This is a genomic window from Rhizobium sp. RU20A (assembly GCF_900155885.1).
Lineage (GTDB): Bacteria > Pseudomonadota > Alphaproteobacteria > Rhizobiales > Rhizobiaceae > RU20A.
Window position 1 is genome coordinate 226,600 of the sequence record NZ_FTMB01000001.1, and the last position, 55,335, is coordinate 281,934.

A 55,335-nucleotide genomic window follows, 5' to 3' on the forward strand; every position below is an offset into this window, starting at 1 on the left:
ACGGGCGCGGCGCCGACATCAAGCCCGGCCCGCAGATCGACCGCATCTTTTCGGCCCCGGTTGGCGGTCTGACGTCGCTGACGGAGCCCGATGCGCCGGCAAAGACCGACACGAATGCCGGCGGCGACGTTTCCGAAGGCGGTCCCTCTGCAGAAAATGCTGCCAAGCCGAAGACGGATGCCGACGAGGCCGATCCGACGGTCAAGACGCCCCTGACGGCAAAGGCCGAAAGTGCTGATAATGCCAAGACGCCGGTCGAACCCGCCGAGGTCAACCATGCAACGGTCAAGCCGTCGCTGGATGACGAAAGCCGTCCGGCCGGGATCGAGCGGCCCGCAACCATCGACGATCTGCAACTGATCTCCGGCGTCGGCCCGAAGATCGAAGAGACCCTGCATGGCCTCGGCATTTTTACTTACGCCCAGATCTCAAAGTGGACGAAGGCCGAAAGTGACTGGGTCGACGGCTATCTGAATTTCAAGGGACGAATCGAGCGCGACGACTGGATTCGCCAGGCGGACGCGCTGGCCACCGGCGGCGAAGCCGAGTACATCAGGGTCTTCGGAAAGAAGCCGCGGTAAAGAGGTGAATCATGCTTAAGGATCAGGATCGCGTCTTCACCAATATTTACGGCCTGAAGGACAAGTCGCTGAAGGGCGCCATGTCGCGGGGCCATTGGGACGGCACCAAGGAAATCCTCGAAAAGGGTCGCGACTGGATCGTCAACGAGATGAAGGCTTCCGGCCTTCGTGGTCGCGGTGGCGCCGGCTTCCCGACGGGCTTGAAGTGGTCCTTCATGCCGAAGGAGTCCGACGGTCGCCCGCACTATCTCGTCGTCAACGCCGACGAATCGGAGCCCGGCACCTGCAAGGACCGCGAAATCATGCGCCACGATCCGCATACGCTGATCGAGGGCTGCGTGATCGCCAGCTTTGCCATGGGTGCCCACACCGCCTACATCTATGTGCGCGGCGAGTTCATGCGCGAGCGTGAGGCCCTGCAGGCCGCCATCGACGAGTGCTACGACTACGGCCTGCTCGGCAAGAACAACAAGCTCGGCTACGACATCGACATCTTCGTGCATCACGGCGCCGGCGCCTATATCTGCGGCGAAGAAACAGCGCTGCTCGAAAGCCTCGAGGGCAAGAAGGGCCAGCCACGCCTGAAGCCGCCATTCCCGGCCAATATGGGTCTCTACGGCTGCCCGACGACGGTCAACAACGTCGAGTCGATCGCGGTCGCGCCGACCATCCTGCGCCGCGGCGCGGCCTGGTACACATCTTTCGGTCGCCAGAACAACCATGGCACCAAGCTCTTCTCGGTCTCCGGCCACGTCAACCGTCCCTGCACGGTGGAAGACGCCATGTCGATCACCTTCGAGGAACTGATCGAGCGCCATTGCGGTGGCATTCGCGGCGGCTGGGACAATCTGCTGGCCGTCATTCCCGGCGGCTCCTCCGTCCCCTGCGTGCCCGGCGCGCAGATGAAGGACGCCATTATGGACTATGACGGGCTGCGTGCGCTCGGCTCCGGTCTTGGCACCGCCGCTGTCATCGTGATGGACAAGTCGACCGATATCATCAAGGCGATTTGGCGTCTCTCGGCCTTTTACAAGCATGAGAGCTGCGGCCAGTGCACACCGTGCCGCGAAGGCACGGGCTGGATGATGCGCGTCATGGAACGCATGGTTCAGGGGCGCGCCCAGAAGCGCGAAATCGACATGCTCTTCGACGTGACGAAGCAGATCGAAGGACACACGATCTGTGCGCTTGGTGATGCGGCCGCCTGGCCTATCCAGGGCCTGATCAAGCATTTCCGCCCGGAAATGGAAAAGCGGATCGACGAATACACCCGCAACGCCACGCCGCATGGCGCGGTGCTGGAGGCAGCGGAGTAAGCCGATGACAAAAGCCGGTGCACGAGGCGTAACGGAAATGGACGCTGAAACGGGCGCCGGTTCCGCCGCCCGTCCGGCTTTCGGGACGGGCGAGGGGATGATGGACGTGGCGGGCGTGAAAATCCCGCCGCTGATGACGCATCCGACGGCTGCCATGGCCGCCGCGACGGCCATCGGATTCGGCATCGCCAGCCAGTGGGCCGGCGTTGTCGCTGGCATGATGCAGGGCGTCGCCGCCTCGATGGAGAAAGCCGCCGTCGACACAGTTGAGGCGCCGGACGAGGTCGAGGCTGAAGCGCCGGCCGCTGCGGGCGAAGCAAGCGCCGCGGTCGATGAGGCCGGCGGAGCGGACACCAGGACGGCGGTACCGCCGACTGTCGTGGCACCGAAGCCGGAAGCCGATGTGGCTACGGCTGCGATGGCGGAGACAGAGACGGCCGAGCCGGTTGCCGCTGTGAAACCGGCGACGGAGAAGAAGACAAAGGCGGTGTCGGGCGCGACCGCTGCCAAGACGAAGGTGAAGCCGGCTGCGAGCGCCCTGAAGGCGACGCCGGAGAAGACGGACAAGGCGACGGAGATCGATCCGAAGCCCTTGGCCGGTGAGGGCATGGGGGGCAAGGCCGCTTTGACGGCGCCGGCTCGCGGCAAGGCGAAAGCCGCTCCCGCGCTCACGGCGGCGCCTGTGGATGGGTCCGCAGTCGCGGTGACGGGCAAAGGGGAGGCCGGCGCGGCAAAGGCGGCTGCGGTCGCTTCCGGACCCGTCGCTGCAAAGGTGGCGGACAAGACGGCGGACAAGGCGCCCGCCAAGCCGGTGCGCAAGGCGGCCGGGTCGAAGACGGTCGGCACCGACGATCTCAAGCAGATCGCCGGTATCGGACCAAGGGTCGAGCAGGAACTGCGCGCCCGGGGAATTACGAGCGTTGCCACCATCGCCGGCTGGTCGGTGGACGAAGCGACGCGGATCGACGCGCAATTGGGGCTCTCGGGCCGCGTCGTGCGCGATGACTGGATTGGCAAGGCCAAGGCGATCGTCGCCAAGGCCTGATCGGGCCGCATCCTTTCAAGGGGGTGCGGACGGACGGGGTCGCAAGGCCCCAGGGAATGACTGCCGGAGGGCTCTCCGGTTCGAAACACAGGATTGAGTGCGAAGATGGCAAAGCTCAAAGTCGACGGTAAAGAGATCGAGGTTCCGGATCACTTCACGCTGCTGCAGGCATGCGAGGAAGCCGGCGCCGAGGTGCCGCGCTTCTGCTTCCATGAGCGGCTGTCGGTCGCCGGCAACTGCCGCATGTGTCTGATCGAGGTGAAGGGTGGCCCGCCGAAGCCGGCAGCCTCCTGCGCCATGGGCGTGCGCGACCTGCGCCCCGGCCCGAACGGCGAGGCGCCGGAAGTCTTCACGACCACGCCAATGGTGAAGAAGGCGCGCGAAGGCGTGATGGAGTTCCTGCTGATCAACCACCCGCTTGATTGCCCGATCTGCGACCAGGGTGGCGAATGCGACCTGCAGGACCAGGCCATGGCGTTCGGTATCGATTCGACGCGCTACAATGAGAACAAGCGCGCCGTCGAGGACAAGTATATCGGCCCGCTCGTCAAGACCGTGATGAACCGCTGCATCCACTGCACGCGCTGCGTCCGCTTCACGACGGAAGTCGCCGGCATTGCCGAACTCGGCCTCATCGGCCGCGGCGAAGATGCGGAAATCACCACCTATCTCGAGCAGGCCATGACGTCGGAGCTGCAGGGCAACGTCGTTGACCTCTGCCCCGTTGGCGCGTTGACGTCCAAGCCCTACGCCTTCCATGCCCGTCCGTGGGAACTCGGCAAGACCGAATCGATCGACGTCATGGACGCGCTGGGTTCGGCGATCCGCGTCGATACCCGCGGCCGCGAGGTGATGCGCATCATGCCGCGCGTCAATGAAGAGATCAACGAAGAGTGGATCTCCGACAAGACCCGCTTCATCTGGGATGGTCTGAAGACCCAGCGTCTCGATCGTCCGTATGTGAAGAAGGATGGCCGCCTGCAACCCGCCACCTGGGGTGAAGCCTTCGCCGCCGTCAAGGGCGCCGTTGCCGCCGCCGGTTCGTCGATCGGCGCCATCTCCGGCGATCTGGCTTCTGTCGAAGAGCAGTATGCGCTGAAGGCGCTGATCGCCTCGCTCGGCTCAACCGACATCGATTGCCGCCAGGATGGTGCCGCGCTCGATCCGTCGCTCGGCCGTGCCTCCTACCTCTTCAATCCGACCATCGCCGGCATCGAAAGCGCCGATGCGCTGCTGATCATCGGCGCCAATCCGCGCTATGAGGCAGCCGTTCTCAATGCCCGTATCCGCAAGCGCTACCGGCTCGGCAACTTCCCGATCGGCGTGATCGGCGAAGGCGGCGAGCTGCGCTACCCCTACGACTATCTCGGCGCCGGCACCGATACGCTGGCCGACCTTGCCGCCGGCAACCTCGGCTTCCATGGCGTGCTGACGAATGCCAAGCGCCCGATGATCATCGTGGGGCAGGGGGCTCTGATGGGTGCGGGCGGCGCGGCCGTGCTCGCCGCAGTTGCAAAGCTCGCCGGCGCCGTCGGCGCCGTCACGGACGAGTGGAATGGCTTTGCCGTCCTCCACACGGCCGCCTCCCGCGTCGGCGGTCTCGACATCGGCTTCGTCCCCGGCACGGCCGGCAAGACGGCGGCTGACATCGTTGCGGGCTCTCAGCTTCTCTTCCTGCTCGGCGCTGACGAAATCGACCTGTCCGCACGCAAGGGCTTCACGGTCTACATCGGCTCCCACGGCGATGCCGGTGCCCATGGCGCCGACGTCATTCTGCCGGGTGCGGCCTATACGGAAAAATCCGGCACCTGGGTCAACACCGAAGGCCGTGTCCAGCAGGGCAACCGCGCGGGCTTCGCGCCGGGCGAGGCCCGCGAGGACTGGGCGATCCTGCGCGCGCTCTCCGACGTGCTCGGCAAGCGCCTGCCGTTTGATTCGCTGGCGCAACTGCGGGCGAAGATGGTTGCGGAGTTCCCGCATCTCGGTGAAATCGATGAGATCGCGCCCGTGGAAGCTGGCCAGATTGCTGCACTTGCACAAAAAGCCGGTGACATGGGCAAATCCCTGTTTGCGTCTCCGGTCAAAGACTTCTATTTGACGAACCCGATAGCCCGTGCCTCTGCCGTGATGGCGGAGTGCTCGGCTCTGGCGCGCAACAACTTCAAGGCTGCGGCCGAATAGGCTCGGGGGATCTGGTAAAGATGGACTCTTTCGTATCGACCTATGTCTGGCCTGCGGCCATCATGATCGGGCAGTCGTTGCTGCTGCTCGTCGCGCTGCTCGTCTTCATCGCGTATATTCTTCTGGCCGACCGCAAGATCTGGGCCGCAGTGCAACTGCGCCGCGGACCGAATGTGGTGGGCCCCTGGGGGCTTTTCCAGTCCTTCGCCGACCTTTTGAAATTCGTTTTCAAGGAGCCGATCATCCCGGCCGGCTCCAACAAGGTGATCTTCCTTCTGGCGCCGCTTGTCTCCGTGACGCTGGCGCTCGCCACCTGGGCCGTTGTGCCGCTCAACAATGGCTGGGTGATCGCCAACATCAATGTCGGCATCCTCTACATTTTCGCGATCTCGTCGCTTGAAGTCTATGGCATTATCATGGGCGGCTGGGCTTCGAACTCGAAGTACCCGTTCCTCGGTGCCCTGCGCTCGGCGGCGCAGATGGTCTCCTACGAAGTCTCGATCGGCTTCGTCATCGTGACCGTGCTGCTTTGCGTGGGCTCGCTGAACCTCACTGACATCGTCATGGCGCAGCATGACGGCATCGGCACGCGCCTTGGCCTGCCGCCATCCTTCCTCGACTGGCACTGGCTGGCGCTGTTCCCGATGTTCGTGATCTTCTTCATCTCGGCCCTTGCCGAAACCAACCGCCCGCCCTTCGACCTTCCGGAAGCTGAATCCGAACTCGTCGCCGGCTTCATGGTGGAATATGGCTCGACGCCGTACATGATGTTCATGCTTGGCGAATATGCCGCGATCTGCCTGATGTGCGCGCTGACGACGATCCTCTTCCTCGGGGGCTGGCTGCCGCCGGTCGACGTCTGGTTCCTCAACTGGATCCCGGGCATCATCTGGTTCGTGCTCAAGGCCTCGATGGTGTTCTTCATGTTCGCGATGGTGAAGGCCTTCGTGCCGCGCTACCGCTACGACCAGCTGATGCGTCTGGGCTGGAAGGTCTTCCTGCCGATTTCGCTGGCGATGGTCGTCATCACCGCCTTCGTTCTGAAATTAACGGGCATGGCGTAAGGCGCGGATCTTCCGCGCTTCACCACCCGGCCGGCCTTGCCGGCAAAACTGGAGAATGCAGATGGCAAGTCTTTCCCAGGCCGTCGGATCGCTGTTCCTCAAGGAATTCGTCGGGGCCTTCTTCCTGTCGATGCGCTATTTCTTTAAGCCGAAGGCGACGGTGAACTATCCCTTCGAAAAGGGCCCGGTCTCCCCGCGCTTCCGCGGCGAACATGCCCTGCGCCGCTATCCGAACGGCGAAGAGCGCTGCATCGCCTGCAAGCTGTGCGAAGCGATCTGTCCCGCCCAGGCCATCACCATCGAAGCCGGTCCGCGCCGCAACGACGGCACGCGCCGTACCGTGCGTTACGATATCGACATGGTGAAGTGCATCTATTGCGGCTTCTGCCAGGAGGCCTGCCCGGTCGATGCGATCGTCGAGGGCCCGAACTTCGAATTCGCCACCGAGACCCGCGAAGAGCTGTACTACGACAAGGACAAGCTGCTTTCGAACGGCGATCGCTGGGAGCGGGAAATCGCCCGCAACATCGCAATCGACTCGCCCTACCGCTGAGCGGAAGGGCGCTTCAGGAATTGTCGTTCCGCCGGTCCGAAGGGCTCGGCGGACGTTCGTGACGAGAGGGGCATGCCGGCCGGAGCGCAGGCAGGTCCCGCAAAGGGGTGGATCCGCTCGGGATCTGCGCCGGGGAAGACGAAAAGGCACCGACCATGGGTCTGCAGACTCTATTCTTCTATCTCTTCGCCTTCGTCGCTGTGGCGTCGGCCTTCATGGTGATCTCGGCCAGGAACCCGGTCTATTCGGTTCTGTTCCTGATCCTCACCTTCTTCAATGCGGCCGGTCTCTTCCTGCTGACCGGCGCCGAATTCCTCGCGCTCATCCTGCTCGTGGTCTATGTCGGCGCCGTCGCGGTTCTCTTCCTCTTCGTGGTCATGATGCTTGACGTCGATTTCGCCGAATTGAGGGCAGGGGTGATGGAATATGCGCCCGTCGGCTTCTTCGTCGGCATCGTCCTGGCGGCGGAACTGATCATCGTTGTGGCCGGCTCCGTCTTCTCGCCGGAGATCGCCAAGACGGTGTCCATGCCGATGCGGTCGCTTTCCGAGCGCCAGAATACGCAGCAGCTCGGCGACGTGCTCTACACCCACTACGTCTTCTTCTTCCAGATCGCCGGCCTGGTGCTGCTGGTGGCCATGATCGGCGCCATCGTGCTGACCCTGCGTCACCGTACCAACATCAAGCGGCAGAATATTTCCGAGCAGGTCGCGCGCACGCCCGCCACCGCCGTCGAGGTGGTGAAGGTAAAGCCGGGGCAGGGCGTCTGAGGCGCGGGACATAAGGAAACAGGCACATGGAAATCGGTATCGGCCATTATCTCACCGTCAGCGCCATCCTCTTCGTCTTCGGCGTGTTCGGCATCTTCATCAACCGCAAGAACGTCATCGTCATCCTGATGTCGGTGGAACTGATCCTGCTGGCGGTCAACATCAACATGGTGGCCTTCTCGGCCTTCCTCAACGACATCACCGGCCAGGTTTTCGCGCTGTTCATCCTGACCGTCGCGGCCGCCGAAGCGGCCATCGGACTTGCAATTCTCGTCGTCTTCTATCGTAACCGCGGCTCCATCGCGGTCGAAGACGTCAACATGATGAAGGGCTGACGGCTCATGGATACCATTATCAAGGCAATCGTCTTCCTGCCTTTGATCGGCTTTCTGGTGGCCGGCCTCGGCGGCCGCGCCATCGGCGCCAAGGCGTCCGAGTTCGTCACCACCGGCCTGATGATGATCGTGGCGGTGCTGTCCTGGATCACTTTCTTCCACGTCGCGCTCGGCGAAGAGGAGATGATCAAGGTCGCCGTGCTGCGCTGGATCCAGTCCGGCACCTTTGATGTCGAATGGGCCTTCCGCGTCGACACGCTGACGGCAGTGATGTTCGTCGTGGTCAACACGGTCTCGACGCTCGTGCATCTCTATTCGATCGGCTACATGCACCACGACCCGCATCGGCCGCGCTTCTTCGCCTATCTCTCGCTCTTCACTTTCGCCATGCTCATGCTGGTGACGTCGGACAATCTGCTGCAGATGTTCTTCGGCTGGGAAGGCGTGGGCCTGGCGTCCTATCTCCTGATCGGCTTCTGGTTCAAGAAGCCCTCGGCGAGTGCCGCCGCCATGAAGGCATTCATCGTCAACCGCGTCGGCGACTTCGGTTTCATCCTTGGCATCTTCTCGGTCTTCGTGCTCTTCGGTTCGGTCAACTTCGAAGTCATCTTCGCCGCGACCAAGACCTACCTGCCGGCCGAAGGCGCTGCGCAAAGCGCCGATGCCGTCATCACGCTCTTTGGCATGCACCTCGACAAGGGCCACGCGATCACTGCGACCTGCCTGCTTCTCTTCCTCGGCGCGATGGGCAAGTCGGCGCAGTTCCTGCTGCACACCTGGCTGCCGGACGCCATGGAAGGCCCGACTCCGGTTTCGGCCCTCATCCATGCCGCGACCATGGTCACCGCCGGCGTCTTCCTCGTCGCCCGCATGTCGCCGCTCTTCGAACTGTCGCATGATGCGCTGATGGTCGTCACCGTCGTCGGTGCCATCACCGCCTTCTTCGCGGCCACCGTCGGCCTCGTGCAGAACGACATCAAGCGCGTCATTGCCTATTCGACCTGCTCGCAGCTCGGCTACATGTTCGTGGCGCTCGGCGTCGGCGCCTATGGCGCGGCCGTCTTCCACCTCTTCACCCACGCCTTCTTCAAGGCGCTCCTGTTCCTTGGTGCCGGCTCGGTGATCCATGCCGTCGATGGCGAGCAGGACATGCGCTACATGGGCGGCCTGAGGAAGCACATTCCCGTCACCTTCTGGATGATGACGATCGGAACGCTGGCGCTGACCGGCGTCGGCATCCCCGGCACGATGATCGGCTTTGCCGGCTTCTTCTCGAAGGACGTGATCATCGAATCGGCCTATGCATCCCATTCGGCCGTCGCCGGCTTCGCCTTCTGGATGCTGGTGATTGCGGCACTTTTCACAAGCTTCTACTCCTGGCGTCTTGCCTTTCTCACCTTCTTCGGCAAGCCGCGCGCTTCGGACCATGTCATGCACCACGTGCATGAATCGCCCGCTGTCATGCTGATCCCGCTCTACATTCTGGGTGCAGGTGCCGTGCTCGCCGGCGTGCTCTTCGAAGGCTACTTCTTCGGCCACCACTATGCCGAGTTCTGGCAGGGCGCTCTCTTCACCGGTCCGGAAAACGAGATCCTCGAAGAGTTCCACCATGTCCCGCTCTGGGTGAAGTGGAGCCCCTTCGTTGCCATGGCCCTCGGTTTCGTCACCGCCTGGTACATGTACATCAAGTCGCCGCAGACGCCGAAGGTGCTCGCCAAGCAGCACCATGGCCTCTACAATTTCCTGCTCAACAAGTGGTACTTCGACGAGCTCTACGATTTCATCTTCGTTCGCCCGGCCAAGTGGCTCGGCACCTTCCTCTGGAAGGAAGGTGACGGCCGCGTCATCGACGGCTTTGGCCCGAACGGCATTGCCGCCCGCGTCATGGACGTCACCGATCGTGTCGTTCGCCTGCAGACCGGCTACCTCTACCACTACGCATTCGTCATGCTCATCGGTATCGCTGCGCTCGTTACCTGGATGATGCTCGGGAGTTCCATGTGATGATCGACTGGCCCGTCCTCTCCGCGGTCACCTTCATACCGCTCGTCGGCGTTCTCCTCCTGCTCTTCACGCGGGAGGACAGCCCCTACGGACGCCGCAATATCCTGAACGTCTCGTTGCTGACGACGCTCGTCACATTCGTGGTGTCGCTTTACATCTGGTACAACTTCGACAGCGCCAATCCGGGCTTCCAGATGGTGGAGAAGCATGCCTGGCTCGGCACCGGCATTTCCTATCACCTCGGCGTCGACGGTATCTCCGTGCTGTTCGTGGTGCTCTCCGCCTTCCTCATGCCCTTCTGCGTGCTTGCGAGCTGGGTCTCGGTCGAAAAGCGCCTGAAGAGCTACATGATCGCCTTCCTGCTGCTCGAAACGCTGATGATCGGCGTCTTCGTGTCGCTCGACATCGTGCTCTTCTACGTCTTCTTCGAAGCCGGCCTCATCCCGATGTTCATCATCATCGGTGTCTGGGGCGGCAAGGATCGCGTCTACGCCTCCTACAAATTCTTCCTCTACACGCTGCTCGGCTCCGTGCTGATGCTGCTCGCCATCATGGCCATGTACTGGCAGGCTGGCACGACGAGCATTCCGGAACTTCTTGCCTACAGCTTCCCGCGTGAGATGCAGACTTGGCTGTGGCTCGCCTTCTTCGCCTCTTTCGCGGTGAAGATGCCGATGTGGCCGGTTCACACCTGGCTGCCGGACGCCCACGTGCAGGCGCCGACGGCCGGTTCCGTCATCCTTGCCGGCATCCTGCTGAAGCTCGGCGGCTACGGCTTCCTGCGCTTCTCGCTGCCGATGTTCCCGCTGGCGTCCGACTATTTCGCGCCCTTCGTCTTCACGCTGTCGGTCGTCGCCATCATCTACACCTCGCTGGTCGCGATGATGCAGCAGGACATCAAGAAGCTGATCGCCTATTCGTCCGTCGCCCACATGGGGTACGTGACGATGGGCATCTTCGCCGCCAACGTTCAGGGCGTTCAGGGTGCGCTGTTCCAGATGCTCTCGCACGGCATCGTCTCGGGCGCGCTCTTCCTCTGCGTCGGTGTCGTCTACGACCGTCTGCATACCCGCGAGATTTCGGCCTATGGCGGTCTCGTCAACAACATGCCGAAATACGCGGTTGCCTTCATGGTGTTCACCATGGCCAATGTCGGTCTTCCCGGCACCTCCGGCTTCGTCGGCGAAGCGCTGACGCTGCTTGGCGCCTTCCGCGCCAACACCTGGGTCGCGCTCTTTGCCGCCACCGGTGTCATCCTCTCGGCTGCCTATGCGCTGTGGCTCTATCGCCGCGTCGTCTTCGGTGCGCTCGAAAAGGAAAGCCTGAAGAAGCTGCTCGATCTTTCGGCACGCGAAAAGCTGATCCTTTATCCGATGGTCATCCTGACGATCTTCTTCGGTGTCTATCCGGCACCGGTGTTCGACGCCACGGCCGCCTCGGTGGACCAGCTCATCAATAACTATACCGCCGCATTGCAGGCCGCGCAGAGCGTGGCTCTGGCCGTGAACTGACGACAGGATCCGTGGGACAATGGTTGAAAACCTCATCATAAGCCTGCAGCTTTCGGCGCCGGAGCTGATCCTCGCCGTTGGCGCGCTGATCCTTCTCATGATCGGCGTCTTCTCCGGCGAGAAGTCGACCTCGACCGTCACGGGTCTGGCGGTCGCGGTGCTGATCATCGCCGGCCTCTGGCTCGTGCTGCGCACCGGGGAGGGTCTTGCCTATAACGGCGCCTTCGTTTCGGACGCCTTTGCCAAGTTCATGAAGGTGCTGGCGCTGATCGGCTCGATCACCGCGCTCGTCATGACCGTCGGCCATGCCCGTTCGGAACAGATTGATCGCTTCGAGTTTCCGGTTCTGGTGGTGCTGGCAACGCTCGGCATGCTCCTGATGATCTCGGCCAACGACCTGATCTCGGTCTATCTGGCGCTTGAACTCCAGTCGCTGGCCCTCTACGTTGTCGCCGCCATCAACCGCGACAGCCTGCGGTCCACCGAAGCCGGCCTCAAATACTTCGTGCTGGGCGCGCTGTCTTCGGGTCTCTTGCTCTACGGCATGTCGCTGGTCTACGGTTTCACCGGCCATACCGGTTTTGCGGAGATCGCAACGGCGCTGACGTCTGAAACCCGCTCGCTCGGTTTCGTCTTCGGCCTCGTCTTCGTGCTGGCCGGCATCGCCTTTAAGATCTCGGCCGTGCCGTTCCACATGTGGACGCCGGACGTTTATGAAGGTGCTCCGACGCCGGTTACCGCCTTCTTCGCGGCCGCACCGAAGGTTGCCGCCATGGCGATGCTGGTGCGCATCGTCATCGAAGCCTTCCAGCCGGTCGGCCATGACTGGCAGCAGATCATCGTCTTCATCTCGATCGCCTCCATGGTGCTCGGCTCCTTCGCGGCCATCGGCCAGAAGAACATCAAGCGACTGATGGCCTATTCGTCGATCGGTCACATGGGCTACGCGCTTGTTGGTCTCGCCTCCGGCTCCGTGGCCGGCGTGCGCGGCGTGCTGATCTACATGCTGATCTACATGGTCATGACGCTTGGTACCTTCGCCTGCATCCTCGCCATGCGCCGCAAGGATGGCGAAGCGGTCGAGAACACCGATGATCTGGCCGGTCTCTCGCAGACCAAGCCCTTCATGGCGGTCGTGCTGACGATCCTGATGTTCTCGCTGGCCGGCATTCCGCCGCTCGCTGGTTTCTTTGCCAAGTACTTCGTGTTCATGGCGGCCATCGAAGCCAAGCTCTATGCGCTGGCCATCATCGGGGTTCTCGCGTCGGTCGTGGGCGCCTACTACTACCTGCGTGTCATCAAGCTGATGTGGTTCGATGATCCCAAGGGCGAGTTCGGCCGCACCGCCGGCGAACTGCGGCTCGTCTTCGGCCTCTCGGCGCTCTTCGTCGTCGGCTATATCCTGATCGGCGGCCCGCTGGGCAGCGCGGCCGATGTTGCGGCGCGGACGTTCTTTTGATCACCGCGTCATCTGCCGGGCGGCATCGGCTCGATGCCTTCCGCCACGAGCATCTGTCGGAGACCGTCTCCACCAACACGACCGCGCTCGAACGGGCGCGGTCTGGTGATTCCGGGCGGCTCTGGATTACCGCGGATCGCCAGACCGGCGGGCGCGGGCGCCGCGGCCGGGCCTGGTCCTCGGAGCCGGGCAATCTCTATGCGTCGCTGCTCCTCATCGATGCGGCGCCGGTGGAGGCGCTGGTCAGCCTGCCGCTTGCCGTCGCGATCGCCGTGCAGCGGGCCGTGCAGGCGGTGCTGCCCCCGGATGGGGCCAAGGCTGCCGTGAAGTGGCCGAACGATATCCTGATCGATGGTGCCAAGATGTGCGGCATCCTCATCGAGGGCGAGCGTCTCCTGGATGGACGGCATGCGGTCGTCATCGGCATCGGCGTCAATGTGGCGATGGCCCCCGAAAGCGGGCTTTATCCTGTGACGACCATTCGCGCATCCGGTGGCACGGTTCTCCCCGACGAACTCTTCACCCATCTCTTCATGGAGATGGCGGCGGCGCTGGATCTGTGGGATGCTGGTCGTGGATTGCCGGATATCGTCGCGGCCTGGCGTCGTGCTGCCCACGGCATCGGGCAGCCGATTACGGTGAATTTGACCGAACGGTCGATCCCCGGCCGCTTCGTCGATATCGATGAGACTGGCCACCTGATTCTCGAGACAGATGATGGCCCACGCCTGCGCATCGCGGCGGGCGACGTGTTCTTCGATCGAAGGTGAGCGCCAGCGCGGCAGGTTCGCAAGGAAGCAGGCAGTCAGGTATCGAAGGTTCGCCCGAAGGGCGGCGCGATATCGCAGCCGGTGGGCCGACAAAGGAATGTGAGGGCGTGACCGGTACCCCCCGCCGGAGACGCCGAAACGGGACGACCGACGTCGTCCCGAGCGGGGACCGCACGCGCGTCCGGCCATTCGGCTGGCTGCGCCTATTCTGTTGGATAAGGGACCGTAGTCTGTGAGGCGCGGCCCAAGCGAAAGTGACTGAAGATATGGCTGATCAGGACGAACTCGTCTTCCTGCCGCTCGGCGGCGTCGGCGAAATCGGCATGAATCTCGCGCTCTACGGCTTCGGCCGGCCCAAGCAGCGCAAGTGGATCATGGTCGATTGCGGCGTGACCTTCCCGGGCCCCGACCTGCCGGGCGTCGATCTCGTGCTACCCGATGTGAGTTTCCTTGCCCATGAGCGCAAGAACCTGCTGGGCATCATCATTACCCACGCCCACGAGGACCACTATGGTGCGCTGAACGATCTGTGGCCGGGCCTTGCCGTGCCGATCTATGCTTCGCCCTTCACGGCCGGCATGCTGGAAGCCAAGCGCAATTACGAAGGCACCCGCGGCGAACTGCCGATCACGATCTTCAAGCAGGGCGACCGGATCAATGTCGGTCCCTTCGAGGTGGAGGCGATCGGCGTCAACCATTCGATCCCCGAGCCCATGGCGCTGAAGATCAGCACGCCGCTCGGGACCGTGCTGCACACAGGCGACTGGAAGATCGATCTCGAACCCTCCCTCGGTCCGCTGACGGACGAAGACCGGCTGCGCGGCATCGGCGAAGAGGGTGTCCTGGCGCTCGTCTGCGACAGCACCAATGCCATGCGGGATGGCGTTTCGCCCTCGGAGCGCGAGGTCTCCGACAGCTTGACGGAAATCATCCGCAATGCCGAAGGCCGCGTCGGCATCACCACCTTCTCCTCGAATGTCGGCCGCATCCGCTCCATCGCCCGCGCCGCCGAGGCGGCTGACCGCGAGGTGCTGCTGCTCGGCAGTTCCATGAAGCGTGTCGTGGCCGTCGCCCGCGACATCGGCCTCATGGAGGGCATCAAGCCCTTCATCGACGAGGATGAATTCGGCTACATCCCGCGCGACAAGGTCGTCGTCATCCTGACCGGGTCGCAGGGCGAGCCGCGGGCTGCGCTTGCAAAGATCTCGCGTGACGAAATGCGCAACGTCGCCTTCTCGGCCGGCGACACGATCGTCTTTTCCTCCCGCGCCATTCCCGGCAATGAGAAGGCCATCAACGACATCAAGAACGGTCTCATTGAACAGGGCATCCTGATCGTCACCGACAGCGAGGCCCTGGTGCATGTCTCCGGTCACCCGCGCCGGCACGAGTTGCAGCAGATGTATGGCTGGCTGAAGCCTCAGATCGTCGTGCCTGTGCATGGCGAGGCGGCACACCTGACCGCCCATGGCGAACTCGCCCGCCAGTCCGGCATTGCCAAGGTGCCGCGCGTGCGCAATGGTGACATGCTGAAGCTGGCACCCGGTGAGCCTGAGGTCGTGGATGAGGCGCCGCACGGTCGCATCTTCAAGGATGGCAACCTCATCGGTGATTTCGACGAGATGGGCATCGGCGAGCGCCGCAAGCTCTCCTTTGCCGGACATGTTTCCGTCAGCGTCGTGCTCAACGAGCGCTACGATTTCGTCGCTGACCCGGATCTCGTCGCCATTGGCCTGCCCGAGTTCGACGATGAGGGCGAGGATATGGAAGATGCGCTCTATGACGCCGTCCTTGGTGCCGTCGAAAGCATCCCGCGCGGCAAGCGCAAGGATCTCGCCATGCTGCAGGAAGCCGTTCGCCGCGCCGTTCGCTCCACCGCCAACCAGATCTGGGGCAAGAAGCCGCTGGTCACCGTCTTCGTGATCAAGGTCTGATTGAAATGTGCCGGGTGGGGCGGTTAGAACGGTCCGCCCGCCCGTCAGTCCTGCGGGTGCGAACACCGGATGGGAGGAGAAGCCGATGCTGGGCCGCGTCAATCACATTGCGCTCGCCGTCACCGATCTGACGGCCGCCGCCGCACGGTACCGCGATACACTCGGTGCAACCGTATCGAGCCCGCAGGCCCTGCCGGAACATGGCGTGACCGTGTGCTTCGTCGAGCTCGAAAACACCAAGGTGGAACTCCTGGAGCCGCTCGGCGAGGGTTCGCCCATCAAGGCCTTCCTCGACAAGAACCCCTCCGGCGGCATGCACCATATCTGCTACGAGGTCTCGGACATCCGCGCCGCTCGCGATCGGTTGAAAGGCGAGGGTGCCCGGGTACTCGGCGATGGCGAGCCGAAGATCGGCGCCCATGGCCGTCCGGTGCTGTTTCTGCATCCCAAGGATTTCATGGGTTGCCTGATAGAACTCGAAGAGGTGTGACAGAAGGGCGCGTGCGATTTTCCTTCTTCTGCGCGCGCCTGCAGTTTATAGGTTTCCGGCCGTTTGCCTGGAGGCCCGCATGACCTGGTTCTCGATCTTTGCCGTCTATTTCGTCATCTGGTGGATCACGCTTTTCGCGGTCCTGCCGCTCGGCATGCGCACCCAGGCGGAAGACAACCATGTCGTTCCGGGCACGGTGGAAAGTGCCCCGACGCGCTTTCGCGGCTGGCGTGTCGTCATCATCACCTCGGTTCTGGCCGCCGTCATCCATATCGGCTGGTATGTGCTCGCAGATCGCTTCGGTCTCGATTTCGACGCCATTCCGCGTTTCGCGCCCAAATTTTACTGACGCGTCGATCGACGGCGCTGCCGGCCGGCACGGCACAGCTGTCGCAAAACCTTTAATGTAAGTCGGCTATGATATGGCATTCATCAAAAACAGGTGGCGCCGGCAGCGACGATGTGCAGAGCCCGGCGATGAAAAGCAAAAAAAAACAAGGCTTAAAGCCTTGTTTTTTAAGTTTCGCGTGATCCTTCTCCGTTTCCGGCGGCAGCGATTAAACGCGCCTTAGATCTGATCCTCCCAAGACTTGACCGCGAATTTCGACAAGAATTTAATCTCCCTGCCTCTTTTGTGAGCCGAAACTAGCCCAACCTCTAATCTATGTCATCTTCTTTTTTTGCATTTTTGACACAGTTTGGCATTTTTTTCCGGTTGACAAGATTGTGTCAGGAAAGCAGGCGACGCTTTCGGCTTACGTTTGCGTAAACGGCAGTCGGAAAGCTGTGTGCCGCGTCTTTCGCGCGGGTGATCGCGTCGCACGGGCGGGTTTTCTTCGCAGGTCGAAGCGTCTATGAACGCTTCACGATACGAGAAAGGGAGACTCGGCGGGTGACCGGCGTTCAGGGAGGCAGGCTGCAAAGCGCGCAGCCAGTGCTTCCGGCGGAACGGCGCTTCCGACATCCTGAATTTGCCCGAATCTGCTTCCAAGCGGATGTAACCCTGTCTGGACACCACCATGCGTCTTTCCCGCTACTTCCTGCCGATCCTGAAGGAAAATCCCAAGGAGGCGGAAATCGTCTCCCACCGCCTGATGCTGCGCGCCGGCATGATCCGCCAGCAGTCCGCCGGTATCTATTCCTGGCTGCCGCTCGGCAAGCGCGTGCTGGACAAGGTCAACCGCATCATCCGCGAAGAGCAGGACCGCTCCGGTGCCGTCGAACTTCTGATGCCGACGCTCCAGTCCGCCGAGCTCTGGCAGGAAAGCGGCCGCTATGAGGATTACGGCAAGGAAATGCTGCGCATCAAGGACCGCCAGGAGCGTCCCATGCTCTACGGCCCGACCAACGAGGAGATGATCACCGACATCTTCCGTTCCTCGGTGAAGTCCTACAAGGACCTGCCGCTGAACCTCTACCACATTCAGCTGAAGTTCCGCGACGAGATGCGCCCGCGTTTCGGCACGATGCGCTCGCGCGAATTCCTGATGAAGGATGCCTATTCTTTCGACCTGACGAAAGAGGGCGCGCTGCACGCCTATAACCGCATGTTCGCGGCGTATCTGCGCACCTTCGACCGGCTCGGCCTGCGCGCCATTCCCATGCGCGCCGACACCGGCCCGATCGGCGGCAATCACAGCCACGAATTCATCATCCTCGCCGATACCGGCGAATCGGAGGTTTTCTGCCACAAGGACTTCGTGACCTTCGATATCCCGCCGGTCGATACGGATTTCGAAGACGTCGGCGGCCTGCAGGCGATCTTCGACAAGTGGACCTCGGTCTACGCGGCGACTTCCGAAATGCACGATGAAGCGGCCTTCGACGCGATTCCGGAGGGCGAGCGTCTCTCGGCCCGCGGTATCGAGGTCGGCCACATCTTCTATTTCGGCACCAAATATTCCGAACCGATGGGCGCCAAGGTTCTCGGCCCCGATGGCAAGGAACACCCGGTGCACATGGGCTCCTATGGAATCGGCCCGACCCGCCTCGTGCCGGCCATCATCGAAGCTTCGCACGACGAGAACGGCATCATCTGGCCGGCCTCCGTCGCGCCCTTCGATGCCGTCGTCATCAACATGAAGGCCGGCGATAACGCGTGCGACGAAGCCTCGCTCAAGCTTTATCAGGCATTGTCGAATGCGGGACTCGACATGCTCTATGACGACACCGACGATCGCGCCGGCGCGAAGTTCGCCACTGCCGATCTCATCGGTGTTCCCCAGCAGATCATTGTCGGCCCGCGCGGCATCGCCAATGGCGAAGTCGAGATCAAGGACCGCAAGACCGGTGAGCGCGTGACCCTGTCGCTTGAGGCAGCTGTCAACCGCCTGACCGCCGGTCGCTGACGGTCCCAACGGATGGATGCCGGAACGGGGATGGCCGCCGGCCAATGAAGGGAATGCGATGAGCGCCGCGACCGACAGCACGAACGGCACCGCACCTGACGCCGCAGGGCAGGGCACAGACCTTCCCCGCGGCAGCCGTCCCTTTTCGGCCTTCGAGCGCATGGTGGCCTGGCGCTACCTGCGCTCGCGCCGCAAAGAGGCCTTCATCTCGGTCATTGCCGGCTTTTCCTTCATCGGCATCATGCTGGGCGTCGCGACGCTCATCATTGTCATGGCCGTGATGAACGGGTTCCGCACGGAGCTGATCTCCCGCATTCTCGGTATCAACGGCCACATGATCGTCCAGCCGATCGACAGCCCGCTGAACGACTATGCCGATCTTGCCAAGCGGCTCGAAACCGTGCCGGGCGTCACCATGGCGATTCCCATGATCGAGGGCCAGACACTGGCCTCCGGCGCCGGTGGCGCGGGCACCGGGGCACTGGTGCGCGGCGTGCGCGCCGACGATCTGGGCAAGATGAAGTCGATCTCCGACCACATCACCTCCGGTGACATGGTGGGCTTTGCCTCCGGCTCTGGCCTTCTGATCGGCTCGCGCATGGCTGACCAGCTTGGCCTGAAAGCCGGCGATACGATCACGCTGGTGGCGCCGGAGGGCGATGTGACGCCGCTAGGCGTCAATCCGCGGGTCAAATCCTATGCCGTCTCCGGCATCTTCGAGATCGGCATGTCGGAATATGACGCCTCGATCATATTCATGCCGCTGGAGGAAGCGCAGCTCTACTTCAATGTAGAGGGCATCGTTCAGTCGATCGAGATTTTCGTCAGCAATCCCGATCAGGTCGATCAGTTGAGAAAGCCGATCGAGGACGCCGCCGGCCGGCAGATCTTCCTCACCGACTGGCGCGACCGCAACAAGACCTTCTTCTCCGCCCTGCAGGTGGAGCGCAACGTCATGTTCATGATCCTGACGCTGATCGTGCTGGTGGCGGCGCTCAACATCGTCTCGGGCCTCATCATGCTGGTCAAGGACAAGGGCAGCGACATCGCGATCCTGCGCACCATGGGCGCCACATCCGGCGCCGTCATGCGCATCTTCTTCATGACCGGGGCGGCGATCGGCATCGTCGGCACCTTTGCAGGGGTCGCGCTTGGCGTCGTCGTCTGCCTCAACATCGAATCGATAAGGCAGTTCTTCTCCTGGATTTCGGGGACGACGATCTTCAATCCGGAGCTCTACTTCCTCAGCCAACTGCCGGCCGACATGAACCCCGGCGAGACGATCTCCGTCATTCTCATGGCGCTGGCCCTGTCGTTCCTCGCCACCATCTTCCCGGCCTGGCGTGCCTCGCGCCTCGATCCGGTACAGGCGCTGCGCTACGAATGATGCCGCGATCCGCACTGCTCGCCAAAAGACCAAGCCCCGTAGGCACAAGGACCCGCCGATGACCAAGCGCGTGGCACTGCAACTGACCGGCGTCGAGCGCCACTATCCCCAGGGCGAGACCTTCCTGTCGATCCTGAAGGGAGCCGATTTCGCCCTCCACAGCGGCGAGACCGTCGCGCTCGTCGCGCCTTCCGGCACGGGCAAATCGACGCTTCTGCAGATCGCCGGCCTGCTGGAAAAGCCCGATGGCGGCGAGGTGAAGATCAACGGCCTGTCCTGCGGCGATCTGCCGGATGACAAGCGCACGGCGATCCGCCGCAACGACATCGGCTTCGTCTACCAGTTCCACCATCTGCTGCCGGAATTCACCGCGCTCGAAAACATCATGATGCCGCAACTGATCGCCGGCCTTGCCAAGGCCGAGGCGCGCGAGCGGGCCGCAGCGCTGCTCGACTACATGCGCATCGGCCACCGCGCCGATCACCGCCCCTCCGAACTCTCCGGCGGCGAGCAGCAGCGCGTCGCAATTGCCCGTGCGGTGGCGAACGCGCCGCTGGTGCTGCTGGCCGACGAGCCGACCGGCAATCTCGACCCGGAAACGGCGGGCTACGTTTTCGAAGCGCTCGAGGCGCTGGTGCGCCAGTCGGGTCTTGCCGCCATGATCGCCACCCACAACCACGAACTCGCCGGCCTCATGGATCGCCGCGTGACGATCGAGGATGGCAAAGTCGTGGAATTCTGATCGGGCGCCGGCCGTGCCCCGGCGGCCGATGCGCCCGCGCCTGACGCCTCACTCAAGTCCGCAGGGCTTGCGGCCCATCTCGTCCTTCCAGTCGCGCAGATAGATCAGCTTGCCGGTTATGGCGACGGGCTTGTCGTTCGCCTTGCCCTTTCCGGTCAGCATATTGATGTCGCAGGACTGTGCCGCATCCGGGTTCAGCGTGTCGTAGCCCGTATAGGTATAGCCCGCGACCGCGAACTCATTGTTGCGATAGGCGATCGTCAGCCGCTGTTCCCACCGGTCCCGCCCGATGGCGTCATTGTGGGAAACGATGACGAAGGAGCCGTTCGCCATGGCCTCCAGCGAAGCATTCTGGCCGAAAAGGTCATAGGCTCCCCAGACCAGATTGGGCACGATCTCCTTCAGCGTCAGCTTGCCCGTCTCTCCGGTCAGGAAGAGATAGACGCCGTGGTCCTCATCCGCCTTGTCCTGCGCAGGCGCCACCAGCAGCACGAGGTCGTTCGTGCCATCCTTGTCGAAATCGCCGGTCGCCGCGGCGACGATTCGGTCCGGATCGAGCAATTGTGCTGCGGCTGGAAGGGCTGGGAGGAGGATGGGGATGGCCAGAGCCACCGCTGCAAGAATTCCTGACCGCATCCGAATGCCTCCCGCTTGTCTCGTTCCTTGCGTCATTATCCCCGGCATCTCTCGTGCCGCAAGCCGTGAAAAATCTCAAATGGATGGCGGGTGCGAATGTGTGTAAACTGGCCCCATGAACCGGGACGACGCAATCAGGCTTCTGGAAGCGCATGCCGATGCCGTGAAGGGCATGGGCGCGACGGCACTTTATCTCTTCGGTTCCACGGCGCGCAACGAAGCCGCGACCGGCAGCGATCTCGATGTCTTCATCGACTACGAACCGGGCCGCAGTTTCTCCCTCCTTGATCTCGTCGGCATTCAGCAGTTTCTCGAAGAACAGGCATCCTTGCCGGTGGACGTGACCACGCGCAGCAGCCTCAATCCGGGACTGCGCGCCGAGATCGAGCGTTCCGCGATCCGGATTTTCTGATGGCTGCCCGCCGGCTTGCGCCCGTCCTTGCCGAGATGCTGGCGGCGATCGAGGGCATCGAGACACACACGGCCGGAAAGAGCCTTTCTGATTTTCAGGCCGATTGGTTGCTGCGACACGCGGTTCAGCGCGCCCTCGAAATCATCTCGGAGGCGGCACGGCATATTCCGGACGACCGTTTGTCGGAGGCACCGACCATTCCCTGGAAGCAGATCCGGGGTGTCCGCAATATCCTTCGCCACGAATATCACCGCGTCGCCGATGACGTGGTCTGGGCCGTCGTGACGGACCATATCCCGGCCCTTAGACGTGCAATCGAGGCGCTTGCCGCTGCAAGTCATGATTGACGCCCCCGATTGGTAGCCGGATGAGCCGTGCCAAACCCGCTGACTCTTAATCAGCGGTATCCCGCCGATTAACCATCACGCGCCGCAATCGTGAAAATACCCATCAAATGCCTTGACGAACGGAACAAAAAAAGAACAATATAAAAACAGAACGGAACAGGAGACAGCCATGACCGACTTCCTTCGTGACATCGCCGCATTCGCTTCCATCACGCTTTTCATCGCAAGCCTCTCCGTCATCGTGATGGGCATGTGACACCAAAGGTTTCGTTCGCGCCGAACCCTGCCTCGGCGCGGGCGGGAGCGTGGAAGGGCCGGCGCCGCCGCCGGTCTTTCGCGCAGTCAAAGCATCCGGATGCCGTCCGCTGCGGCCTTCGGACGGAGGATGATCCTCCGCATCGCGTCCGCCTTCCTCGCCCCGTGGAAGCGGACATGTGGGAAGGCCCGGCGTCTTTTCCCTCTCCGGTCAAGGTCCGCCGCACTGCCTTGCGACCGTGGAAAGGAGGGAGGAGGGCCGGGCGCCCCTTTGACTTCACGGCCGGCATTGTCGATACCCTCTCAGCTTGATCGGAATCAGGAGGTCGGCCAATGGCGGATGCAGCAGGCGCAGCAGGTGCGGGCGAAAGCCCGATCGCAGCAAGCCCCGGTTTCGTGCATCTGAGGGTCCATTCGGCCTATTCGCTGCTCGAAGGTGCGCTGCCGCTGAAGAAGATCCTCGGCAAGGCAACGGCCGACAACCAGCCGGCCATTGCCATTACCGATACCAACAACCTTTTCGTCGCGCTCGAATTTGCCCAGAAGGCCAGCGGCGACGGCATACAGCCGATCATCGGTTGCCAGCTCTCCATCGACATGGAGGATGGCGACAGCCTGCCGGAGCGACGCGGCCACCAGCACCAGCTGGAAAAGCTGCCCTCCATCATTCTGCTGGCCGCCACCGAGGCCGGCTATACGAGGCTCGTCGACCTCGTCAGCCGCGCCTATCTGGAAGGCGAGGGCAATCAGGCCGCCCGCATCCTGCTCTCCTGGCTGACCGAAGGCACAGATGGTTTGATTGCCCTGACGGGCGCCAGAACCGGCCCCGTCGACATGGCGTTGATGCAGGACCACGCGGAAGCCGCGACGCGCCGGCTCCTCGCACTGAAGGCTGCCTTCGGCGATCGTCTCTATGTCGAATTGCAGCGCCAGCGCGGCTATGACAAGGCGCATGAGCGCCGCATGGTGGAGCTTGCCTATCGGCACGGTCTGCCGCTCGTCGCCACCAACGAGGCCTTCTTTCCGACCCCCGGCGATTACGAGGCCCATGATGCGCTGATGGCGGTCGCGCACAATGCCATGGTCTCCGACGACGAGCGCTTCCGGCTGACGCAGGATCATTACCTGAAGAGCCGCGCTGACATGATGAAGCTCTTCGCTGACCTCCCGGAGGCGCTGGAGAATTCCGTAGAGATCGCGCAGCGCTGCTCCTACGTCCTCAAGGGCCGCAAGCCCATCCTGCCGCGCTTTACCGGCGCGACCGACGATGCGGAGGAGGCCGAACGCGCCGAATCGGCCGAACTTCGCCGCCAGTCGGTCGAGGGGCTTGAGGCCCGTCTTGAGCTGCTCGGCACCGCGCCCGGCTTCACGGTCGAGGAGTATCGCGAGCGCCTCGATTTCGAGCTCGGCGTCATCGAGCGCATGAAATTCCCGGGCTACTTCCTGATCGTTGCCGACTTCATCAAATGGGCCAAGCAGCATGATATTCCGGTCGGCCCCGGCCGCGGTTCGGGCGCGGGCTCGCTCGTCGCCTATGCGCTGACCATCACAGACGTCGATCCGATGCGCTTCTCGCTGCTCTTCGAACGCTTCCTCAATCCCGAGCGCGTCTCGATGCCCGACTTCGACATCGACTTCTGCCAGGAGCGGCGCGAAGAGGTGATCCGCTACGTGCAGCGCAAATATGGGCGCGAGCAGGTGGCGCAGATCATCACCTTCGGGTCGCTGCAGGCGCGCGCCGCGCTGCGCGATGTCGGCCGCGTGCTCGAAATGCCCTACGGGCAGGTCGACAAGATCTGCAAGCTCGTGCCGAACAACCCGGCCAACCCGACGCCGCTCTCGCAGGCCATCAAGGAAGAGCCGCGCCTGCAGGAGGAGGCCGACAAGGAGCCGGTCGTCGCGCGCCTGCTCGACATCGCCCAGAAGATCGAGGGTCTCTACCGCCACGCGTCCACCCATGCCGCCGGCATCGTGATCGGCGACAGGCCGCTCTCGCAGCTCGTTCCCATGTACCGCGATCCGCGCTCGGACATGCCGGTCACCCAGTTCAACATGAAGTGGGTCGAGCAGGCCGGGCTCGTGAAGTTCGACTTCCTGGGTCTGAAGACGCTGACGGTGCTGAAGACCGCGGTCGATTTCATCGCCAAGCGCGGCATCCATGTCGACCTGGCCACGATTCCACTGGACGACGCCAAGACCTACGAGATGCTCTCCAAAGGCGATACGGTTGGCGTCTTCCAGGTGGAAAGCGCAGGGATGCGCAAGGCGCTGATCGGCATGCGCCCCGACTGCATCGAGGATATCATCGCGCTCGTGGCGCTTTACCGCCCGGGTCCGATGGAAAACATTCCGGTCTACAATGCCCGCAAGCATGGCGAGGAAGAGATCGAATCGATCCATCCGAAGATCGATTACCTCCTGAAGGAAACGCAAGGGGTTATCGTCTACCAGGAACAGGTGATGCAGATTGCGCAGGTCCTGTCGGGCTATTCGCTCGGCGAAGCCGATCTCCTGCGCCGCGCCATGGGCAAGAAGATCAAGGCCGAGATGGACCAGCAGCGCGAGCGCTTCGTGGACGGCGCCATGAAGAACGGCGTCTCCAAGGCGCAGTCCGATATCATCTTCGATCTCCTCGCCAAATTCGCGAACTACGGCTTCAACAAGTCGCACGCCGCCGCCTATGCCATCGTCTCCTACCAGACCGCCTATCTGAAGGCGCATTTCCCGGTTGAGTTCCTGGCAGCCTCCATGACGCTCGATATGGCCAATACCGAAAAGGTCAACGACTTCAGGCAGGATGCAGGCCGCCTCGGCATTACCGTCATTCCGCCCTCGGTGCAGACCTCGTTCCGGCATTTCGAGACGGGCGAAAACCGCATCTACTACTCCATCGCGGCCCTCAAGGGCGTCGGCGAGGCGGCCGTCGAACACATCGTCGCGGTGCGCGGCGACAAGCCCTTCGACAGCATCGAGGATTTCTGCTTGAGGATTGATCCGAAGCTCCTCAATCGCCGCGTCTTCGAAAGCCTGATCTGCGCCGGCGCCTTCGACTGCTTCGGCCGTGACCGAGCCGAACTCGTCAGCGGTCTCGATCGCATCCTCGGTTACGCGCAGCGCCTGCAGGGCAACAAGGTCAGCGGCCAGAGCGACATGTTCGGCGCCGGTTCAGCCACCGGGCCGGAGCGGATCGCCTTCGGCACCTATACGGCCTGGCTGGCTTCGGAAAAGCTGCACCGCGAATTCCAGGTGCTCGGCTTTTACCTCTCCGCCCATCCGCTCGACAGCTACAATGATCTTCTCGGCAAGATGCGCGTGCAGACCTTCCAGGACTTTGCCGTCGCCGTAAAGAAGGGGGCGACGGCAGGTCGCCTCGCAGGCACGGTGACCGCCAAGCAGGAGCGCAAGACGCGCACCGGCAACAAGATGGGGATTGTCACCTTCTCCGATTCCTCGGGCCAGTTCGAAGCTGTGCTGTTCTCCGAAATGCTGAACCAGTATCGCGACCTCTTGGAAGCCGGCAAATCCATGGTGATGACGGTGCAGGCCGAGGAGCGCCCGGAAGGCATCGGCCTTCGCATCCAGACGCTGCAGTCGCTGGAAGAAAAGTCGCTGCAGATGCAGAAGGCGCTGCGGGTCTATGTGCGCGACTCAGGTCCCTTGCGCTCCGTGGCGGCCCACCTGAACGCGAAAGGCGAAGGCCTCGTCTCCTTCATTGTCATCAAGGAGAACGGCCAGCGGGAAATCGAGGTGGAACTCGCCGAACGTTACCGCATCTCGCCAGAGATTGCCGCCGCGCTCAGGGCCTCGCCCGGCATCGTGGATGTCGAGCTCGTCTGATCCTGGGGGGCGGGGCCCGCTCAGCCCTTCGTGGCGGAGCGCGTCAGGGTGACGAAGTCGGTGCCCTTGCCGGTCTCCGGGCCAAGGCCGGTGTCGGAGATCGTCAGCGACGAGCCTTCGGCCAGCAGCGCGTCAATGCGGGCGCGGATATCGGCGGGAATGTCGATGCGCGCAAGCGTCTGCGTGAGGGTGGTGTTCGGCTCTGCGTCAGCCGTGATGCCGAGGCGGGCCTTGGTGGCCGTCGAGAGCGCATCGTCCATGGTCACGCCAAACCAGCGGCCCTTGCCGCTCTTCCCGTCGATATCCTGAAACTGCAGGAAGTGCGTGCCGAGCGCGACCTCCGGGTTGCGGATGGTGACGGGAACGTCGAAGAGCGGGGCGAATTTCTGCCGCACCATCAGATGCGCATTGCCCGGTTCCGGCCGGCCGGCGGCGACATAGACCGCATGCACCAGCTGATCGGAGATTTTGCCCGTCACCACCATGCCCTGTCGGCCCTGGAAGAGCCGGATCGCCGCGCGCGTCTTCGGTCCCACCACGCCGTCGGCCGCGCCGGCATCGTAGCCAAGGCCATGCAGGGCGGCCTGTAGCGCCGCCGTCGTTTCGCGCTCGCCGCGCCGGGTGATCAGCATGCGGATCGGCGGTTCGTCCGTCTCGGCCGCAACCTTGGCCGCCTCGGCGCCGGCGGACGGCGCGATCATCGCGACTTCGACGCTGCCGGTGTGTTCCATTCCAAGGCGCAGCGTCGCATCGCTGAGGAGTTGTGGGGCCGGCTTCTCCGGCTGGAAAAGCCAGGGGTCGGAAATTTCACTTGGCACCACCTGCCGGTCCGAGATGATCACATGCACGCCGCGCGTCGTCATCTTGTAGAGTTCCGGGGCAAAGGCGTTCGGCAGGCGCACGCAGCCATGCGAGGCGGGGTAGCTCGGCACGCTGTTGGAGGCATGCAGGGCAATGCCGGACCAGGTGAGCCGCTGCATGAAGGGCATGGGCGCATTGCTGTAGATGTTGGAATGATGCATGCGGCGCTTCTCGAGCACGGAGAAGATGCCGGTCGGCGTCGCGTGGCCCGCCTTGCCGGTCGACACCCGCGAGGTCGCGACGATCGTGTCGCCGTCATAGACCACCAGAGACTGGGTGTCCTTGGTCACGACGATCTGCAGGGGTGCGCTGCCGCCCGCCGCAAGCGCGGGGACCGGAGACAGGGCGGTTCCGGAGGCAAGACACAGGGCGACAAGGCCCGCACGCAAGGCAGTACCGAACGACATGATGATGATCCGACGCAAAACAAACAGACAGGCAGGCAGCGTACCGCTAGAGGTTTAATGAAGTTTGAGCGATGTGCAGGCGCGGCCCATCACGTTTGCATGAGGAACGGCCGGGACCACAGATTTATTCGCAAGCTTTTATTCGGAGCCCGGCGGGTCGGGCTTCCGCTGCCGGCCGAACGTATAGCCCGTCTCCACGCTGTCGCGGCCGAACTTGTCGCGCAGCGCATTCATCGCCGCTTCCGCCTTGGCCCGCTGGGCGGCCTGCCGGTCGACGAGGTCGGGCGGATCGGCCCGCGCGGGATCGGAAAGGTCGTTGACGCCGATGCCGATGAGGCGAAAGCGCGTGCCATCGGCCTCGCGCTCCAGCAGGGAAAGGCCGGTGCGGAAGATACGGTCGGCAAGCTGCGTCGGGCTGTCGAGCCGCCGGTTGCGGGTGCGCAGCTTGAAATCGCTGGACTTCAGTTTCAGCACCACCGTGTGACCAGCCGTTTCGGAGCGTCGCAGCCGGAGTGCCACCTTTTCGCTCAACCGGCGCAGATGCACGGTCAGTTCGGCCAGCTTGTGGATATCCTCGTTGAAGGTGGTTTCCGCCGACACGCTCTTGGCCTCGCCGTCGATCTCGACGCGCCGGTCGTCCTCGCCGCGTGACAGGTGGAAGAGACGTTGTCCCATGGTGCCGTAGCGGCGCATCAGGTCGCCTTCCTCCATGGTCTGCAACTGGCCAATGGTGCGGATGCCATCGCGCCCCAGCGTTTCGGCGAAGGCCTTGCCGACGCCCCAGATGGTGGTGACGGGCCGATCGCGCAGGAAGTCGATCGCCTCCGCCTGGCCGATGACGGAAAAGCCGCGCGGCTTGTTGAGGTCGGAGGCGACCTTGGCGAGGAACTTGCAGTAGGAGAGGCCGACGGAAACGGTGATGCCGATCTCGGCTTCGATGCGCCGGGCAAGCCGGGCCAGCGTGCGCGCCGGTGGATCATGATGCAGCCGCTCGGTGCCGGTAAGGTCGAGAAAGGCCTCGTCGATGGAGAGCGGCTGCACGAGCGGGGTCAGCGCCTGCATGAGGGCCCGCACCTCGCGGCCGACGCGGCTGTATTTCTCCATGTCCGGCTTGATGACGACGGCATCGGGACACGCCTCCAGCGCCTTGAACATCGGCATGGCCGAGCGCACGCCGCGGATGCGGGCAATGTAGCAGGCCGTCGAGACAACGCCACGCTTGCCTCCGCCGATGATCACGGGCTTGTCGGCCAGCTCCGGATTGTCGCGCTTTTCGACCGAGGCATAGAAAGCGTCGCAGTCGATATGGGCGATGGGAAGATCGTAAAGTTCGGCATGGAAGACGAGGCGCGGGCTGCCGCAGGCGCGGCAGCGTCGCTCGCTCTCGCGCTGCGGCGCAAGGCAGTCACGGCAGAAACCGGGGCGGGGCGGGGCGTCGCTGGTCATCACGGGAACAAAGATTGAACATCGCGACCTTACGCGCCTCAGTCCCGCGCTTCAAGGCCGCAGCGCTCACGCATCCACATCCGAAAGACAATCAAGCGGGTTCACCTGCCCAGAAATGCTTGCTGACCAACCGGTGCGCCCCGGCCCAGTCGTCGGCGCAAATCACGGGCGCATCCGGCACTGGCATCAGCGCGCGAAATTCCCGGTCCGCCATCAGATGCACGAGAAGGCACTGAGGCACGCTCTCGCCCACGGAGGCGAGGTTTCGGGCGATATCGTCGATGAAGGCGAGGGGCAGGTCGCGGCCGCGGTGCAGGTCTGCAACCACGGGGCCCTTCGGTTCCTCGGTGGCAATCATCGGGAAAGTGAGATCAAGTCCGTTCAGCAGCGTGCGGCGAAGATCGTGGTGGCGGGGCGGCATCGCCGTGAGGAAGACCACATCCGCCTTCTCGCTGAGCATCGCCAGTGTCGTCGCCACGTCGCAGGCCGGGGTCTGCCAGTCGCACTGTTCGGCAAAGAACATTTCGATCAATGGATGCACGGCTTCGTCCGCAATCGGCGTACCCGTGTCGATAGCGACAATATTGCCATGCAGGCGAAACGAGCGCGGCAGCAGTTTCAGGCCGTTCGCCGCCAGAAAGCGGCGGAAGGGACCGAGAAACTCCAGCACGACCTCATCGACGTCGCACACCAGCAGTGGCCGGTCGGTCAATTGCTCCCGCACCATTCCGATTGCCGTCACCATCGATCAATATCCCCCGTCCTGCGGCGGACCGCAGAGCATATGGGCGGCGTGCACGACCCGGTTGGGATCGAGATCGCTGGCACTGCAAAAGGCGAGCAGCGTCGGTTCATGTCCCATGAGAAAATCGAGGACGCCCGCCAGAAAGCCGGGCGAGGCGGCATTGCGGCGCAGATCGCTGACATCGCTGCCCGTCAGCGCCAGGAAACGCGAGAGTTGCTCGGGTTCGCCTGCCAGCCAGCCGAGCGCAGTAATGGCAATCTGATCAGCATCGGTCACCTTGGCACTTTACCCCTGAACAGTTTTCCGATCGCGCACGGAGTTTCCAATTTCTCAACCAAATCCATCTAGCGTCAGTTGAAAGAGGTCGCTTGTCTCTCGCCGGTCTGAACTTATCTTCAGCAGAGCGGGTTTCAAGTGCATCATCGTATCATCAGGACACACAGATGCCCAAACAGGTCATGATTGTCGAGGACAACGAGCTGAACATGAAGCTCTTTCGCGACCTGATCGAGGCGTCCGGCTATCGGACCATCCAGACGCGCAATGGGATGGAGGCGCTTGAACTCGCCCGCCGCCATCGTCCGGATCTTATCCTCATGGACATTCAGCTTCCGGAGGTCTCCGGCCTTGAAGTGACCAAGTGGCTGAAGGAAGATGACGAATTGCACGTCATTCCCGTGATCGCCGTCACCGCCTTCGCCATGAAGGGCGATGAGGAGCGGATAAGGCAGGGCGGTTGCGAAGCCTATGTCTCAAAGCCGATTTCGGTACCGAAATTCATCGAGACCATAAAGACTTACCTCGGCGATGCGTGAGAGCGGACAAGAGCAATGACAGCGCGTATCCTCGTCGTTGACGACATCCCGGCCAACGTCAAGCTGCTCGAAGCGCGGCTGATTGCCGACTATTACGAAGTGCTGACCGCCCGTGACGGTTATGAGGCCCTCGCCATCTGCGAAAGCGCGCCGGTCGATCTGGTGCTGCTCGACATCATGATGCCCGGCATAGACGGGTTCGATGTCTGCGAGCGGCTGAAGGCCAATAGCCGAACGGCCCATATTCCCGTCGTCATGGTGACGGCCCTCGACCAACCTTCCGATCGCGTTCGCGGCCTGAAGGCCGGTGCCGACGACTTCCTGACGAAGCCCGTCAACGACCTGCAACTCATGTCCCGCGTCAAGAGCCTCGTTAGGCTGAAGAACGTCAGCGATGAACTGCGCCACCGCGCCGAAACCGCCCATGCCCTTGCGCTGCAGGACATGGCGGCCCGCGACCGGCAGGAAGGGCCGGGCAGCGTGCTGCTCGTTGATGGCCGCGCCAGCTCGCAGGAGCGTATCGTCAAGGCGCTGAGCCCGGTAGCCGAAGTAACGGCGCTCTCCGATCCGCAGGCGGCGCTGTTCGAGGCGGCCGAAAACAGCTTCGACCTCGTCATCGTCAACTCGAATTTCGAGGACTACGACCCGCTGCGCCTCTGCTCGCAACTGCGCTCGCTGGAACGCACCCGTTACATCCCCGTGCTTCTCGTGGTGGAACAGGGCGCTGACGAGACCGTCGTGCGCGCCTTCGAACTCGGCGTCACCGACTACATCATGCGCCCCCTCGATCCCAACGAGCTTGTCGCGCGCTCCATGACGCAGGTTCGCCGCAAGCGTTACAATGATCGCCTGCGCACCAGCGTGCAGGAAACCATCGAGCTGGCGGTGACGGATGCGCTGACCGGTCTGCACAACCGACGCTATCTCGACAGCCATCTGAAGCTCCTGCTCGACCGGGCCACTGCGCGTGGACGCCAGCTCTCGCTGTGCATCACCGATATCGATCGCTTCAAGGCGGTGAACGACACCTACGGCCATGACGTCGGCGACGCCGTACTGCGCGAATTTGCGCGCCGTATTCGCTCGACTGTGCGCGGCGCCGATCTCGCCTGCCGCTATGGCGGCGAGGAGTTCGTGGTGGTGATGCCGGATACGCTGCATGAGACGGCCGAATCGGTGGCCGAGCGTCTGCGCATTCTCGTCGAATCGATTCCCTTCCCGATTCCCGGAGGGGATGGCCCGATATCGATCACCGCCTCGCTGGGAATCGCCACGCTGATTCCCGGGCAGGATACGGCCGAGACGCTGATCCGCCGCGCTGACCGCGCCCTCTACCAGGCCAAGAACAGCGGCCGTAACCGCGTGGTCGCAGCGGCGGCCTGATGTCGGTCCGGCGGCACAGGCGGCCGACCCGTAGAGGTCAGACATCTATCGATCTGCAAGACCTGCAATCGCGTCCGACGTATATCTGGCAGGTGGTCCGGAGTGAACTTGCCGCATTTAAGCATCAGAAATATTTAGGATTTTCGATTTCGTGGCGTGTGGCGTGGCGCCTTGTGTGCGCAGTTCGCAAGACTCCGGCGGCACTGTGTCTGTAGAGTCGACTCTTTGCACACTATAGGCCGACGCGTTGCTGCCGGGGTGTTCGACACGTCACCGCCCGCTGGGCCGCATTAAACGGAACACGAATTTCTTAACCATAAATCTGTGTGGACTTCGAGTTGGTTAAGAAATCGTTGCTTTTCTGCAAAAAACGCGTAATCCTTTAAGCACAAGAGAGACAGGTTCTCTCCAGCAAACAACCGGTTACCCCATGATGCTCAGGTCCGCCGCATCTCCTGGGTCGTGGGGTCGGTCGGTTGGTTCTCCGCAAGATCGGTTCCTCGTGCCGTAGCTGCGAACCAGCCGACCCCCATTCGCAACGCCACCCCTTGCAAAAAGGGGTGGCGTTTTTGATTCCAGCAATGTGCTCCGCGCCCCGATCGGAACAAACTGCCGGGACAGGCAGTCCATGGGACGAGGTCCAAGGATACGAGGAGGGACGAGGGAGCGGGACGCCGAAAGCATGCCGACTGGACAACAAAAAAGCGCCGGTCGGGTGACGCGGCGCTTCCTGCAATCCCGAAGGATGAAACGAAGATTACTTGATCTTCGTTTCCTTGAACTCGACGTGCTTCTTTGCGATCGGGTCGTACTTGGTCTTCGTCATCTTGTCCGTCATCGTACGGCTGTTCTTCGTGGTGACGTAGAAGAAACCCGTGTCGGCCGTCGACAGAAGCTTGATCTTGATGGTGGTTGCCTTTGCCATGGTCGTCCTGCCTTTAAATGGATGTCGCCGTGGACGGCCTGGGCAGCCACGGTCTGAGGTGGCGCGAAACTACAAATCGCGCCCGAAAAGTCAACCCTGTTTGGGCCGCAAAACCATGCGACCGATGGTCAAAACGATGTAAATCGCGAAGAAACCGGCAATCGCCCAGGCAAAACCGGAATTGCCGGTGATGTCCATGGCCGCGCCGATGACCTGCGGACCGGCGACCGTGCCCACCGCATAGGAGAAGATAAAGGCTGCATTGGCGGCGGCAAGGTCCGCCCCCGTCAGCCGCGAGCCGAGGTGGCTGAGACCGACCGTGTAGAGGCCAGAGACGCATCCGCCCCAGAACAGGAGCACGATCGCCGTCAGCAGCCAGCTGTGAACGAGAAGCGGGAGGCTGAGGGCGCCGATGAGCCCGACGACGGTCATCAGCGACAGAAGCGTCCTGCGGTCCTTGATGCGGTCCGACAGCATGCCGAGCGGGATCTGGAAGACGACATTGCCGATCCCCATCACCGTGAGCAGCAGGGCAGCCTGGGCCTCGCTAAAGCCGGCGCGGGTGCCGAAGATCGGAAACAGCGATAGACCGCCCGATTCGACCGCTCCGAAGATGAACACGGCCGCCGTCGCCGTCGGAACGAGGAAGACGTAGCGCAGAAAATGCCGCTCCGGCTTTTCGTCGATGACAGGACATTCCTTGCGGGCGATGAAGATTGGAATGGCGGCGAGCAGGATGACGCCCGCGCCGACGGCAAAGGGGAGGATGCCATCGCTGCCGAGGATGGAGAACAGCAGCGGTCCGGTCGCAAAGCCGAGTGACAGAACGGTGCCGTAGATGCCGAGCACGAGACCACGTTTGCGCGGCGGGGCCGTGGCATTGATCCAGAATTCCGAGAGGATGAACATCACCGTGATCGCGCCGTGGAAGGCGACACGCAGCGGGAACCAGAGCCAGAAGTTCTCGATGGCGTAAAAGCCGAGGGCCGAGATGGATGCGATGAGGATCGCCAGCAGCATGGCCGGCACGACGCCGATCCTGTGGGCAAGCTTGGTCGTCAGCGGCGCGGCGGCCATGGAGGCCAGGCCGGCCATGGCGGAGTTCAGCCCGATCATGGTCGAGGAAATGCCGCGCTTTTCCATGATGATGCTGAGCAGCGGCAGGCCGAGGCCGATGGCAATGCCGACGGCCGAGATGGCCGCGACGGCTGCAAACAGCGACGGCCAGTGGATCTGTTCCTCGGCCGGCTTCGAAAGGCCGGGTGACGGCTGGTGCATGCGCGGTCAGTCCTCAGAGCATGGTTCGGACAAAACGTCCGCGCACTGTGTAGTAGAAGGGCACGCCGCGCTCAAACGATAAATGCGGATCGACTGAGAGGCGCGCGGCGAGATCGTCGAGAATGGTCGCTGTGATGTCAGGCAGCGGTACGGACTGGCGGTCATCGATGCCGATCCAGCGCAGATCCTCAAGCTCCCGGCTGTCGCGCGCCGCTGTCGGATCGATCGCCACCTCGTCGGTAAAGAGCGTGAAAAAACGGGTGTCGAAGCGCATCGGAAAGGTGGGCGGCGTGATGGCGCGGGCCGTGTATCGCAATTTGCCGAGCGCCGGTGCAAAGATGGACGCTGCGGCGGCGCCGGGAACCGGGGGATCGAAACGGCCGATCACCAGCCCCGTTTCTTCGTGGAGTTCCCTGAGCGCCGTGACCCCCAGCCCGTGCAGCGAAGTCGCCCGTCGCTTTGGAACGCGCCGCGCCAGAAGCGTGACGACGTCGTCGGCAAGAGGCTCCAGTGTGGCCAGTCGATGGTCCAGCGGATCACGTCGCCCGCCGGGGAAGACGTAGAGATTGGGCATGAAGCGATGTGCGGCCGCGCGCCGGCCGACAAGAACTCTTGGGACCGGCCCGCTGCGGTCGATGAGGATAAGGCTGGCGGCATCACGCGGCACGACACGCCGTTTCGCAGCCTGTGCCAAGCGCGCGTTCTCCTCCTCCATGTGTCACCCGCTCAGCGCGGCGGGGCCTGGTCCGGCAGCCGGTCTTCCGGCGCATCGGGCTTATCGCCGAAGCCATGCATGCGCAGCGCCCATTGCAGGCCGATGACGGCGCCCTTGACGGGCTGCATCAGGGCAACGGAAGCAAGGATCGTCAGGGGCGCCCATATGGCCAGATGCTGCCAGCTGTTCAGGGACCAGACGAGGTCCGTCGCCATGTAGCCGCCGACCATGACATGGCCGACGATGGTGATGACGATATAGGGCGGCAGGTCGTCGGCGCGGTGATCGTCGAGGCGCTGGTCGCAGCAGGCGCAGTGATCGACGGTGCGCAGGAACTTTGCAAAAAGCTTGCCCTGTCCGCAGGCCGGGCAGGTGTTGAGAAAGCCGCGGCGCATGCTGCGCCCCACCGGCCGCTCTTCCCGAATCTCGGATGTACCGCCGAGGCTGATCTTCTGTGTCTGTACCACAGTCATGGCATTGCCTTTCGTCCCGCGTTCGAGCGGGCGTTAGCGTTTGCCGCGCGGCGGGCGTGTTCCGGGCTGCTTGCGCCCGAAGGCCCTGTCCCGTCGTCCGGACTTGTGGAACGAACGGATTGCCGTCGGCATCTTGCGACCTTCGCTGACCATCTCGAAGCGAAGCGCGCCGGCCAGTGGCACGGCTTCTGCCAGCGAGACCCGGACGGGATCGCCGAGTCTGTAGCCAAGCCCGGTCTTCTCGCCCGTCAGCGCCTGATGCGCCTCGTCGTAGATGAAGTAGTCGCGTCCGAGCGTTGATATAGGGACGAAACCATCCGCACCATAGGCCGGCAGGGTGACAAAAAGTCCCGATTTCGTCACGCCCGAAATGCGCCCGTCAAATTCCTGGCCGACGCGATCGGCCAGATGATGGGCAATCAGCCGGTCCACCGTCTCGCGCTCGGCCGCCATGGCGCGCCGTTCGAAGGTGGAGATTTCCGCCGCGATATCGTCCAGCGCCGCCTCTTCCTTCGGCGTGATGCCGCCTTCGCCGAGGCCGAGCGAGCCCACCAGCGCGCGATGCACGATGAGGTCTGCGTAGCGGCGGATGGGCGAGGTGAAGTGGGCGTAGCGCAGGAGGTTGAGGCCGAAATGGCCGATATTCTCCGGGCTGTAGATCGCCTGGCTCTGGGAGCGCAGCACCATCTCGTTGACCATGGTCTCGAAGGGCTTTCCCTCGGCCTTGGAGAGAATGCCGTTGAAATGGTTGGAGCGCATGTTGCCGCCCTTGGCGAGCGCAATGTCGAGGGTCGCCAGGAACTCGCGCAGCGTCTCCTGCTTGGCAAGCGAAGGCTGGTCGTGGACGCGATAGATCAGCGCCTGCTTCTTGGCTTCCAGTGTCTCGGCGGCGGCGACGTTCGCCTGGATCATCATCTCTTCGATGAGTTTGTGGGCGTCCAGTCGCTCCGGCACGATGACGGTGTCCACGGTGCCGTCGGGTTTCAGGAGGATCTTGCGCTCGGGCATGTTGAGCTCGAGCGGCTGGCGGCGATCACGACCGATGGTCATGATCCGGTAGGCATCCCACAGCGGCTTGAGGATCGTCTCGAGGATCGGGCCTGTCTTGTCGTCCGGGCGCCCGTCGATGGCGGCCTGGGCTTGGCTGTAGGAGAGCTTCGCCGCGCTCTTCATCATGATGCGGTGGAAGGTGTGCCCCGCCTTGCGGCCTTCCCTAGAGAAGCGCATGCGCACGGCGAGCGCCGGCCGCTCCACGCCTTCCTTCAGCGAGCAGAGATCGTTGGAGATCCGCTCCGGCAGCATCGGCACGACGCGGTCGGGGAAATAGACGGAATTGCCGCGCTTGGCCGCTTCCTGGTCGAGCGCCGAGCCGGGGCGGACGTACCAGGAAACGTCGGCGATCGCGACGGTGACGATCACGCCGCCCGGATTGTCCTCGGACGGGTCCGGTTCGGCATGCACGGCGTCGTCATGGTCTTTCGCATCCGCGGGGTCGATGGTGACCAGCGGCAGGGCGCGCCAGTCCTCGCGCTTCGCCATGGAGGCGGGGCCGGCCTCGTGGGCCTCGGCGATCACGCGGGCCGGGAAGACATGCGGGATGCCATGGGCATAGATGGCGATCATCGAGATCGCCTTTTCCGAGGCGACGGAACCGATGACGGTGCGCACCGCGGCAAGCGGCAGCCCGTAGCGGCCGGCGCGGGAGACCTCGACTTCGACGAGGTCTCCGTCCTTGGCATCGCCGACGCCGGAAGCGGGGACCGCCATTTCGTCGCCGCGCTTTTCGATCGGCATGATGCGCCCGCCGCCATCCGCGCCATGCAGGCGGAAGACACCGAGAACGGCATCGCGCTTCTTGTCGAGAACCTTGATGATACGGCCCGTATAGGCCGGGCCGCCGCGCTCCTTGGCGGGAAAGATCTTCGCCAGCACCCGATCACCGAGGCCGCCGACCGGCGTCTTGCCCTTGGAGCGGGCCTGCGAGGACTGGCGGATCAGCACGGCTGGCGCCACGCCGCCATCCTCGGGCCATTCGGCCGGCCGTGCGATCAGTTCGCCATCCTTGTCGCGGGTGGTGATGTCGAGCACCGTGACCGGGGGCAGGGCGCCGGGCCGCGTCAGCGACTTGCGCTTCTTCTCGACATAGCCCTCATCCTCTAGCGCCCGAAGCGCGTCCTTCAGTTCGACGCGCGCCTCCGCCTTCAGGCCGAAGGCCTTGGCGATCTCGCGTTTGGAGGCGCGGTCGGGATTTTCGGTGATGAAGCGCAGCAGCACGTCGCGCGGCGGCACCGCGCCATGGATAATCGGCGTGTCCGTAGCGGGAAGCGTGGTGTCGCTGCCGCGCACCACGGCCGGTTTTCCACCCTCGCGGCCCGGCCGCTGCCGTCTGGAGCCTTCGGTCGGGTCGCGCGGAATGCGTGCCAAGATCAGCCTTTCCCGGCTGCCGTCTTGCCGGCCGCCTTTGGTTTTGCGGCTGCCTTGGGCTTGGCCGCCGTCGTCGTTGCAGTGGTCTTCTTCGTCGCCGTGGCCTTTGCGCCGGCCGCCTTCGTCGTCTTCGCCTTGGCGGGCTTTTCGGCCCCGTCCTCGGTTGCCTTCGCGGCCTTGGCGGTCTTGGCCGGTGCCTTTGCAGCCTTCGCCTTGGTCTTGCCGCCGGACTTGCCGGCCCGCTCGGCGATCAGCGCCAGGGCCTCCTCGACGGTGACATCCTGCGGTTCCTTGCCCTTCGGCAGGGTTGCATTGACCTTGCCCCAGTTGACGTAGGGCCCATAGCGCCCGTCGCGCACGGTGATCGCGCCGCCATCCGGATGCTCGCCGAGTTCCTTCAACGCGGCCTGCGCCGCGCCGCGACCGCGTCCGCCCGGACCTTTGCTGGCCTTGTCGGCGAGCACGGAAACGGCGCGGTTGAGGCCGATCGAGAAGACGTCCTCGATCGACTCGACATTGGCATAGGTGCCGTCATGCAGCACGAAGGGTCCGTAGCGGCCAAGGCCGGACGAGATCATCTTGCCCGTTTCGGGATGCGGGCCGATATCGCGGGGAAGCGACAGAAGGGCCAACGCCTTTTCGTGGTCGATGGACGCCGGCGTCCAGCCCTTCGGCAGGCTGGAGCGCTTGGCGTCCTTGCCGTCGCCGCGCTGCACATAGGGGCCGAAACGGCCGCTGCGCAGCGTGATCTCTTCACCCGTATGCGGATCCTTGCCGAGCGCCTGCGGCTCGTTCGAGGCCTGCGCCTCCGCATCCGCGCCGTCGGAAGAGAGCTGGCGGGTGAAATTGCATTCCGGATAGTTCGAGCAACCGACGAAGGCGCCATACTTTCCAAGCTTCAGCGACAGCTTGCCGGTGCCGCAGACCTGGCAGATGCGCGGGTCCGATCCGTCCTCGCGCTTGGGGAAGACCAGAGGGGCGAGCGCTTCGTTCAGCGCATCCAGCACATTGGTGACGCGCAGTTCCTTGGTGTCCTCGATCTGGGCGAAGAAGTCCTTCCAGAAGTCCCGGAGAACCTCCTTCCAGTCGAGTTCGCCCGCCGAGATCCGGTCGAGCTTTTCTTCGAGATCGGCGGTGAAATCGTATTCGACATATTTCGAGAAGAAGTTCTCGAGGAAGGCCGTGACAAGACGGCCGCGCGAATGCGGGATCAGCTTGCGCTTGTCGACGACGATATATTCGCGGTCGCTCAGCGTCTTCAGCGTCGCGGCGTAGGTGGAGGGGCGGCCGATGCCGAGCTCTTCCATCTTCTTGATCAGCGAGGCCTCCGAATAGCGCGGCGGCGGCTCGGTGAAGTGCTGGCTGGCGTTGATCTTGTCCTTCGCGAGGTTCTCGCGGGCATTGATCTCCGGCAGGCGGCCATCCTCGTCGGCGTCGTCGCTCTGCTCGCCATCTTCCTTCTGGTCCGTGTAGGCGGCGATGAAGCCGTCGAATCGGATGACGGAGCCGACGGCGCGCAGGCCTGCGGTCTCGCCCTTGTTGTCGGCAAGGATCTCGACTGTTGTGCGCTCGATTTCCGCCGATGCCATCTGGCTGGCGATGCCGCGCTTCCAGATGAGGTCGTAAAGACGAATCTGGTCGGCATCGAGGAAGCGCTTCACGCTGTCGGGCGTTCGGTTGAAATCGGTCGGGCGGATAGCTTCGTGGGCTTCCTGGGCGTTCTTCGCCTTGGTGGAGTAGAAGCGGGCCTTCTCCGGCACGTAGCGGGCGCCGAACTGGTCGCCGATGGCGCGGCGTGCGGCATCCACGGCTTCGGGCGCCATCTGCACGCCGTCGGTACGCATGTAGGTGATAAGACCGACCGTCTCGCCACCGATGTCGATGCCCTCATAGAGCTTCTGCGCCACCTGCATGGTCCGGGAGGCGGAGAAGCCGAGGCGCGAGGAGGCGGCCTGCTGCAGGGTGGAGGTGGTGAAGGGCGGGCCGGGATTGCGCTTGACCGGCTTGGCCTCCACACTGTCGACAACGAAGGATGCGCCTTCCAGCAGCGCCTTCAGCCGGTTGGCATCTTCGCCCGTCTTGATCGACTTGCCCTGCAGGCGCTTGCCATCCGCCATGGAGAGCTTCGCCTCGAAGGCATCGCCGCGCGGCGTCTTCAGGATCGCCGACAGATTCCAGTATTCTTCCGAGACGAAGCGCTCGATTTCGTTTTCGCGGTCGCAGACAAGCCGCAACGCCACCGACTGCACGCGGCCGGCCGAGCGAGCGCCCGGCAGCTTGCGCCACAGCACCGGCGAGAGATTGAAGCCGACGAGATAGTCGAGCGCCCGGCGGGCGAGATAGGCGTCGACCAGCGCGACATCGATATCGCGCGGCGCCGCCATGGCTTCGAGCACCGCCTTCTTGGTGATGGCGTTGAAGACGACGCGCTGCACCGGCTTGTCGCCGATCACCCGCTTCTTCTTCAGGAGGTCAAGGACATGCCAGGAAATGGCTTCCCCTTCGCGATCCGGGTCGGTCGCCAGAATGAGCCCGTCGGATGATTTTACCGCGTCGGCAATGTCCTTCATGCGCTTGGCGGAGGCCGTATCGACCTCCCAGGACATTTCGAAGTCCTCGTCCGGGCGCACGGAACCGTCCTTGGCCGGCAGATCACGCACGTGGCCGAAGGAGGCGAGAACCTTGTAACCGGGTCCGAGATATTTGTTGATCGTCTTGGCTTTCGCCGGCGATTCAACCACGACAACGTTCATGTAAACACTCTGTTCGGTCGGCGACGGAGCAGGCCGGAGACCGGTCGGCGGCGCTTCAAATTCTGGAGACTGCCTTTCGAAATGAAGAGAGAAAGCCGCGCGGTCAAGGGTTTTCCGGGAAAATATGCCTGATGCAACGCAATGCAACCATTTGGGGATTTTTTCTGTGTTGCAATTAAGGATATTTGCATTATCGTTGTAATAGGCGAGCTTTGCGAAACATAGATTGTAAAATGCGCGCTTCGATTGAACCATCGGCAGGCCTGCCACAGCGCGGGAGAGTGCCGGCCTCTCCATGGCAGGACAGCGCATGACGATATCTCCATCATCGGGATCCGGCAGTACCCAAGGCCGCGAGAACATGGCCTATATCCGGGAGATGCTTGGCGAATTGCGCGCGGTTGCCGAGGCGGAGGGCGCTGGCATGTTGTGCTACCTGCTTGAAATGGCCTATCTGGAAGCCAGCGACCTGCAGCAGGGCCGTCGCCCGTCACAGGAAACTCGTCACCGAGACCATGCCATTGGCGTGGCGATGCAGACGCCCGGCAAGGTCAAGCTCTAGCAGCACAAGATAGACCTGCGCCGCCGAAAGGCCGGTATGGCGGATGATGTCATCGATGTCGACGGGCGTCGGCCCCAGCGCATCGACAATCCGCTGCCGCTCGCTGTCGTCGGGCGGCGCGGCCATGCGGCGGTCGCCATCCTCGATCGGTTCGTTCATTTCCCGTGGCGTGAAGAGGTCGATGCGCGTCAGCGGCGCGAGTGCTTCGAGAATGTCGGCCGGTTCCGTCACGATGGTGGCGCCATCGCGGATCAGGCGATTCGTGCCGTGGCAGCGCGGATCGAGCGGCGAGCCCGGCACGGCAAAGACCAGCCGACCGAAATCGGCAGCAAAGCGCGCCGTGATCAGCGAACCCGACCTGACCGCCGCCTCCACCACCGCAAGACCCATGCTGACGCCGGCAATCAGGCGATTGCGGCGGGGAAAGTCGCGGGCCCGCGGTTCCCAGCCGAACGGCATTTCGCTGATGGCGAGCCCGCTTCCCTCGGTGATCTGATTGAGCAGCGGCACGTTCTCGGGCGGGTAGGGCTGGTCGAGCCCTCCGGCCATCGCCGCGATCGTGCCCGTTTCGAGGCTGGCGACATGGGCGGCCGCATCGATGCCGCGGGCAAGGCCGGAGGTAATCGTGTAGCCGGCGCGGCCCGCCTCGCGCGCGATCATCGCGGCGAACTTCGCGCCGCTGACCGAGGCATTCCGGGAGCCGACAATGCCGAGGGACGGGCGAAGCGCAACGGCGGCATCGCCCTTGACGGCCAGAATCGGCGGGGCCGCATCGATCTGACGAAGCGCCGGCGGATAATCCGGCTCGCCGATGCCGAGGAAGCGGGCACCGAATCGGCTGGCGAAAGCAAGTTCCCGTTCCGCCTCCTCGACACTCGCGACACGGATGGTGCGCGTCGAGCCGCCGCGGGCGGAGAGCTCCGGCAGCATGGCGAGTGCGGTTTCGGCGGTGCCGAAGGTGTTGATGAGATCCCGGAAGGTCGCCGGGCCAACATTGTCGCTGCGGATCAGCCGAAGCCAGGAGATGCGTTGCCGGTCGGAGAGGACTATGCCCGTGCGCCTCGTTCCGTCGGCCATGCCCTCATCCCTTCTGCCCGATCCTGCTTTCGGTTCCGGCCATGAGACGCTCGATATTCGCCTTGTGCTTGATCCAGGTGATGAGGGTCATCGCCGCAAACAGAAGCGCCGTCTTTTCCGAAATCGCGAACCACGATACAACCGGAATGACGAGCGTTGCAACCAGCGCTGAAAGCGACGAATAGCGGCTGATCTTCGCGACGCCGAGCCAGACGGCGGCGAAGACGAGAACCAGCCACGGTGTGACGCCGAGCGCCACGCCGATATAGGTCGCCACACCCTTGCCGCCCTTGAAACCGAGCCAGACCGGAAAGAGATGGCCGAGGAAGGCCGCAAAGCCGCCGACAAGCGCCGCATCGGGTCCGAGATAAAGACCGGCGAGCGCGGCGGCTGCCGTTCCCTTGAGAGCATCGAGCAACAGGGTGGCGGCCGCCAGCTTCTTGTTTCCGGTGCGCAGCACGTTGGTCGCGCCGATATTTCCGGAGCCGATCTTGCGCACGTCGCCAAGGCCGGCCGCTCGTGTCAGGATGAGGCCGAAGGGGATGGAGCCCAGCAGATAGCCGAAGACGAGCACGCCGAGCGTTGCGCCCCAGCCGAGTGTCCAGGAAAGCGTGTCCATCATGTCCTCCCGGTGGGCGTTGCGTCAGGCGCCATAGACCAGATTGCCGGCAACATAGGTCGCGACGGCCCGGCCGGTAAAGCGTGCATTCTCGAAGGGCGTGTTCTTGGAGCGCGACACCAGCTGTTCCTTGGCGACGATCCACGGCTCGTCGAGATCGACGAGCGTGATATCGGCCGGCGCACCCGGCTTCAGCGTGCCGCCCGGCAGGCCGAAGATCGAGGCCGGCCGCGTCGAGAGCGCATCGACGAGCCGCATCAGCGGCACATGGCCGCTGTGATAAAGGCGCAGCGCCGCCGCCAGCATGGTCTCCAGCCCGATCGCGCCATCGGCGGCATCGGCAAAGGGCAGTCGCTTGGTATCGACGTCCTGCGGATCGTGCGAGGAGACGATAATGTCGATCTCGCCGCGTGCGAGAGCCTCCACCATGGCCACACGGTCGGCCTCGCTGCGCAGCGGCGGCGAGAGCTTGAAGAAGGTGCGGTATTCGCCGATGTCGTTTTCGTTCAGCGTCAGACTGGCGATCGCTACGCCGCAGGTGACCTTCGCGCCGCGCTTGCGGGCGGTCACCACGGCTTCGACCGATTCGGGTACCGAGAGCTGCGCGGCGTGATAGGCGCCGCCCGTCAGGCCCGCGATGCGCAGATCGCGCTCCAGGGGAATGATCTCGGCCTCGCGCGGAATGCCGGAGAGACCCAGCCAGCTCGCCAGCAGGCCCTCGTTCATGACGCCGGCGGCGCCGAGATGCGCGTCGCGCGTCTCCAGCGACACGACCGCACCGAAGGCCTTCGCATAGGTCATGGCCCGGCGCAGCACCTGCGCATCGTCGAGCCCATGGCGGCCATTGGTGAAGCAGACGGCGCCAGCATCCTTGAGGAGGCCGAATTCGGTCATCTCTTCACCCTTGAGCCCCTTGGTCAGGGCTGCGGCGGGGTAGACATTGACGATGGCGCGGTCACGGGCCGTCTTGCGGATGAACTCCACCAGCGCGATGTCGTCGATGACGGGATCGGTATCCGGCATGGTGATGATCGAGGTGACGCCGCCGGCCGCCGCCGCGCGCGCGGCCGAGGCGACCGTCTCGCGATGTTCGCCGCCGGGTTCCCCGACGAAGACGCGGGCATCGATAAGGCCGGGCATGGCAATCAGGCCACGCCCGTCGCGCAGGCTGGCGCCTGAAGGCACGGGACGGGTGAGCGCTTCGGCGCCCGCCGCTTCGATCTTGCCGTCCACGATGATGATTCGGCCGGCTTCATCCAGATCGCGCGAGGGATCGATGATGCGGACGTTGTCGATGACGACGGGCTTCATGCGCGCGGCCCCTGGTTCTGCGAGAGGAGGAGCGTTTCCATCACCGCCATGCGCACGGCAACGCCCATTTCCACCTGGCTTTCGATGACGCTCTGCGGACCGTCGGCAATCTCAGAGGCGATTTCGACGCCGCGGTTCATGGGGCCGGGATGCATGACGAGCGCATCGTCCTTCGCGGCTTTCAGCTTTTCGGCATCGAGGCCGAAATAGTGGAAATACTCGCGCACCGACGGCACGAAAGCGCCGGACATGCGCTCGCGCTGCAAGCGCAGCATCATCACCACGTCCGCATCCTTCAGCCCTTCGGCCATGGAATGGTAGACCTCGCAGCCCATGTCGGCGATGCCGGTGGGCAAAAGCGTCGCGGGGGCCACGACCCGCACGCGCGCGCCCATCTGGTTGAGCAGCAGGATGTTGGAGCGGGCAACGCGCGAATGCAGCACATCGCCGCAGATGGCGACGATGATACGGGACAGCTTGCCCTTGGCGCGGCGGATGGTCAGCGCGTCGAGCAGCGCCTGGGTCGGATGCTCGTGCTGGCCGTCACCGGCATTGACGACCGCGCAGGACACCTTCTGCGCTAGAAGCGCGGCAGCACCGGCCGAGGAGTGGCGCACCACCAGCACGTCAGGGTGCATGGCGTTGAGCGTCATCGCGGTATCGATCAGCGTTTCGCCCTTCTTCACCGAGGAATTGCCGACCGACATGTTCATCACGTCGGCGCCAAGCCGCTTTCCGGCCAGTTCGAAGGAGGATTGCGTCCGGGTCGAGGCCTCGAAGAAGAGGTTGATCTGGGTGAGACCCCTAAGGGTGGACGTCTTCTTTTCCCGCTGGCGGGAGATCTTCACGGCCTCGTCGGCACGGTCCAGCAGGATACTGATGTCCTGTTCGTTGAGACCCTTGATGCCGAGCAGGTGGCGATGCGGAAAGGAATGCATGGTCCGCCCTTGCTTTCGTCTGAATGGCCCGCTCTATAGAGGCTGGGCGGCGGTGCGGCAAGCCGGCCGGCGCCCGCGATCCCGTCTCGTCACAGGAATATCGGTGAAGAGCGGTCGCGGGGCGTGGCGCGCCCGTATCGCGCCGTCAATCTTTTCGCTAGAAGCCCCTCATGACACGCACCACCCGCAGCGAACAGAAGCTCCTCGATCTCAACCAGCCGGCCCCCTGGTCGGGCGTCAATGCCTATCGCACCGATCCGCTGCTGGTGGACCTGACGAACCCCATGTCGGCGGCGCTGAAGGACGAGTTCGAACAGCTCGGCCGCTACGTGACCTCGCCGGAGGCGCAGGATCTTGCCCGCATGGCCAATGAGGGCGTGCCGAAGCTGCGCACCCACGGCCCGCGCGGCGAACGGCTTGATGTCGTGGAATTCCATCCCGCCTGGCATGCGTTGATGCGCCGCTCCATGGCAACGGGCCTGCATTCCTCCGTCTGGGAAAACCGCGAGGACGAACGCGGCCGCGCCCACAAGGCCCGCGCGATCCGCTTTTATCTGACGGCGCAGCTCGAATGCGGACACCTGTGCCCCCTGACCATGACCAGCGCCTCCGTTGCCGCGCTCGCCGCCAATCCGACCGTGCAGAAGGATTGGGCGCCGAAGATCCTGTCGCGCAAATATGACAGCACCAACCGCGCCTGGACGGAAAAGTCCGCCATCACCCTCGGCATGGGCATGACGGAAAAGCAGGGCGGTACGGATGTGCGCGCCAATACATCGACCGCCGAGCGGGTGGGCGAGGGCATCTATCGTCTTGCCGGCCACAAATGGTTCCTCTCCGCACCGATGAGCGACGCCTTCGTGATGCTGGCGCAGACGCGCGAGGGGCTCGGCTGCTTCCTCGTGCCGCGTCTTCTCGAAGATGGCTCGGCCAACGGCCTGCGCTTCCAGCGCCTCAAGGACAAGGTCGGCAACCGCTCCAATGCCTCCTCGGAGGTCGAGTTCGCTGACACCTTCGGCTTCGCGCTCGGCCCCACGGACCAGGGCGTGCGCACGATCCTCGACATGGTGACGCTGACCCGGCTCGACTGCGCCGTCGCCTCCGCCGGCATGATGCGCGCCTCGCTCTCCGAAGCGATCCACCACGTGCGTGGCCGCAAGGCCTTCGGCAAGGCGCTGGTCGATCAGCCCCTGATGACGCGCGTCCTGGCCGACATGGCGCTCGATGTCGCCGCCGCCAGCGCGCTCACCTTCCGCCTGGCCGATGCCTTCGACCGGGCCCGCTCCAGCCCCGAGGATGCGGCCTATGCCCGCATCATGACGCCGGTGGTCAAATACTGGGTCTGCAAGAGCGCTCCGCCGCTGATTTACGAGGCGATGGAGTGCCTTGGCGGCAGCGGCTATGTCGAGGAACGGCCGATCGCCCGCCATTACCGCGAGGCGCCGGTCAATGCCATCTGGGAGGGCTCCGGCAACGTCATGGCACTGGATGTGCTGAGGGTTCTGGCCCGTGGCCGCGATCTATTCGAACAACTCTTTGCCGTCATCGGCCGCGATCTCGGCCCGGCCGCCGCCAAGACCATCGACGTTCTCCGGGCCGCCATTTCGCTGTGCGAACGCGATGAGGGCGCGTCGCGCATGCTGGTCGAGCAATTGGCGCTGGCCGCTGCCGCTGCCGAGCTTTATCGCATCGGGGCAGGGCGCCTTGCCGATGCCTTCCTCGAGTCGCGCTTCGCCGGCGGCTGGCGCGCCACCTACGGCATGCTTGATTCCCGCTTTGATTCGACCTTCATGCTCGATCTTCTCTATCCCGAGACGAAGTAACCGGTGAGAGCCAGCACCAGCGGGATGGTGAAGAAGGACACGACCGTCTGCACCGTCGCAATGGCCGCATAAAGCGGCGCATCGCCGCCCATCTGCTTGGCGAGCAGATAGCCGTTCATGGCCGTCGGCACGGCCGCACCGAGCGCGATCGCCATCAGCGCATTGCCGCCTATGCCGAAAAGAAGCGCAAAACCGATCATGAAGGCCGGCATGACGACGAGCTTCAGCGCCACGCCGAGCAGCGTGACGGGCTTTGGTCGCAGCGCATCGCCCACCTTCAGTCCGGCCCCGACCATGACGAGGCCGAGGCTGAGGGACGCCGTGGCCAGCATGTCGACGGTGACCATCACAGGTCCGTAGACCGGGATGCCGGTGAGATTGATGAGGATGCCCGCGACGGAGGAAACGATCAGCGGGTTGGAGATGATTCTCAAGGCAAAGGTGCCGACGCCGCGCGATTGTCCGCCGAACCAGACGAGGACGCCGATATTGAAGAAATTGATGGGGATGATGATCAGCGTCATGATGAGCGCGATCATCGACAGACCCGTGTGACCGTAGAGCTTGTCGGCGATCGCGAGCGCCATGAATCCGTTCCAGCGCGTTGCCGTCTGGAAGACGGAGGTGAAGGCCGGCGCCGCGACGCCGCGTGCCCTCAAAAGCGGCCAGAGGGCCAGCACCAGCACCGACATCGCACAGATGCTGCCAATTGCGGCCAGCGCCGTGGCATCCGGTTTCAGGCCCGAGAAGTTGGCCTGCGCCAGCGTCGAGAAGAGCAGGGCGGGGAACAGCACGAAATAGCCGAACTGCTCGAGACCCGGCCAGATGGCCTGGTCGAGAAAGCGTGCCCGCCGCAGGAAGACGCCGATCAGAACGAGAAGGAAGATCGGCACGATGCTTTCGAAGATGAGGGTCATGTCAGTCCAGTGGGGAAATCGGCTGCGCGCTCCGAGGGTGGAGTGTGCCGCCAGCGCTTATAACGGCCCGGTGCCGCCTTCGCACCCCGCAAATTCTGCCCGACCCGGGAGGTGGCCGACAACGGCGCTCTGGACCTCACCCTGTCGATGTTAACCATGTTCGCGGCTTTGCCTTGAGGACGGGGTGCCAGCGCGACATGTTAGGGTTAAGAAAACGTTAACGACAGGGTTGCGACCATGATGGTCCGAATGGCTCACCTGGCGCTCGCGACGGCATTCTTTGCCGGGCTGGCGCTCGATATCACCGTTCCCGCAACCGTCCTGTCGGTTATGGGGCTTTGCCGCTGGCTGCTGGTGAACGGCATGCCGGGGTCGAGCCTTGAGGAGAGGGCCGCATGAAGTGGCTGTTGATCTTTTGGGCCGTGCCCGTCTCGCTGCTGGCGGGCTGGTATACGCTGTCCTACTACGACATGAGCTTCGGCATCTTCATGTTGACCCGTCAGGCCCATGATCTGGTCTTTGCGATCTATGGACAGATCCTTGGTCTGCCGCCGGAGAGCATCCCGCCGCTCGTGGCCCGTGCCATCGCCCTAGACAGCCTCCTCGTCTTCGCCATCTTCGCCTTCCGCAAGCGCCGCGCGATCGCCACCTGGTATCGCAGCAGGCGTGCCGACAAGGCGCCTCAGGCCTCGCCGCCCGTCCTTGCCAGCGATGCCAGCCTGTCCAGCACGCCCTGAAGAATGAAGGAAGCCGCGGCCGAATCAATGCGTTCGGCCCGCTTGGCGCGCGACACATCCATTTCGAGGAGCGCCCGTTCGGCGGCAACCGTCGACAGCCGCTCGTCCCAATAGACAAAGGGAATGGCCGTCAGCGCTTCCATATTTCGCACGAAGGCGCGCGTTGCCTGCACGCGCGGACCGGACGAGCCGTCCATGTTCACGGGAAGCCCGATGATGAAGGCGCCGACCCTTTCCTTCGCGGCAAAGGCCAGCAGCGCCTCGGCATCCGCGCCGAACTTGACGCGCTTCAAGACGGGCCGCGGCGTTGCGAATCGCCGCCCGAGGTCGGAGAGCGACAGGCCGATCGTCTTGGTGCCGAGATCGAGCCCCGCCACCGGTTGCCCCGGCAGAAGCTGGGCGTGCAGCCCTTCGATGGTGATGACGGTCATTGTCTTTCTCCGGTGGTCCTGCTTTTCAAAGGCGATCACGCCCCCATATCCTGCCTGGACCCGCATAGCACCCTGGAGAACCTCATGAAAATCCGTTGGCTCGGACATTCCGCCTTCCGCATCGAAACCGCGAAAGCCAAGATCCTCATCGATCCCTTCTTCACCGGCAATCCCGCCTTCGACGAGGCGCTGCGCAAGGAGGCGACCGCCGATCTCACCCATGTGCTGCTGACCCATGGCCATGGCGACCATGTGGGCGACACGATCGCGATTGCCAAGGAAACCGGCGCGACCGTTCTCGCCAATGCCGATCTCGCCGCCTGGCTCGGCTCCAAGGGCGTGGAAAAGCTCGACATGGGCAATACCGGCGGCACGGTGCATTTCGACGGCTTTTCCGCCACCTTCGTCAATGCGCTGCATTCCTCCGCGCAGATCACCGAGGACGGCGTCTCCCACGCGCTCGGCAATGCCAACGGCCTCGTGCTGCACATCGAGAACGAGGCGACCGTCTACCATATGGGCGACACCGACATCTTCTCCGACATGGGCCTCATCAACGAACTGCACCAGCCGGACGTCGGCCTCGTGCCGATCGGCGATCGCTTCACCATGGGCGGGGCCGTTGCGGCGCTCTCCTGCCAGCGCTTCTTCAATTTCCAGCACGTCATTCCCTGCCACTACGGCTCTTTCGGCATCATCGACAAGACGGCCGACACCTTCGTTGCCGCCATGGATGGCACGACGACCAAGGTCGAGGTGCTGGCCTCCGGCGCCACCTTCGAGGCGTAAGGCGGCGTATCGCCTTTCGCAGATGCCGATTTCCGGGGCGCGACGGTGGTCACCCGTTGCGCCCCGCAGCGCTGCTGGCTATAGCGGGTTTCACATTCGAAAGACCCGGAGAGCCTGATGTCCGTTGACCTTGCCACCGTGAAGCGCGTCGCGCGGCTTGCCCGCATTGCCGTGAACGAGGAAGATGCCACCCGCATGATGGGTGAACTCAATGCCATCCTCGGCTTCGTGGAGCAGCTTGGCGAAGTCGATGTCTCCGGCGTCGAGCCCATGACCTCGGTCACCCCCATGCAGATGAAGAAGCGCGAAGACCGTGTCACCGACGGCAACAAGGCCGACGACATCGTCGCCAATGCCCCGAACACGGACCGCAACTTCTTCCTCGTTCCCAAGGTCGTCGAGTAGGCCGGGCGTCTTCCCGCCGCCCGCTCCGTCCGCTGACCACCGAAAGTCCTTGAGATGACCGACCTGACCCGCCTGACCATTGCCGAAGCCCGCGAACGCCTTGCCGCAAAGGACGTGACCGCCGTCGAGCTGACCGACGCCTATCTGGCCGCCATCGAGGCCGCCAATCCGGCGATCAACGCCTATGTCACGGTGACGCCGGAGAAGGCCCGCGCCATGGCCAAGGCCTCCGACGCCCGCATCGCCGAGGGCAAGGCCGGCGCGCTCGAAGGCATTCCGCTCGGGATCAAGGACCTCTTCGCAACCGAAGGCGTCCACACCCAGGCCTGCAGCCACATCCTCGACGGCTTCCAGCCGAAATACGAATCGACCGTGACCCAGAACCTCTGGGAGGCCGGCGCCGTCATGCTTGGCAAACTCAACATGGACGAGTTCGCCATGGGCTCCTCCAACGAGAGCTCCTATTACGGCCCGGTGAAGAACCCCTGGCGCGCCAAGGGCTCGAATGCCGACCTCGTGCCGGGCGGCTCCTCGGGCGGCTCTGCCGCCGCCGTCGCGGCTTTCCTCTGCGCCGGCGCGACGGCGACCGATACGGGCGGGTCGATCCGCCAGCCGGCCGCCTTCACCGGCACCGTCGGCATCAAGCCCACCTATGGCCGCTGCTCGCGCTTCGGCATCGTCGCCTTCGCCTCCTCGCTCGACCAGGCCGGCCCGATTGCCCGCGACGTGCGCGATGCCGCGATCCTCTTGAAAGCTATGGCAAGCGTGGACGCCAAGGACACGACCTCGGTCGACCTGCCGGTCCCGGATTACGAAAAAGCCCTCGGCGGCTCGCTTAAGGGCATGAAGATCGGTATTCCGCGCGAATACCGCGTCGACGGCATGCCGGACGAGATCGAGGCGCTCTGGCAGCAGGGCATCGCCTGGCTGAAGGATGCCGGTGCCGAAATCGTCGATATCAGCCTGCCGCACACCAAGTATGCTCTGCCGGCCTACTACATCGTTGCCCCGGCCGAGGCCTCCTCCAACCTTGCCCGCTACGACGGCGTGCGCTACGGCCTGCGCGTCGATGGCAAGGACATCGTCGACATGTACGAGAAAACCCGCGCCGAAGGGTTTGGCACCGAGGTCAAGCGCCGCATCATGATCGGCACCTACGTGCTCTCGGCCGGCTATTACGATGCCTATTACCTTCAGGCCCAGAAGGTCCGCACGCTGATCAAGCGTGACTTCGAAGTCGCCTTCGACGCCGGTGTCGATGCGATCCTGACGCCCGCCACGCCGTCTTCTGCCTTCGGCATTGCCGATGAGGACCTCGCCTCCGATCCGGTCAAGATGTACCTCAACGACATCTTCACGGTGACCGTCAACATGGCCGGCCTGCCGGGCCTTTCGGTTCCCGCTGGCCTCGACCACAAGGGCCTGCCGCTCGGTCTCCAGCTTATCGGCAAGCCTTTTGAAGAAGAAACGCTCTTCAAGACGGCGCATGTCATTGAGCAGGCTGCCGGCCGCTTCTCCCCGGCCAAGTGGTGGTGACACGCCGCAACATCCTGTGACGACCAGAATGGGGGACGGCAGCGGACAGCGCCGTCCCCCTTTGTCGTCAGCGGTTGTCCGGTTCGGCGCGGACGAGTTGAAGTCCCCGGTCGGTGATCCGATAGGGTTGGCCGCCGACCGAGCGGATGGCCCGCTTCTGCTTCAGTTTGCGGAACGTCGTCAGTTCGATCCCGCCAAACACCCAGCCTTCGCGGGTGAAGAGCCGGAGCGCTTCGATTTTCCGGTTGTCATTGCGTGCGATTTCGATCCTGCCGCCTTGGGCGAGCAGGTGCAGAATGCGCTGTTCTGTGCGCGAAATATCCATGTCTGAAGTCCGGATAAGCCCGAATACGGGCGACAAAACGTATTCGCATGCGACGGGCGCAGCGAAGGCTTGGTTTTGTTGGGCCGGCGACCACGAAGAGCGGGCCGCGGCCCCTTAGCGGGACTCAGACGAGGTGGACATCAAAACTCCAATATGGACCGCGACAAAATACGCCAGCCATCGCCTTTGTTCAAGCATCTGTCATTATGCTGCGGTGCGCCATGCGCGCACGAGCTGTGTGAGCAGCAGGAAGGGCCACGTCTATGCCGACCATCCGCATTGCGCAGTCGAAGGACACGGCCCATCTCGCGGCCATCGGTTTGCGGTCTTGGGCCGGTGCCGTGGCGGGGCTGGCGGATGTCGATGCGATGCGGAGGAAGGCCGAGGACGCCTTCGTCTATTTCCTGCGCGACCATGCGCCGGCTGTCACCGTCGCGGAGCGCGACGGCGTGCCCGTCGGCTGGGCAGCGCGGGAAAAATATGACGGCTCGATCAGCGATCTCTGGGTCGATCCGGCCTTTCAGCGCCAGGGGGTCGGCACGGCACTGGTCGCGGCGCTGGAAGCGGACATGCTGGCAGCCGGTATTCCGTCGGCGGATATCCTGACCCATGCGCAGAATGCGCCGGCCATCGCTTTCTTCCAGCGTCGCGGCTACCGCATCCACTGGCTCTCCACCCAATATTCGGCCCGCCTCGACCGTGATGTCGAATCGGTCGGCATGATCCGCGATCTCGTGGAGCCGGGTGCGGACGGGACGGGATACGGCTCGGTCTGATTCCCGTCAGGCCGTTGGCTCGACGAGTCGTTTCGCCGTCCCGCCGCCCGGTATGGCAAGCAGGCGGCAGAGCTGATGCCGCGCCATCTGATCATCCGGTCCAGGCGCTGCCGGGCAGATGCCGTGACGCTGGGCGTAGTGGCAGGTGTCGAGCTTCTGACAGAGCGCGGCGCCGGCGAAACCGGCGGGGCCAGAGCGTGCCGGAAGACCGGGACGCTCAGGACGCATGGCGCTCACCGGAAGTCAGGCCGGGCCGGTCGAACAGCCGCTCGAAGAGGTCGTGATTGGTGCAGTAGGACGGCGCCTCGTCGGCGACATCGGCCTGCGCCAGAAAATGACGGCAGGCATCCGGTTGCGAGCAGCCGGCACAGCGCTCGACGGCGCGGGCCAGAACCGCACGCCGATCCGGCAGGCGCCGCATCGTCTCGCAAAGACCGAGCTTGCGGATCATCGCATCCACGAGGCCGCTTTCCTCGCTGGTCAGAAACTGTCGGATCATCCCCATGGCATGCCTCTCCGGTTTGAGCCTTAGCCATGCTGCGCCCTGATGCAGGCGCGCGCCTTGATCCCGATCAACCGCCTGTCCAACTCTCGTGCCAAGCCTTGCGCCGCCGGTGTCTTTGCTCTAACCCGATCCGGAACCAAACCTTTATCTTCAAGGGCATTTCGAGGGCATTCCATGACCATCGTCGACGTACGCACCCCCGATCCGAAGCGGCTCATCCCCGGCGCCACCGGCGACTGGGAAGTCATCATCGGCATGGAGGTGCATGCGCAGGTCCTGTCGAATTCCAAGCTCTTCTCCGGCGCCGCCACCGTCTTCGGCAATGCGCCGAACGCCAATGTGTCGCTGGTCGATGCCGCCATGCCTGGCATGCTGCCCGTCATCAACGAAGAATGCGTCGCACAAGCCGTGCGCACCGGTCTCGGATTGAAGGCTGAGATCAACAAGCGCTCGGTCTTCGACCGCAAGAACTACTTCTATCCGGACCTGCCGCAGGGCTACCAGATCTCGCAGTTCAAGGACCCGATCGTCGGCGAGGGCAAGATCGTCATCTCGCTCGGTCCCGACCGTCAGGGCCAATTCGAGGATATCGAGATCGGAATCGAGCGCCTGCACCTGGAGCAGGACGCCGGCAAGTCGATGCACGACCAGCATCCGACCATGTCCTATGTGGACCTCAACCGCTCTGGCGTCGCGCTGATGGAAATCGTGTCGAAGCCCGACATGCGCTCCTCCGACGAGGCCAAGGCCTATATGACGAAGCTGCGCTCCATCGTGCGCTATCTCGGCACCTGCGATGGCAACATGGACGAAGGCTCCATGCGCGCCGACGTCAATGTCTCCGTGCGCCGCCCCGGCGAAGCTTTCGGCACGCGCTGCGAGATTAAGAACGTCAACTCGATCCGCTTCATCGGCCAGGCCATCGAATACGAGGCGCGCCGCCAGATCGCGATTCTCGAGGACGGCGGCTCCATCGATCAGGAAACCCGTTTGTTTGATCCGGGCAAGGGCGAGACGCGCTCCATGCGCTCGAAGGAAGATGCGCATGATTACCGCTACTTCCCCGATCCCGATCTCCTGCCGCTCGAATTTGACGACGCCTTTGTCGAGGCGCTGAAGAAGGATCTGCCGGAACTGCCGGATGACAAGAAGGCGCGGTTCGTCGCCGAACTCGGCCTCTCCGTCTACGACGCCTCGGTGCTGGTTTCGGAAAAGGCGATTGCCGACTATTTCGAAGCCGTCGCCGCCGGCCGAGATGGCAAGACGGCCGCCAACTGGGTCATCAACGACCTCCTCGGCGCCTTGAACAAAGCCGGCAAAGGCATTGAAGAGACTCCGGTTTCCCCCGCCCAGCTTGGCGGCATCATCGACCTCATAAAGGCCGAGACCATCTCCGGCAAGATCGCCAAGGACCTCTTCGAGATTGTCTGGAACGAAGGCGGCGATCCCGCCGAACTCGTCGAAAGCCGCGGCATGAAGCAGGTGACCGACACCGGCGCCATCGAAAAGGCCGTGGACGACATCATCGCCGCCAACCCCGATCAGGTGGCCAAGGTGAAGGCCAAGCCGACGCTCGCCGGCTGGTTCGTCGGTCAGGTCATGAAGTCCACCGGCGGCAAGGCCAATCCGCAGGCCGTGCAGGCCCTCGTGAAGGCCAAGCTCGGCATTGAGGACGAGGCCTGATGTTCTTCGTCCGCAGCGCCTCCGACAAGGACATGGCCGCTGTCAGCGCGCTGCTGGGCGAGACCTGGCACGCGACCTATGATGCGCTTTACGGCGCCGAGCGGGTCGCGGCCATCACCGCCGACTGGCATGCGCCGGCAGCTTTGAAGCGCCAACTGGCAAGGCCAGATGGCGAGTTTCTCGTGGCCGATGATGGCCTGCGTATCGGCGGCATGGCCTTTGCCGCCCCGGTGAAGGGGGACAGCGACACGGTGCAACTGCACCAGCTCTACGTCCACCCGGATTTCCAGCGCATGGGCGTCGGCCGCGATCTCTTCGCAGAGCTCGAAACCTGCTTCCCGGATGCCAAGCGCATGCGCGCCGAAGTCGAGCCGAAGAATATCGTCGCTATCGCCTTTTACGAGGCCCATGGATTCACGCCGGTCGGCCGGACGAACAATTGCGGTGCCGAGGAGTCGGCCATTCCAGCCCTGATCTACGAGAAGGCGCTCGGCTGAGCGGGTCGTCGCCTCACGGCTCGATAGGATGCTCCGTGCCGTCCTCGTCATAGAGCGCAACCGGTGCGCATTCGATGACGTCCTTGCGCACCGTGGGATCACAGGCCGCCTTGGCCGCGGCGAGTGCCAATTCCCTGGTGTTCCAGCCGCAGAAATATTCGTGCCAATGCGGCCCCTCGCTGCTCTGCACGAAAAGATCGAC

At 63.6% G+C, this 55,335-nt stretch carries 55 protein-coding genes (2 of these 55 cut by a window edge); 33 read left to right on the top strand and 22 right to left on the bottom strand.

What is annotated here, in order from left to right; translation table 11 throughout:
- The 15 genes from nuoE to F3H41_RS01180 all read left to right on the top strand — a co-directional run.
- Positions 1–581 carry the 3' portion of an NADH-quinone oxidoreductase subunit NuoE gene (nuoE, locus tag F3H41_RS01110; protein WP_149736752.1) on the top strand. 520 nt of this gene lie to the left of the window's left edge, so the window shows 581 of its 1,101 coding nt (coding positions 521–1,101); its start codon lies beyond the left edge, outside the window; the stop codon is at positions 579–581.
- An 11-nt stretch (positions 582–592) separates the two neighbouring features.
- Entirely contained in the window at positions 593–1,897 is a 1,305-nt protein-coding gene (gene nuoF, locus F3H41_RS01115) for an NADH-quinone oxidoreductase subunit NuoF (RefSeq protein WP_149736753.1), read from the top strand.
- Between the two features lie 37 nt (positions 1,898–1,934).
- The gene (locus tag F3H41_RS01120) at positions 1,935–2,942 is read left to right on the top strand and encodes a hypothetical protein (protein WP_188129304.1); all 1,008 of its coding nucleotides are present in this window, start codon (positions 1,935–1,937) and stop codon (positions 2,940–2,942) included.
- 105 nt (positions 2,943–3,047) lie between these two features.
- On the top strand, positions 3,048–5,123 hold the full coding sequence (gene nuoG / locus F3H41_RS01125) for an NADH-quinone oxidoreductase subunit NuoG (protein WP_149736755.1): 2,076 nt from the start codon (positions 3,048–3,050) through the stop codon (positions 5,121–5,123).
- 20 nt (positions 5,124–5,143) lie between these two features.
- Positions 5,144–6,187 (top strand): NADH-quinone oxidoreductase subunit NuoH, encoded by a 1,044-nt coding sequence (nuoH, locus tag F3H41_RS01130; protein ID WP_149736756.1) that lies wholly within the window; start codon positions 5,144–5,146, stop codon positions 6,185–6,187.
- 61 nt (positions 6,188–6,248) lie between these two features.
- Positions 6,249–6,740, top strand: coding sequence for an NADH-quinone oxidoreductase subunit NuoI (gene nuoI / locus F3H41_RS01135; protein WP_149736757.1), 492 nt, complete (start codon positions 6,249–6,251; stop codon positions 6,738–6,740).
- 155 nt (positions 6,741–6,895) lie between these two features.
- Positions 6,896–7,510 (top strand): NADH-quinone oxidoreductase subunit J, encoded by a 615-nt coding sequence (locus F3H41_RS01140; protein WP_149736758.1) that lies wholly within the window; start codon positions 6,896–6,898, stop codon positions 7,508–7,510.
- A 26-nt stretch (positions 7,511–7,536) separates the two neighbouring features.
- On the top strand, positions 7,537–7,845 hold the full coding sequence (nuoK, locus tag F3H41_RS01145) for an NADH-quinone oxidoreductase subunit NuoK (RefSeq protein ID WP_149736759.1): 309 nt from the start codon (positions 7,537–7,539) through the stop codon (positions 7,843–7,845).
- A 6-nt stretch (positions 7,846–7,851) separates the two neighbouring features.
- Positions 7,852–9,849, top strand: coding sequence for an NADH-quinone oxidoreductase subunit L (gene nuoL, locus F3H41_RS01150; protein ID WP_149736760.1), 1,998 nt, complete (start codon positions 7,852–7,854; stop codon positions 9,847–9,849).
- Positions 9,849–11,360 (top strand): NADH-quinone oxidoreductase subunit M, encoded by a 1,512-nt coding sequence (locus F3H41_RS01155; RefSeq protein WP_149736761.1) that lies wholly within the window; start codon positions 9,849–9,851, stop codon positions 11,358–11,360. Before nuoL ends, F3H41_RS01155 begins: the two co-directional genes overlap by 1 nt.
- Before the next feature lie 19 nt (positions 11,361–11,379).
- The gene (gene nuoN, locus F3H41_RS01160; RefSeq protein WP_149736762.1) at positions 11,380–12,819 is read left to right on the top strand and encodes an NADH-quinone oxidoreductase subunit NuoN; all 1,440 of its coding nucleotides are present in this window, start codon (positions 11,380–11,382) and stop codon (positions 12,817–12,819) included.
- The gene (locus tag F3H41_RS01165; RefSeq protein WP_244616041.1) at positions 12,816–13,589 is read left to right on the top strand and encodes a biotin--[acetyl-CoA-carboxylase] ligase; all 774 of its coding nucleotides are present in this window, start codon (positions 12,816–12,818) and stop codon (positions 13,587–13,589) included. The genes nuoN and F3H41_RS01165 overlap by 4 nt, the downstream gene beginning before the upstream one ends.
- Positions 13,590–13,855: 266 nt before the next feature.
- Positions 13,856–15,523 carry a ribonuclease J gene (locus F3H41_RS01170; RefSeq protein WP_149736763.1) on the top strand — a complete coding sequence of 556 codons (1,668 nt, stop codon included), beginning with the start codon at positions 13,856–13,858 and terminating at the stop codon, positions 15,521–15,523.
- A gap of 85 nt (positions 15,524–15,608) precedes the next feature.
- Positions 15,609–16,013 (top strand): methylmalonyl-CoA epimerase, encoded by a 405-nt coding sequence (gene mce / locus F3H41_RS01175; RefSeq protein ID WP_149736764.1) that lies wholly within the window; start codon positions 15,609–15,611, stop codon positions 16,011–16,013.
- A 79-nt stretch (positions 16,014–16,092) separates the two neighbouring features.
- Positions 16,093–16,362 (top strand): DUF1467 family protein, encoded by a 270-nt coding sequence (locus tag F3H41_RS01180; protein WP_149736765.1) that lies wholly within the window; start codon positions 16,093–16,095, stop codon positions 16,360–16,362.
- Between the two features lie 318 nt (positions 16,363–16,680).
- Here the strand turns inward: F3H41_RS01180 and F3H41_RS01185 are convergent, their stop codons facing one another.
- Positions 16,681–17,034 (bottom strand): hypothetical protein, encoded by a 354-nt coding sequence (locus F3H41_RS01185; protein ID WP_149736766.1) that lies wholly within the window; start codon positions 17,032–17,034, stop codon positions 16,681–16,683.
- Here F3H41_RS01185 and proS point away from each other — a divergent pair.
- The 3 genes from proS (at position 17,033) to F3H41_RS01200 (ending at position 20,490) form a co-directional block, all read left to right on the top strand.
- Positions 17,033–18,361 (top strand): proline--tRNA ligase, encoded by a 1,329-nt coding sequence (proS, locus tag F3H41_RS01190; RefSeq protein WP_149736767.1) that lies wholly within the window; start codon positions 17,033–17,035, stop codon positions 18,359–18,361. The two genes, F3H41_RS01185 and proS, sit on opposite strands and share 2 nt — an antisense overlap.
- Before the next feature lie 160 nt (positions 18,362–18,521).
- Positions 18,522–19,748 carry a lipoprotein-releasing ABC transporter permease subunit gene (locus F3H41_RS01195; RefSeq protein WP_149738156.1) on the top strand — a complete coding sequence of 409 codons (1,227 nt, stop codon included), beginning with the start codon at positions 18,522–18,524 and terminating at the stop codon, positions 19,746–19,748.
- Between the two features lie 58 nt (positions 19,749–19,806).
- The gene (locus tag F3H41_RS01200) at positions 19,807–20,490 is read left to right on the top strand and encodes an ABC transporter ATP-binding protein (RefSeq protein ID WP_149736768.1); all 684 of its coding nucleotides are present in this window, start codon (positions 19,807–19,809) and stop codon (positions 20,488–20,490) included.
- Positions 20,491–20,538: 48 nt separating this feature from the next.
- Here the strand turns inward: F3H41_RS01200 and F3H41_RS01205 are convergent, their stop codons facing one another.
- Positions 20,539–21,126: a hypothetical protein gene (locus F3H41_RS01205; RefSeq protein ID WP_149736769.1), complete on the bottom strand. Its 588-nt coding sequence runs from the start codon at positions 21,124–21,126 to the stop codon at positions 20,539–20,541.
- A gap of 115 nt (positions 21,127–21,241) precedes the next feature.
- On the opposite strand from F3H41_RS01205, the gene F3H41_RS01210 reads away from it, so the two are divergent.
- The 3 genes from F3H41_RS01210 to dnaE all read left to right on the top strand — a co-directional run bounded on the left by F3H41_RS01210 (position 21,242) and on the right by dnaE (position 25,977).
- The gene (locus tag F3H41_RS01210; protein WP_149736770.1) at positions 21,242–21,538 is read left to right on the top strand and encodes a nucleotidyltransferase domain-containing protein; all 297 of its coding nucleotides are present in this window, start codon (positions 21,242–21,244) and stop codon (positions 21,536–21,538) included.
- Positions 21,538–21,885 (top strand): HepT-like ribonuclease domain-containing protein, encoded by a 348-nt coding sequence (locus F3H41_RS01215; protein WP_149736771.1) that lies wholly within the window; start codon positions 21,538–21,540, stop codon positions 21,883–21,885. Before F3H41_RS01210 ends, F3H41_RS01215 begins: the two co-directional genes overlap by 1 nt.
- A 588-nt stretch (positions 21,886–22,473) precedes the next feature.
- Complete coding sequence (gene dnaE / locus F3H41_RS01220) at positions 22,474–25,977, top strand: DNA polymerase III subunit alpha (protein WP_149736772.1); 3,504 nt, start codon at positions 22,474–22,476, stop codon at positions 25,975–25,977.
- Between the two features lie 20 nt (positions 25,978–25,997).
- Here the strand turns inward: dnaE and F3H41_RS01225 are convergent, their stop codons facing one another.
- From F3H41_RS01225 to F3H41_RS01240, 4 genes are all read right to left on the bottom strand, one after another.
- Positions 25,998–27,245, bottom strand: coding sequence for a L,D-transpeptidase family protein (locus F3H41_RS01225; protein ID WP_149736773.1), 1,248 nt, complete (start codon positions 27,243–27,245; stop codon positions 25,998–26,000).
- Between the two features lie 138 nt (positions 27,246–27,383).
- A complete protein-coding gene (locus tag F3H41_RS01230) occupies positions 27,384–28,691 on the bottom strand; it encodes a DNA polymerase IV (protein ID WP_149736774.1) in 1,308 nt (435 codons plus the stop codon).
- Positions 28,692–28,782: 91 nt separating this feature from the next.
- Positions 28,783–29,436 (bottom strand): hypothetical protein, encoded by a 654-nt coding sequence (locus F3H41_RS01235; RefSeq protein WP_188129306.1) that lies wholly within the window; start codon positions 29,434–29,436, stop codon positions 28,783–28,785.
- Positions 29,437–29,439: 3 nt separating this feature from the next.
- Positions 29,440–29,712, bottom strand: a complete 273-nt coding sequence (locus F3H41_RS01240; protein ID WP_149736775.1) for a DUF3572 domain-containing protein — start codon at positions 29,710–29,712, stop codon at positions 29,440–29,442.
- A 167-nt stretch (positions 29,713–29,879) separates the two neighbouring features.
- Here F3H41_RS01240 and F3H41_RS01245 point away from each other — a divergent pair, with 167 nt between their 5' ends.
- A complete protein-coding gene (locus F3H41_RS01245; RefSeq protein ID WP_149736776.1) occupies positions 29,880–30,251 on the top strand; it encodes a response regulator in 372 nt (123 codons plus the stop codon).
- Positions 30,252–30,266: 15 nt separating this feature from the next.
- On the top strand, positions 30,267–31,634 hold the full coding sequence (locus F3H41_RS01250) for a PleD family two-component system response regulator (RefSeq protein ID WP_149736777.1): 1,368 nt from the start codon (positions 30,267–30,269) through the stop codon (positions 31,632–31,634).
- Positions 31,635–32,391: 757 nt separating this feature from the next.
- Here F3H41_RS01250 and rpmG read toward each other — a convergent pair.
- The 6 genes from rpmG to topA form a co-directional block, all read right to left on the bottom strand.
- Positions 32,392–32,559, bottom strand: coding sequence for a 50S ribosomal protein L33 (gene rpmG, locus F3H41_RS01255; protein WP_003587245.1), 168 nt, complete (start codon positions 32,557–32,559; stop codon positions 32,392–32,394).
- Positions 32,560–32,649: 90 nt separating this feature from the next.
- Complete coding sequence (locus F3H41_RS01260; RefSeq protein ID WP_149736778.1) at positions 32,650–33,837, bottom strand: MFS transporter; 1,188 nt, start codon at positions 33,835–33,837, stop codon at positions 32,650–32,652.
- 13 nt (positions 33,838–33,850) lie between these two features.
- Positions 33,851–34,531, bottom strand: coding sequence for an NUDIX domain-containing protein (locus F3H41_RS01265; protein ID WP_188129307.1), 681 nt, complete (start codon positions 34,529–34,531; stop codon positions 33,851–33,853).
- Between the two features lie 32 nt (positions 34,532–34,563).
- Positions 34,564–35,025: a DUF983 domain-containing protein gene (locus tag F3H41_RS01270; protein WP_149736780.1), complete on the bottom strand. Its 462-nt coding sequence runs from the start codon at positions 35,023–35,025 to the stop codon at positions 34,564–34,566.
- A 33-nt stretch (positions 35,026–35,058) separates the two neighbouring features.
- The gene (gene rnr / locus F3H41_RS01275) at positions 35,059–37,449 is read right to left on the bottom strand and encodes a ribonuclease R (protein WP_149736781.1); all 2,391 of its coding nucleotides are present in this window, start codon (positions 37,447–37,449) and stop codon (positions 35,059–35,061) included.
- Positions 37,450–37,451: 2 nt separating this feature from the next.
- The gene (gene topA, locus F3H41_RS01280) at positions 37,452–40,202 is read right to left on the bottom strand and encodes a type I DNA topoisomerase (protein ID WP_149736782.1); all 2,751 of its coding nucleotides are present in this window, start codon (positions 40,200–40,202) and stop codon (positions 37,452–37,454) included.
- A gap of 295 nt (positions 40,203–40,497) precedes the next feature.
- Between topA and F3H41_RS01285 the strand changes: the two genes are divergently transcribed.
- The gene (locus F3H41_RS01285) at positions 40,498–40,764 is read left to right on the top strand and encodes a hypothetical protein (RefSeq protein WP_348532474.1); all 267 of its coding nucleotides are present in this window, start codon (positions 40,498–40,500) and stop codon (positions 40,762–40,764) included.
- Here the strand turns inward: F3H41_RS01285 and dprA are convergent.
- Genes dprA through F3H41_RS01305 form a run of 4 tightly spaced genes read right to left on the bottom strand, consistent with a single transcriptional unit; the run spans position 40,693 to position 44,709 of the window.
- Positions 40,693–41,841, bottom strand: a complete 1,149-nt coding sequence (gene dprA / locus F3H41_RS01290; RefSeq protein WP_149736783.1) for a DNA-processing protein DprA — start codon at positions 41,839–41,841, stop codon at positions 40,693–40,695. The two genes, F3H41_RS01285 and dprA, sit on opposite strands and share 72 nt — an antisense overlap.
- 4 nt (positions 41,842–41,845) lie before the next feature.
- Entirely contained in the window at positions 41,846–42,460 is a 615-nt protein-coding gene (gene plsY, locus F3H41_RS01295) for a glycerol-3-phosphate 1-O-acyltransferase PlsY (protein WP_149736784.1), read from the bottom strand.
- A 24-nt stretch (positions 42,461–42,484) separates the two neighbouring features.
- Positions 42,485–43,771, bottom strand: a complete 1,287-nt coding sequence (locus F3H41_RS01300; RefSeq protein ID WP_149736785.1) for a dihydroorotase — start codon at positions 43,769–43,771, stop codon at positions 42,485–42,487.
- Entirely contained in the window at positions 43,768–44,709 is a 942-nt protein-coding gene (locus F3H41_RS01305) for an aspartate carbamoyltransferase catalytic subunit (RefSeq protein ID WP_149736786.1), read from the bottom strand. The genes F3H41_RS01300 and F3H41_RS01305 overlap by 4 nt, the downstream gene beginning before the upstream one ends.
- A 170-nt stretch (positions 44,710–44,879) precedes the next feature.
- Between F3H41_RS01305 and F3H41_RS01310 the strand changes: the two genes are divergently transcribed.
- Positions 44,880–46,532: an acyl-CoA dehydrogenase family protein gene (locus F3H41_RS01310; RefSeq protein ID WP_149736787.1), complete on the top strand. Its 1,653-nt coding sequence runs from the start codon at positions 44,880–44,882 to the stop codon at positions 46,530–46,532.
- On the opposite strand, the gene F3H41_RS01315 is transcribed toward F3H41_RS01310, so the two are convergent.
- A complete protein-coding gene (locus F3H41_RS01315) occupies positions 46,514–47,449 on the bottom strand; it encodes an AEC family transporter (RefSeq protein WP_149736788.1) in 936 nt (311 codons plus the stop codon). The two genes, F3H41_RS01310 and F3H41_RS01315, sit on opposite strands and share 19 nt — an antisense overlap.
- Before the next feature lie 237 nt (positions 47,450–47,686).
- On the opposite strand from F3H41_RS01315, the gene F3H41_RS21160 reads away from it, so the two are divergent.
- Both F3H41_RS21160 and F3H41_RS01320 read left to right on the top strand, forming a co-directional pair.
- Positions 47,687–47,848, top strand: a complete 162-nt coding sequence (locus F3H41_RS21160; protein ID WP_188129394.1) for a hypothetical protein — start codon at positions 47,687–47,689, stop codon at positions 47,846–47,848.
- Positions 47,845–48,186 (top strand): DUF6105 family protein, encoded by a 342-nt coding sequence (locus F3H41_RS01320; RefSeq protein ID WP_149736789.1) that lies wholly within the window; start codon positions 47,845–47,847, stop codon positions 48,184–48,186. Before F3H41_RS21160 ends, F3H41_RS01320 begins: the two co-directional genes overlap by 4 nt.
- On the opposite strand, the gene ruvX is transcribed toward F3H41_RS01320, so the two are convergent.
- Positions 48,132–48,617, bottom strand: coding sequence for a Holliday junction resolvase RuvX (gene ruvX / locus F3H41_RS01325; RefSeq protein ID WP_149736790.1), 486 nt, complete (start codon positions 48,615–48,617; stop codon positions 48,132–48,134). The two genes, F3H41_RS01320 and ruvX, sit on opposite strands and share 55 nt — an antisense overlap.
- 84 nt (positions 48,618–48,701) lie before the next feature.
- On the opposite strand from ruvX, the gene F3H41_RS01330 reads away from it, so the two are divergent.
- The 3 genes from F3H41_RS01330 to gatA all read left to right on the top strand — a co-directional run bounded on the left by F3H41_RS01330 (position 48,702) and on the right by gatA (position 51,347).
- Positions 48,702–49,406, top strand: coding sequence for a metal-dependent hydrolase (locus F3H41_RS01330; RefSeq protein WP_149736791.1), 705 nt, complete (start codon positions 48,702–48,704; stop codon positions 49,404–49,406).
- Between the two features lie 117 nt (positions 49,407–49,523).
- Positions 49,524–49,811 carry an Asp-tRNA(Asn)/Glu-tRNA(Gln) amidotransferase subunit GatC gene (gene gatC / locus F3H41_RS01335; RefSeq protein WP_149736792.1) on the top strand — a complete coding sequence of 96 codons (288 nt, stop codon included), beginning with the start codon at positions 49,524–49,526 and terminating at the stop codon, positions 49,809–49,811.
- A gap of 54 nt (positions 49,812–49,865) precedes the next feature.
- Positions 49,866–51,347, top strand: a complete 1,482-nt coding sequence (gene gatA / locus F3H41_RS01340) for an Asp-tRNA(Asn)/Glu-tRNA(Gln) amidotransferase subunit GatA (protein ID WP_149736793.1) — start codon at positions 49,866–49,868, stop codon at positions 51,345–51,347.
- 67 nt (positions 51,348–51,414) lie between these two features.
- Here gatA and F3H41_RS01345 read toward each other — a convergent pair whose 3' ends face one another.
- Positions 51,415–51,672 (bottom strand): YjhX family toxin, encoded by a 258-nt coding sequence (locus F3H41_RS01345; protein ID WP_149736794.1) that lies wholly within the window; start codon positions 51,670–51,672, stop codon positions 51,415–51,417.
- Between the two features lie 263 nt (positions 51,673–51,935).
- On the opposite strand from F3H41_RS01345, the gene F3H41_RS01350 reads away from it, so the two are divergent.
- Entirely contained in the window at positions 51,936–52,448 is a 513-nt protein-coding gene (locus F3H41_RS01350) for a GNAT family N-acetyltransferase (protein ID WP_149736795.1), read from the top strand.
- Between the two features lie 6 nt (positions 52,449–52,454).
- Here F3H41_RS01350 and F3H41_RS01355 read toward each other — a convergent pair whose 3' ends face one another.
- Both F3H41_RS01355 and F3H41_RS01360 read right to left on the bottom strand, forming a co-directional pair.
- Positions 52,455–52,676, bottom strand: coding sequence for a hypothetical protein (locus tag F3H41_RS01355; protein WP_149736796.1), 222 nt, complete (start codon positions 52,674–52,676; stop codon positions 52,455–52,457).
- Entirely contained in the window at positions 52,666–52,953 is a 288-nt protein-coding gene (locus F3H41_RS01360) for a DUF6455 family protein (RefSeq protein WP_149736797.1), read from the bottom strand. Before F3H41_RS01360 ends, F3H41_RS01355 begins: the two co-directional genes overlap by 11 nt.
- A 174-nt stretch (positions 52,954–53,127) precedes the next feature.
- Here F3H41_RS01360 and gatB point away from each other — a divergent pair, with 174 nt between their 5' ends.
- Together gatB and F3H41_RS01370 are read left to right on the top strand one after the other, a co-directional pair.
- Positions 53,128–54,636 carry an Asp-tRNA(Asn)/Glu-tRNA(Gln) amidotransferase subunit GatB gene (gatB, locus tag F3H41_RS01365; RefSeq protein WP_149736798.1) on the top strand — a complete coding sequence of 503 codons (1,509 nt, stop codon included), beginning with the start codon at positions 53,128–53,130 and terminating at the stop codon, positions 54,634–54,636.
- Positions 54,636–55,133: a GNAT family N-acetyltransferase gene (locus F3H41_RS01370; protein WP_149736799.1), complete on the top strand. Its 498-nt coding sequence runs from the start codon at positions 54,636–54,638 to the stop codon at positions 55,131–55,133. Before gatB ends, F3H41_RS01370 begins: the two co-directional genes overlap by 1 nt.
- A 13-nt stretch (positions 55,134–55,146) precedes the next feature.
- On the opposite strand, the gene F3H41_RS01375 is transcribed toward F3H41_RS01370, so the two are convergent.
- Positions 55,147–55,335: the end of a hypothetical protein gene (locus F3H41_RS01375; protein WP_149736800.1), read on the bottom strand. The gene runs 237 nt beyond the window's last position; only the last 189 of its 426 coding nucleotides appear in the window; its start codon lies beyond the right edge, outside the window — the gene reads right to left on this strand; its stop codon occupies positions 55,147–55,149.

Excerpts from the sequence above, each read along its gene's own strand:
- nuoF (WP_149736753.1), top strand. The coding sequence starts at position 593 with ATGCTTAAGGATCAGGATCGCGTCTTCACCAATATTTACGGCCTGAAG.
- F3H41_RS01120 (WP_188129304.1), top strand. The coding sequence starts at position 1,935 with ATGGACGCTGAAACGGGCGCCGGTTCCGCCGCCCGTCCGGCTTTCGGG.
- nuoG (WP_149736755.1), top strand. The coding sequence starts at position 3,048 with ATGGCAAAGCTCAAAGTCGACGGTAAAGAGATCGAGGTTCCGGATCAC.
- nuoH (WP_149736756.1), top strand. The coding sequence starts at position 5,144 with ATGGACTCTTTCGTATCGACCTATGTCTGGCCTGCGGCCATCATGATC.
- nuoI (WP_149736757.1), top strand. The coding sequence starts at position 6,249 with ATGGCAAGTCTTTCCCAGGCCGTCGGATCGCTGTTCCTCAAGGAATTC.
- F3H41_RS01140 (WP_149736758.1), top strand. The coding sequence starts at position 6,896 with ATGGGTCTGCAGACTCTATTCTTCTATCTCTTCGCCTTCGTCGCTGTG.
- nuoK (WP_149736759.1), top strand. The coding sequence starts at position 7,537 with ATGGAAATCGGTATCGGCCATTATCTCACCGTCAGCGCCATCCTCTTC.
- nuoL (WP_149736760.1), top strand. The coding sequence starts at position 7,852 with ATGGATACCATTATCAAGGCAATCGTCTTCCTGCCTTTGATCGGCTTT.
- F3H41_RS01155 (WP_149736761.1), top strand. The coding sequence starts at position 9,849 with ATGATCGACTGGCCCGTCCTCTCCGCGGTCACCTTCATACCGCTCGTC.
- nuoN (WP_149736762.1), top strand. The coding sequence starts at position 11,380 with ATGGTTGAAAACCTCATCATAAGCCTGCAGCTTTCGGCGCCGGAGCTG.
- F3H41_RS01170 (WP_149736763.1), top strand. The coding sequence starts at position 13,856 with ATGGCTGATCAGGACGAACTCGTCTTCCTGCCGCTCGGCGGCGTCGGC.
- mce (WP_149736764.1), top strand. The coding sequence starts at position 15,609 with ATGCTGGGCCGCGTCAATCACATTGCGCTCGCCGTCACCGATCTGACG.
- F3H41_RS01180 (WP_149736765.1), top strand. The coding sequence starts at position 16,093 with ATGACCTGGTTCTCGATCTTTGCCGTCTATTTCGTCATCTGGTGGATC.
- proS (WP_149736767.1), top strand. The coding sequence starts at position 17,033 with ATGCGTCTTTCCCGCTACTTCCTGCCGATCCTGAAGGAAAATCCCAAG.
- F3H41_RS01185 (WP_149736766.1), bottom strand. The coding sequence starts at position 17,034 with ATGGTGGTGTCCAGACAGGGTTACATCCGCTTGGAAGCAGATTCGGGC.
- F3H41_RS01195 (WP_149738156.1), top strand. The coding sequence starts at position 18,522 with ATGGTGGCCTGGCGCTACCTGCGCTCGCGCCGCAAAGAGGCCTTCATC.
- F3H41_RS01200 (WP_149736768.1), top strand. The coding sequence starts at position 19,807 with ATGACCAAGCGCGTGGCACTGCAACTGACCGGCGTCGAGCGCCACTAT.
- F3H41_RS01205 (WP_149736769.1), bottom strand. The coding sequence starts at position 21,126 with ATGCGGTCAGGAATTCTTGCAGCGGTGGCTCTGGCCATCCCCATCCTC.
- F3H41_RS01210 (WP_149736770.1), top strand. The coding sequence starts at position 21,242 with ATGAACCGGGACGACGCAATCAGGCTTCTGGAAGCGCATGCCGATGCC.
- F3H41_RS01215 (WP_149736771.1), top strand. The coding sequence starts at position 21,538 with ATGGCTGCCCGCCGGCTTGCGCCCGTCCTTGCCGAGATGCTGGCGGCG.
- dnaE (WP_149736772.1), top strand. The coding sequence starts at position 22,474 with ATGGCGGATGCAGCAGGCGCAGCAGGTGCGGGCGAAAGCCCGATCGCA.
- F3H41_RS01225 (WP_149736773.1), bottom strand. The coding sequence starts at position 27,245 with ATGTCGTTCGGTACTGCCTTGCGTGCGGGCCTTGTCGCCCTGTGTCTT.
- F3H41_RS01230 (WP_149736774.1), bottom strand. The coding sequence starts at position 28,691 with ATGACCAGCGACGCCCCGCCCCGCCCCGGTTTCTGCCGTGACTGCCTT.
- F3H41_RS01235 (WP_188129306.1), bottom strand. The coding sequence starts at position 29,436 with ATGGTGACGGCAATCGGAATGGTGCGGGAGCAATTGACCGACCGGCCA.
- F3H41_RS01245 (WP_149736776.1), top strand. The coding sequence starts at position 29,880 with ATGCCCAAACAGGTCATGATTGTCGAGGACAACGAGCTGAACATGAAG.
- F3H41_RS01250 (WP_149736777.1), top strand. The coding sequence starts at position 30,267 with ATGACAGCGCGTATCCTCGTCGTTGACGACATCCCGGCCAACGTCAAG.
- rpmG (WP_003587245.1), bottom strand. The coding sequence starts at position 32,559 with ATGGCAAAGGCAACCACCATCAAGATCAAGCTTCTGTCGACGGCCGAC.
- F3H41_RS01260 (WP_149736778.1), bottom strand. The coding sequence starts at position 33,837 with ATGCACCAGCCGTCACCCGGCCTTTCGAAGCCGGCCGAGGAACAGATC.
- F3H41_RS01270 (WP_149736780.1), bottom strand. The coding sequence starts at position 35,025 with ATGACTGTGGTACAGACACAGAAGATCAGCCTCGGCGGTACATCCGAG.
- topA (WP_149736782.1), bottom strand. The coding sequence starts at position 40,202 with ATGAACGTTGTCGTGGTTGAATCGCCGGCGAAAGCCAAGACGATCAAC.
- F3H41_RS01285 (WP_348532474.1), top strand. The coding sequence starts at position 40,498 with ATGGCAGGACAGCGCATGACGATATCTCCATCATCGGGATCCGGCAGT.
- dprA (WP_149736783.1), bottom strand. The coding sequence starts at position 41,841 with ATGGCCGACGGAACGAGGCGCACGGGCATAGTCCTCTCCGACCGGCAA.
- plsY (WP_149736784.1), bottom strand. The coding sequence starts at position 42,460 with ATGGACACGCTTTCCTGGACACTCGGCTGGGGCGCAACGCTCGGCGTG.
- F3H41_RS01300 (WP_149736785.1), bottom strand. The coding sequence starts at position 43,771 with ATGAAGCCCGTCGTCATCGACAACGTCCGCATCATCGATCCCTCGCGC.
- F3H41_RS01305 (WP_149736786.1), bottom strand. The coding sequence starts at position 44,709 with ATGCATTCCTTTCCGCATCGCCACCTGCTCGGCATCAAGGGTCTCAAC.
- F3H41_RS01310 (WP_149736787.1), top strand. The coding sequence starts at position 44,880 with ATGACACGCACCACCCGCAGCGAACAGAAGCTCCTCGATCTCAACCAG.
- F3H41_RS01315 (WP_149736788.1), bottom strand. The coding sequence starts at position 47,449 with ATGACCCTCATCTTCGAAAGCATCGTGCCGATCTTCCTTCTCGTTCTG.
- F3H41_RS21160 (WP_188129394.1), top strand. The coding sequence starts at position 47,687 with ATGATGGTCCGAATGGCTCACCTGGCGCTCGCGACGGCATTCTTTGCC.
- F3H41_RS01320 (WP_149736789.1), top strand. The coding sequence starts at position 47,845 with ATGAAGTGGCTGTTGATCTTTTGGGCCGTGCCCGTCTCGCTGCTGGCG.
- ruvX (WP_149736790.1), bottom strand. The coding sequence starts at position 48,617 with ATGACCGTCATCACCATCGAAGGGCTGCACGCCCAGCTTCTGCCGGGG.
- F3H41_RS01330 (WP_149736791.1), top strand. The coding sequence starts at position 48,702 with ATGAAAATCCGTTGGCTCGGACATTCCGCCTTCCGCATCGAAACCGCG.
- gatC (WP_149736792.1), top strand. The coding sequence starts at position 49,524 with ATGTCCGTTGACCTTGCCACCGTGAAGCGCGTCGCGCGGCTTGCCCGC.
- gatA (WP_149736793.1), top strand. The coding sequence starts at position 49,866 with ATGACCGACCTGACCCGCCTGACCATTGCCGAAGCCCGCGAACGCCTT.
- F3H41_RS01345 (WP_149736794.1), bottom strand. The coding sequence starts at position 51,672 with ATGGATATTTCGCGCACAGAACAGCGCATTCTGCACCTGCTCGCCCAA.
- F3H41_RS01350 (WP_149736795.1), top strand. The coding sequence starts at position 51,936 with ATGCCGACCATCCGCATTGCGCAGTCGAAGGACACGGCCCATCTCGCG.
- F3H41_RS01355 (WP_149736796.1), bottom strand. The coding sequence starts at position 52,676 with ATGCGTCCTGAGCGTCCCGGTCTTCCGGCACGCTCTGGCCCCGCCGGT.
- F3H41_RS01360 (WP_149736797.1), bottom strand. The coding sequence starts at position 52,953 with ATGGGGATGATCCGACAGTTTCTGACCAGCGAGGAAAGCGGCCTCGTG.
- gatB (WP_149736798.1), top strand. The coding sequence starts at position 53,128 with ATGACCATCGTCGACGTACGCACCCCCGATCCGAAGCGGCTCATCCCC.
- F3H41_RS01370 (WP_149736799.1), top strand. The coding sequence starts at position 54,636 with ATGTTCTTCGTCCGCAGCGCCTCCGACAAGGACATGGCCGCTGTCAGC.